At 68.7% G+C, this 56,709-nt stretch carries 50 protein-coding genes, 1 tRNA gene and 5 pseudogenes (1 of these 56 only partly in view); 32 read left to right on the top strand and 24 right to left on the bottom strand.

The genetic code is table 11. The features are described 5' to 3' along the window. Positions 1-1,675, top strand: partial view of a sensor histidine kinase gene (locus OO71_RS04945; RefSeq protein ID WP_033288441.1) — the 3' portion only. Its footprint begins 101 nt before the window's first position; the window shows 1,675 of its 1,776 coding nt (coding positions 102-1,776); its start codon lies off the left edge, out of view; the stop codon is at positions 1,673-1,675. Between the two features lie 49 nt (positions 1,676-1,724). On the opposite strand, the gene bcp is transcribed toward OO71_RS04945, so the two are convergent. The 5 genes from bcp to OO71_RS04920 all read right to left on the bottom strand — a co-directional run bounded on the left by bcp (position 1,725) and on the right by OO71_RS04920 (position 4,666). Beyond that, positions 1,725-2,201 carry a thioredoxin-dependent thiol peroxidase gene (gene bcp, locus OO71_RS04940; RefSeq protein WP_033288440.1) on the bottom strand — a complete coding sequence of 159 codons (477 nt, stop codon included), beginning with the start codon at positions 2,199-2,201 and terminating at the stop codon, positions 1,725-1,727. A 15-nt stretch (positions 2,202-2,216) separates the two neighbouring features. Continuing rightward, positions 2,217-2,753, bottom strand: coding sequence for a DUF4352 domain-containing protein (locus OO71_RS04935; RefSeq protein WP_033288439.1), 537 nt, complete (start codon positions 2,751-2,753; stop codon positions 2,217-2,219). 184 nt (positions 2,754-2,937) lie between these two features. Further along, on the bottom strand, positions 2,938-3,120 hold the full coding sequence (locus OO71_RS04930; RefSeq protein ID WP_033288438.1) for a hypothetical protein: 183 nt from the start codon (positions 3,118-3,120) through the stop codon (positions 2,938-2,940). Between the two features lie 31 nt (positions 3,121-3,151). Continuing rightward, positions 3,152-4,039, bottom strand: coding sequence for a LysR family transcriptional regulator (locus OO71_RS04925; RefSeq protein ID WP_033288437.1), 888 nt, complete (start codon positions 4,037-4,039; stop codon positions 3,152-3,154). Between the two features lie 24 nt (positions 4,040-4,063). Then, positions 4,064-4,666 carry a TetR/AcrR family transcriptional regulator gene (locus OO71_RS04920; RefSeq protein WP_245633567.1) on the bottom strand — a complete coding sequence of 201 codons (603 nt, stop codon included), beginning with the start codon at positions 4,664-4,666 and terminating at the stop codon, positions 4,064-4,066. A 58-nt stretch (positions 4,667-4,724) separates the two neighbouring features. On the opposite strand from OO71_RS04920, the gene OO71_RS04915 reads away from it, so the two are divergent. The 5 genes and pseudogenes from OO71_RS04915 (at position 4,725) to OO71_RS04895 (ending at position 8,248) form a co-directional block, all read left to right on the top strand. Next, a complete protein-coding gene (locus OO71_RS04915; RefSeq protein ID WP_033288690.1) occupies positions 4,725-5,774 on the top strand; it encodes an FAD-dependent oxidoreductase in 1,050 nt (349 codons plus the stop codon). 46 nt (positions 5,775-5,820) lie between these two features. Beyond that, positions 5,821-6,585, top strand: a pseudogene (locus OO71_RS46155) (SRPBCC domain-containing protein); the annotation flags it as partial. After that, positions 6,575-6,906, top strand: a pseudogene (locus OO71_RS48490) (dihydrofolate reductase family protein); the annotation flags it as partial. The pseudogenes OO71_RS46155 and OO71_RS48490, both read left to right, overlap by 11 nt. 76 nt (positions 6,907-6,982) lie before the next feature. Further along, positions 6,983-7,369, top strand: a complete 387-nt coding sequence (locus OO71_RS51515; protein WP_033288435.1) for a hypothetical protein — start codon at positions 6,983-6,985, stop codon at positions 7,367-7,369. Positions 7,370-7,390: 21 nt separating this feature from the next. After that, on the top strand, positions 7,391-8,248 hold the full coding sequence (locus OO71_RS04895) for a helix-turn-helix domain-containing protein (RefSeq protein ID WP_051791022.1): 858 nt from the start codon (positions 7,391-7,393) through the stop codon (positions 8,246-8,248). A 303-nt stretch (positions 8,249-8,551) separates the two neighbouring features. On the opposite strand, the gene OO71_RS04890 is transcribed toward OO71_RS04895, so the two are convergent. Then, complete coding sequence (locus tag OO71_RS04890) at positions 8,552-9,454, bottom strand: LysR family transcriptional regulator (RefSeq protein WP_033288434.1); 903 nt, start codon at positions 9,452-9,454, stop codon at positions 8,552-8,554. 127 nt (positions 9,455-9,581) lie between these two features. On the opposite strand from OO71_RS04890, the gene OO71_RS04885 reads away from it, so the two are divergent. From OO71_RS04885 to OO71_RS53245, 6 genes and pseudogenes are all read left to right on the top strand, one after another. Beyond that, on the top strand, positions 9,582-10,667 hold the full coding sequence (locus OO71_RS04885; RefSeq protein ID WP_033288688.1) for an FAD-dependent oxidoreductase: 1,086 nt from the start codon (positions 9,582-9,584) through the stop codon (positions 10,665-10,667). Continuing rightward, positions 10,664-12,364: a CocE/NonD family hydrolase gene (locus tag OO71_RS04880; RefSeq protein WP_033288433.1), complete on the top strand. Its 1,701-nt coding sequence runs from the start codon at positions 10,664-10,666 to the stop codon at positions 12,362-12,364. Before OO71_RS04885 ends, OO71_RS04880 begins: the two co-directional genes overlap by 4 nt. A 2-nt stretch (positions 12,365-12,366) precedes the next feature. Then, positions 12,367-12,819 (top strand): nuclear transport factor 2 family protein, encoded by a 453-nt coding sequence (locus tag OO71_RS04875; RefSeq protein ID WP_033288432.1) that lies wholly within the window; start codon positions 12,367-12,369, stop codon positions 12,817-12,819. Between the two features lies 1 nt (position 12,820). Beyond that, complete coding sequence (locus OO71_RS04870) at positions 12,821-13,129, top strand: NIPSNAP family protein (RefSeq protein WP_033288431.1); 309 nt, start codon at positions 12,821-12,823, stop codon at positions 13,127-13,129. 263 nt (positions 13,130-13,392) lie between these two features. Then, a pseudogene (locus OO71_RS53250) lies at positions 13,393-13,536 on the top strand (restriction endonuclease); the annotation flags it as partial. Between the two features lie 8 nt (positions 13,537-13,544). Next, positions 13,545-13,685 (top strand): annotated as a pseudogene (locus tag OO71_RS53245) (hypothetical protein); the annotation flags it as partial. Positions 13,686-13,802: 117 nt separating this feature from the next. On the opposite strand, the gene OO71_RS04855 reads toward OO71_RS53245, so the two are convergent. Then, positions 13,803-13,876 (bottom strand) — tRNA-Leu (locus tag OO71_RS04855). A 123-nt stretch (positions 13,877-13,999) separates the two neighbouring features. On the opposite strand from OO71_RS04855, the gene OO71_RS04850 reads away from it, so the two are divergent. Then, entirely contained in the window at positions 14,000-14,221 is a 222-nt protein-coding gene (locus OO71_RS04850; RefSeq protein ID WP_033288429.1) for a DUF3618 domain-containing protein, read from the top strand. A gap of 1,112 nt (positions 14,222-15,333) precedes the next feature. On the opposite strand, the gene OO71_RS53240 is transcribed toward OO71_RS04850, so the two are convergent. Together OO71_RS53240 and OO71_RS04840 are read right to left on the bottom strand one after the other, a co-directional pair. Beyond that, positions 15,334-15,942: a hypothetical protein gene (locus tag OO71_RS53240; RefSeq protein WP_033288428.1), complete on the bottom strand. Its 609-nt coding sequence runs from the start codon at positions 15,940-15,942 to the stop codon at positions 15,334-15,336. Between the two features lie 220 nt (positions 15,943-16,162). Continuing rightward, positions 16,163-16,762 carry a TetR/AcrR family transcriptional regulator gene (locus OO71_RS04840; protein ID WP_033288427.1) on the bottom strand — a complete coding sequence of 200 codons (600 nt, stop codon included), beginning with the start codon at positions 16,760-16,762 and terminating at the stop codon, positions 16,163-16,165. Between the two features lie 71 nt (positions 16,763-16,833). Between OO71_RS04840 and OO71_RS04835 the strand changes: the two genes are divergently transcribed. After that, on the top strand, positions 16,834-18,294 hold the full coding sequence (locus tag OO71_RS04835; protein WP_033288426.1) for a flavin-containing monooxygenase: 1,461 nt from the start codon (positions 16,834-16,836) through the stop codon (positions 18,292-18,294). Between the two features lie 892 nt (positions 18,295-19,186). On the opposite strand, the pseudogene OO71_RS48485 reads toward OO71_RS04835, so the two are convergent. The 5 genes and pseudogenes from OO71_RS48485 to OO71_RS04815 all read right to left on the bottom strand — a co-directional run. Beyond that, positions 19,187-19,537: pseudogene (locus tag OO71_RS48485) on the bottom strand (helix-turn-helix domain-containing protein); the annotation flags it as partial. Between the two features lie 124 nt (positions 19,538-19,661). Then, on the bottom strand, positions 19,662-21,323 hold the full coding sequence (locus OO71_RS04830) for an LCP family protein (protein ID WP_033288425.1): 1,662 nt from the start codon (positions 21,321-21,323) through the stop codon (positions 19,662-19,664). 163 nt (positions 21,324-21,486) lie between these two features. Continuing rightward, entirely contained in the window at positions 21,487-23,655 is a 2,169-nt protein-coding gene (locus tag OO71_RS04825) for a phospholipase A2 (RefSeq protein WP_033288424.1), read from the bottom strand. 212 nt (positions 23,656-23,867) lie between these two features. Beyond that, positions 23,868-25,232, bottom strand: coding sequence for a GGDEF domain-containing protein (locus tag OO71_RS04820; protein WP_245633566.1), 1,365 nt, complete (start codon positions 25,230-25,232; stop codon positions 23,868-23,870). A gap of 466 nt (positions 25,233-25,698) precedes the next feature. Beyond that, entirely contained in the window at positions 25,699-26,913 is a 1,215-nt protein-coding gene (locus tag OO71_RS04815) for an MFS transporter (protein WP_033288423.1), read from the bottom strand. A 316-nt stretch (positions 26,914-27,229) separates the two neighbouring features. On the opposite strand from OO71_RS04815, the gene OO71_RS04810 reads away from it, so the two are divergent. Continuing rightward, positions 27,230-28,123, top strand: coding sequence for an SDR family NAD(P)-dependent oxidoreductase (locus OO71_RS04810; protein WP_033288422.1), 894 nt, complete (start codon positions 27,230-27,232; stop codon positions 28,121-28,123). A 333-nt stretch (positions 28,124-28,456) separates the two neighbouring features. Here the strand turns inward: OO71_RS04810 and OO71_RS04805 are convergent, their stop codons facing one another. Beyond that, positions 28,457-30,283: an AMP-dependent synthetase/ligase gene (locus OO71_RS04805; RefSeq protein ID WP_033288421.1), complete on the bottom strand. Its 1,827-nt coding sequence runs from the start codon at positions 30,281-30,283 to the stop codon at positions 28,457-28,459. A gap of 136 nt (positions 30,284-30,419) precedes the next feature. Here OO71_RS04805 and kynU point away from each other — a divergent pair, with 136 nt between their 5' ends. The 6 genes from kynU to OO71_RS04775 all read left to right on the top strand — a co-directional run bounded on the left by kynU (position 30,420) and on the right by OO71_RS04775 (position 36,439). Then, a complete protein-coding gene (gene kynU, locus OO71_RS04800; RefSeq protein ID WP_033288420.1) occupies positions 30,420-31,610 on the top strand; it encodes a kynureninase in 1,191 nt (396 codons plus the stop codon). A 190-nt stretch (positions 31,611-31,800) separates the two neighbouring features. Further along, positions 31,801-32,100: a hypothetical protein gene (locus OO71_RS04795; RefSeq protein ID WP_033288419.1), complete on the top strand. Its 300-nt coding sequence runs from the start codon at positions 31,801-31,803 to the stop codon at positions 32,098-32,100. A 386-nt stretch (positions 32,101-32,486) separates the two neighbouring features. Next, positions 32,487-35,081: a sensor histidine kinase gene (locus tag OO71_RS04790; protein WP_156096178.1), complete on the top strand. Its 2,595-nt coding sequence runs from the start codon at positions 32,487-32,489 to the stop codon at positions 35,079-35,081. Then, entirely contained in the window at positions 35,081-35,497 is a 417-nt protein-coding gene (locus OO71_RS04785) for a roadblock/LC7 domain-containing protein (RefSeq protein ID WP_033288418.1), read from the top strand. The genes OO71_RS04790 and OO71_RS04785 overlap by 1 nt, the downstream gene beginning before the upstream one ends. Beyond that, the gene (locus OO71_RS04780; RefSeq protein WP_033288417.1) at positions 35,497-35,868 is read left to right on the top strand and encodes a DUF742 domain-containing protein; all 372 of its coding nucleotides are present in this window, start codon (positions 35,497-35,499) and stop codon (positions 35,866-35,868) included. The genes OO71_RS04785 and OO71_RS04780 overlap by 1 nt, the downstream gene beginning before the upstream one ends. Next, positions 35,849-36,439 (top strand): GTP-binding protein, encoded by a 591-nt coding sequence (locus tag OO71_RS04775; RefSeq protein ID WP_051791020.1) that lies wholly within the window; start codon positions 35,849-35,851, stop codon positions 36,437-36,439. Before OO71_RS04780 ends, OO71_RS04775 begins: the two co-directional genes overlap by 20 nt. On the opposite strand, the gene OO71_RS04770 is transcribed toward OO71_RS04775, so the two are convergent. Next, complete coding sequence (locus OO71_RS04770; protein ID WP_033288416.1) at positions 36,436-36,873, bottom strand: DoxX family protein; 438 nt, start codon at positions 36,871-36,873, stop codon at positions 36,436-36,438. The two genes, OO71_RS04775 and OO71_RS04770, sit on opposite strands and share 4 nt — an antisense overlap. A gap of 129 nt (positions 36,874-37,002) precedes the next feature. Here OO71_RS04770 and OO71_RS04765 point away from each other — a divergent pair, with 129 nt between their 5' ends. After that, positions 37,003-37,455 (top strand): NUDIX hydrolase, encoded by a 453-nt coding sequence (locus OO71_RS04765; RefSeq protein WP_033288684.1) that lies wholly within the window; start codon positions 37,003-37,005, stop codon positions 37,453-37,455. A gap of 68 nt (positions 37,456-37,523) precedes the next feature. Here the strand turns inward: OO71_RS04765 and OO71_RS04760 are convergent, their stop codons facing one another. The 4 genes from OO71_RS04760 to OO71_RS04745 all read right to left on the bottom strand — a co-directional run bounded on the left by OO71_RS04760 (position 37,524) and on the right by OO71_RS04745 (position 40,947). After that, positions 37,524-38,204 (bottom strand): HAD family hydrolase, encoded by a 681-nt coding sequence (locus OO71_RS04760; protein ID WP_156096177.1) that lies wholly within the window; start codon positions 38,202-38,204, stop codon positions 37,524-37,526. 32 nt (positions 38,205-38,236) lie between these two features. Further along, positions 38,237-39,037, bottom strand: coding sequence for an alpha/beta fold hydrolase (locus OO71_RS04755; RefSeq protein WP_033288414.1), 801 nt, complete (start codon positions 39,035-39,037; stop codon positions 38,237-38,239). 295 nt (positions 39,038-39,332) lie between these two features. Next, entirely contained in the window at positions 39,333-40,463 is a 1,131-nt protein-coding gene (locus OO71_RS04750) for a metallophosphoesterase (protein WP_084144713.1), read from the bottom strand. A 70-nt stretch (positions 40,464-40,533) separates the two neighbouring features. Beyond that, the gene (locus OO71_RS04745; protein ID WP_033288683.1) at positions 40,534-40,947 is read right to left on the bottom strand and encodes a DnaJ family domain-containing protein; all 414 of its coding nucleotides are present in this window, start codon (positions 40,945-40,947) and stop codon (positions 40,534-40,536) included. A 120-nt stretch (positions 40,948-41,067) separates the two neighbouring features. On the opposite strand from OO71_RS04745, the gene OO71_RS04740 reads away from it, so the two are divergent. Continuing rightward, positions 41,068-41,871, top strand: a complete 804-nt coding sequence (locus tag OO71_RS04740; protein ID WP_033288412.1) for a TetR/AcrR family transcriptional regulator — start codon at positions 41,068-41,070, stop codon at positions 41,869-41,871. Here OO71_RS04740 and OO71_RS04735 read toward each other — a convergent pair. Continuing rightward, positions 41,837-42,994, bottom strand: coding sequence for an acyl-CoA dehydrogenase family protein (locus OO71_RS04735; RefSeq protein WP_033288411.1), 1,158 nt, complete (start codon positions 42,992-42,994; stop codon positions 41,837-41,839). The two genes, OO71_RS04740 and OO71_RS04735, sit on opposite strands and share 35 nt — an antisense overlap. Next, positions 42,994-44,052: an alcohol dehydrogenase catalytic domain-containing protein gene (locus tag OO71_RS04730; protein ID WP_211260439.1), complete on the bottom strand. Its 1,059-nt coding sequence runs from the start codon at positions 44,050-44,052 to the stop codon at positions 42,994-42,996. The genes OO71_RS04735 and OO71_RS04730 overlap by 1 nt, the downstream gene beginning before the upstream one ends. Before the next feature lie 117 nt (positions 44,053-44,169). Between OO71_RS04730 and OO71_RS04725 the strand changes: the two genes are divergently transcribed. Continuing rightward, positions 44,170-46,131 (top strand): alpha-ketoacid dehydrogenase subunit alpha/beta, encoded by a 1,962-nt coding sequence (locus tag OO71_RS04725; RefSeq protein WP_033288409.1) that lies wholly within the window; start codon positions 44,170-44,172, stop codon positions 46,129-46,131. A 13-nt stretch (positions 46,132-46,144) separates the two neighbouring features. Here the strand turns inward: OO71_RS04725 and OO71_RS04720 are convergent, their stop codons facing one another. Both OO71_RS04720 and OO71_RS04715 read right to left on the bottom strand, forming a co-directional pair. Further along, a complete protein-coding gene (locus OO71_RS04720; RefSeq protein WP_033288408.1) occupies positions 46,145-46,804 on the bottom strand; it encodes a TetR/AcrR family transcriptional regulator in 660 nt (219 codons plus the stop codon). Positions 46,805-46,831: 27 nt separating this feature from the next. Beyond that, positions 46,832-47,608 carry an enoyl-CoA hydratase/isomerase family protein gene (locus OO71_RS04715; protein ID WP_033288407.1) on the bottom strand — a complete coding sequence of 259 codons (777 nt, stop codon included), beginning with the start codon at positions 47,606-47,608 and terminating at the stop codon, positions 46,832-46,834. A gap of 136 nt (positions 47,609-47,744) precedes the next feature. Here OO71_RS04715 and OO71_RS04710 point away from each other — a divergent pair, with 136 nt between their 5' ends. Genes OO71_RS04710 through OO71_RS04675 form a run of 8 tightly spaced genes read left to right on the top strand, consistent with a single transcriptional unit; the run spans position 47,745 to position 56,181 of the window. Next, positions 47,745-48,011 carry a hypothetical protein gene (locus OO71_RS04710; protein WP_051791019.1) on the top strand — a complete coding sequence of 89 codons (267 nt, stop codon included), beginning with the start codon at positions 47,745-47,747 and terminating at the stop codon, positions 48,009-48,011. Between the two features lie 24 nt (positions 48,012-48,035). Continuing rightward, complete coding sequence (locus OO71_RS04705) at positions 48,036-50,075, top strand: hydantoinase/oxoprolinase family protein (RefSeq protein ID WP_033288406.1); 2,040 nt, start codon at positions 48,036-48,038, stop codon at positions 50,073-50,075. Further along, complete coding sequence (locus tag OO71_RS04700) at positions 50,072-52,000, top strand: hydantoinase B/oxoprolinase family protein (protein ID WP_033288405.1); 1,929 nt, start codon at positions 50,072-50,074, stop codon at positions 51,998-52,000. Before OO71_RS04705 ends, OO71_RS04700 begins: the two co-directional genes overlap by 4 nt. Positions 52,001-52,011: 11 nt before the next feature. Next, entirely contained in the window at positions 52,012-52,407 is a 396-nt protein-coding gene (locus tag OO71_RS04695) for a carboxymuconolactone decarboxylase family protein (RefSeq protein ID WP_051791018.1), read from the top strand. Beyond that, positions 52,404-53,153: an SDR family NAD(P)-dependent oxidoreductase gene (locus tag OO71_RS04690; RefSeq protein ID WP_033288404.1), complete on the top strand. Its 750-nt coding sequence runs from the start codon at positions 52,404-52,406 to the stop codon at positions 53,151-53,153. Before OO71_RS04695 ends, OO71_RS04690 begins: the two co-directional genes overlap by 4 nt. A gap of 23 nt (positions 53,154-53,176) precedes the next feature. After that, positions 53,177-53,959: an SDR family NAD(P)-dependent oxidoreductase gene (locus OO71_RS04685; protein WP_033288403.1), complete on the top strand. Its 783-nt coding sequence runs from the start codon at positions 53,177-53,179 to the stop codon at positions 53,957-53,959. Then, positions 53,960-55,465, top strand: coding sequence for an acyl-CoA synthetase (locus tag OO71_RS04680; RefSeq protein WP_033288402.1), 1,506 nt, complete (start codon positions 53,960-53,962; stop codon positions 55,463-55,465). Further along, positions 55,462-56,181: an SDR family NAD(P)-dependent oxidoreductase gene (locus tag OO71_RS04675; RefSeq protein ID WP_033288401.1), complete on the top strand. Its 720-nt coding sequence runs from the start codon at positions 55,462-55,464 to the stop codon at positions 56,179-56,181. The genes OO71_RS04680 and OO71_RS04675 overlap by 4 nt, the downstream gene beginning before the upstream one ends. Positions 56,182-56,709: the final 528 nt, after the last annotated feature.

The following is a 56,709-nucleotide window of genomic DNA, read 5'->3' as shown; positions in this document are numbered from 1 at the left end:
CGCCATCGAACGCGAACAGGGTCAGGTCTTCGCCGACGACGGCACCATCTACCAGAGCCTTCTCGCTTACGCCGCAACACATCCGAACTGGAACGACGTCGCACCGGTTGTCCGGGAATACGCCGAAAAGACCGGCCGCCGCGTCGTCCTCACCACGCCACAGGGCACGCCGATCGCGGCGTCCGAAGCGAGCCCGAACCCGTTGCCGCACCAGCCGTCCGTGGTGATCGACCCGCTGTCGGTCGACGCGCGGCTCGGCGTGAAGTCCACTCCCGACCGCATCGACCCGGATGCCGTCGGCCCGTACGCGCTGTCGAAGGAAGAACGGGATGACCTCAGGGCGGTCGCCGAGCGCGTGCTCGCCTGCACCCAGCGCCGGAGCGGTCTCGGCCGCATCGAGGTGTCCCCGGGCGGCCACCCGCGAGTCGTAGTGCCGTTCGGGGACCTCGGCTGCGGCGCCGTCATGCTCGAAAAGCCGACTGAAACCGAGGAGGACGCGCTCGCCAAGCTGAGCGAGCTCATCGACGCCTGCCTCGGCCGCAACAACCGCACCATCCCGATTGCGAAACTGGCGTTGTCCTGGACGTTCGACGGGCCGGTCGTGCAGTCGGCCGACCAGACCGTCACCAGCTGCGTCACGTCGGCGCGCCGCGAGCAGCTGACGCCGTACGTGGCTCCCGCGGCTTGGCTCTACATCACCGAAAAGGGCAGCGACCAGCCGCCGACCGGGTTCACGCTGTCGTCGGAGAACCAGGTGCGGCTCATTGCGGTGGCCGGGGGAATCCTGCTGCTGACGGTGGTCGTGATGGGGCTGGCGTCGATCCGGCTGATCCGCCCGCTGCGTGCGTTGACGGGGGCGGCGCAGCGGATGGAAGCGGGTGAGACGGGGGCGCGCGTGCGCGTGAAGGGGAAGGACGAGATCGCGCGGCTGGCGCGGGCGTTCAACGACATGGCGCGGGCGCGGGAGGAGCTGGAGGAAGCGCGGAAGGCGATGGTCGGGGATGTGGCGCATGAGCTGCGTACGCCGCTGGCCACGATTCGCGGCTGGCTGGAGGCGGCACAGGACGGCGTGAGCAGGCTGGATGACGAGCTGGTTGCGTCGCTGCTGGAGGAGGCGGTGCATTTGCAGCACATCGTCGACGATCTGCAGGATCTTGCGCTCGCCGACGTGGGGGCGTTGCGCGTGCATTTGGAGCCGGTCGACGCCAATGCGCTGCTGGGGCAGCTCGGGGCCGCTTTCGCCGCGCGGGCGGAGGGGGCTGGAGTGCGGTTGGACGTGCGTTTTCTGGAGGATCCGGCTGTTACGGCGGATCCGGTGCGGCTTCGGCAGGCGTTGGACAATTTGGTGTCCAATGCGATTCGGCATACGCCGGTTGGCGGGGCGGTGACCGTGAGTGGGCGCCGGGTCGGTGGGGATGTGGTGTTCGAGGTGGCGGATACCGGGGTGGGAATTGCGGCGGAGGATTTGCCGTATGTGTTCGATCGTTTTTGGCGGGCGGATGCGGCGCGCAGCCGGGCTTCCGGGGGGAGTGGGCTGGGGTTGGCGATCGTCCGGAATCTCGCCGAGGCGCATGGGGGTGGGGTCGGTGTCCGCAGTGTGCTTGGGGAAGGATCTACGTTCACGTTGAGGTTTCCGGCTTCGCAAGTCCGTGAAGGGAACCATGAGGGAATCTGATTCCGTGAAGGTTCCCTTCACGGACTTGGTGCGGGGGTGGAGGTGGAGGTCAGGTGGCGAGGTCTAGGTCGCGGACTAGTTTTGCCACGTGGCCGGTGGCGCGGACGTTGTAGAGGGCCTTGGCGATTTTGCCGTCTTGGTCGACAACGAAAGTCGAGCGGATTACGCCTTGGTAGGTGCGGCCGTAGTTCTTCTTTTCGCCGAATGCGGACCATTCGGTGAGGGCTTTTTTGTCCGGGTCGGACAGTAGCGGGAAGGTGAGTTGTTCGGCTTCGGCGAATTTGGCCAGTTTTTCCGGCTTGTCCGGGGAGATGCCCAGTACCTGGTAGCCCGCATTGTTGAATTCGGCCAGGTTGTCCCGGAAGTCGCACGCTTGCTTCGTGCAGCCGGGGGTGCCTGCGGCCGGGTAGAAGTACACCACCACGGTCTTGCCGCGGAAGTCGCTGAGCGAGACGTTCTTGCCGGTCGAGTCGGGCAGGGTGAAGTCGGGTGCGTCGTCGCCGGGGGACAGTCGCTGGTCGGTCATGGCACCGAGCGTAATTCAGGCCGTTCCGTAGTAGGTGGCGACGGCGGGTTCACCCGCGCTCGGGCGCACCTGCAGGGCCAGCCGGGTGCTGTCGGCGGGTACCGCGAACGCCAGCGTGAGCTGCGTCGACCGGCCTGGCTGGAGGTCCTTGCCCGCGTCGGTGATTCCGCCGAGACCCTGCGTTGCATCGACGACCTGCTTCGCCTGCTGCCCGGACACCGTCGCGGTGACCGACAGCCCGGACAGGCGGTACGGGTCGGTGCCGTTGTTCGTGACCTCGATGTAGAACGCCGCCGCGCGCGTGCTGCGGGGGTACGCCGCCGCGCTGGGCTGGAAGGACTGTGGTGCCGATACCGATACCGTGATCCCGCTGGAGAACCGGTGGTTGGCGCCGAACTGCAGGTCACCCGATGCTTGTGCGGCCGCGGGTTTGGCTGCCGCGTTGGCGGCGCCCAGCGCTGCCGAGCCTTCCCGGCCGTCGACGCCGCAGGCTGCCACCGTGATCAACAAGCAGGCGGACAGCAGCAGCTTCGGGGTGCGCGGGGGCGCCATCGCGGTTACTCCAGTCGGGGTGGGGCGGCAGGCCGTTCGGCGTAGCTGCCGGACGGACCCGCTCCACTCTGTCTGCCCCGGCGCCCGCGTGGCCGGGAAGACGCGGACCTGGTGTACAGCCGTGGCCGATCCGTGATCGAAAGGGCACTCCGGGTGACAGTCGTCACCCCAGTGTCAGACGGGGTCAGACGGCGAAGGCGAAAAGCAGGAGGAAAACCGCGACCCCGGCGCCCCACGCGACCATGAGCCAGCCGAAGTCGCGCACCGGGTCCACCGCGCGGCTTTCCTCGCCGGGGATGTACACGCCGCGGTCCTCGAACCAATCGGCCCACTTGCGCAGGATCCGCAGCGGATTTCGTGCCGGCACGGCGCACCTCCCCGATTCTTCCGTGGTCAGCCTACGGGTTCGCGGCCGCGGTCCCGTGGTCGAGCCCGGTCCGCGCGACGTGCAGCGCGAGCCCGACGAACGACCGGACGAGCGGCGGCGTCGAATCCTCCCGCCAGGCGACCACGAGCCGGCTCGGCGGGTAGTCCGCCAGCGGGACCGCGGTGACGCCCTGCGGCAGGTCGTGCACCAGCGGCGCCAGCCCCACGGTTCCGTTCCACAGCACGGCCTGCAGGCATTCGTGCACGGTACGGACGACCGGGCCGCCGCGGAACTCGCCGCCGCCGGTCCAGAAGTCCTGCCACACCGGGTCGGTGCCGTCGGGGAACCGGAACCACGAGCGGCCGGCCAGATCCGCCCGGTGCACCTGGTCGCGGCCGGCGAGGGGATCGTCGGAACGCAGGACGACCCCGATCGGGTCCGAGCGCAGCACGTGCGTGCCGATTCCGGTGTCGTCGAAGGGAATCCGGGTGAGCGCGACGTCGGCGAGGCCCGAGCGCAGGCCAGTGGTCGGGTCGGTGAGGTCGGCCTCGCGGACCCGGATCCGCACGCCGGGATGCCGCTTGCGGAACTCCCCGGCGAGCAGGACGCTGGCCTGCTCCGCGCTGTCGGCGAGGGTGCCGACGGTGAGCGTGCCCGCGCCGGCTGCTGCGGCGACCCGGGCGCGAGCCTGGTCGGCACCCGCGAGCAGCACGCGGGCCTCGTCATAGAGCGCGGTTCCCGCGGCGGTGAGCGTGACCCCGGACGGCGAGCGCTCCAGCAACGTCGTGCCGAGGTCGGTCTCGAGCTGCTTGATCGCCCGGCTCAGCGGCGGCTGGGTCATGTGCAGGCGCGCCGCGGCCCGGCCGAAGTGCCGTTCCTCGGCGACAGCCACGAAGTACCGCAGCGAGCGCAAATCCACAACCGGTCACGATACCCGCGATGGTCAGCCGCGCTGAGCCAGCCAAGGGGCCAGCGCGACCTCGACCGCCTCCCGGGACGCGGCTTGCCGGGCGGCCGGGGTCAGCTCGCCGGTCCGTTCGAGCACGGCTTGCACGGCGCCGCTGACCGCACCGACGAACGCACCGGTCAGCGCACGGGCGCCGACGTCGTCGAGCTGGTCCGGGAACGCCTCGGCGAGGTGCGCGGCGATCCGGCGTTCGGTGTCGAGCTGGATCTGCAGCGCGCGGCCCCTCACCGCGGGCACGGTCTGGATCAGCCGGAGCCGCAGCGTGGTCAGGCGGCTCACGGTTTCGCCGCTGACGTCGCCCGCATGCGCGAGAGCCTGCAGCAGGATGTCGATCGGCCGGTCGCCGGGTTTGCGGTTGGCGAGGGCCTCGACGGTCGCTTCCACCCGGCCGTCGGCGTCGGGGAACAGCAGTTCGTCCTTGCTGGCGAAGTAGCCGAAGAACGTCCGGGTCGCGATTTCGGCGGCCGCGGCGATGTCGGCGACGGTCGTCTCGTCGTAGCCGTTGCGCTCGAAGAGGTCCGTCGCGGCGTCGATCAAGGCCTGCCGGGTGCGGGCGCGCTTGCGATCACGGAGAGACACCCGGCGATTGTACGACATCCAGTGCAAATTTGCATCGAGTGCAGATATAGTGGACGGCATGACTCGCGACGTGCTCGTATGCGGTGCCGGGATTGCCGGGTCGACCTTGGCGTTCTGGCTGGCGCGCAACGGTTTCCGGGTGACGGTGGTCGAGCGGGCGCCGGGTGGGCGAAGCAGCGGGAACCCGGTCGACGTCCGAGGCCGCGCGATGGAGGTCGCCGAGGCGATGGGGGTCGTACCGCGGTTGCGCGAGGTCGCGACCCATGCCCGGCGGTTGCGGTTGCTGGCTGCGGACGGGCGTGAGATCACCACGGTCCGGACGCCGGTGGGCAAGGAGATCGAGGTCCCACGGGCCGATCTCGCGACTGTGCTGTACGAAGCGGCTCGCGACGACGCCGAGTTCCGGTTCGACGACACCATCACCGCGTTGCAGCAGGACGCGGGCGGCGTCGACGTCACCTTCGATCGCGCTGCCCCGCGTCGCTTCGACCTGGTGGTGGGCGCGGACGGCGTGCACTCGGTGGTGCGGCGGCTGGTGTTCGGCGGCGATTTCGCCAGGTACGCCGGGTTGTACGTTGCGACCGTGGCCTTCGGCGAGTCGTCCGAGTACCCGCACGACGTGGTCATGCTGAACACGCCGGGCCGTCTCGTGGCGATCCATCCCGGCCGCGGGAATTCGGGCGTCGCGTTCATCTTCCGCGCGCCGGAAGGCGGGCGGGGCAAGGAAATCGTGTCCGCCGCGTACCGAGATCTCGGCTGGCGGGTGCCTGAACTGCTGGCCCGTTTCGAGGCGGCCGACGACGTGTTTTTCGACGAGGTGAGTGTGGTCGACCCGCCGTCGTGGTCCCGTGGCCGGGTTGCCCTGGTCGGCGATGCGGCGTCGTGCGTGTCCCTTCTCGGCGACGGTTCGAGCCTCGCCATCGCGGGTGCGCACACGCTTGCGACCTCGCTCGTCGAAAGCAACGCCTTCGCGCGCTACGAAGCGATCCATCGAGCGCGGGTGACCCCGAAGCGACGCGGTGTCCGGGCGGCTGCGGCGGCGCTGGTCCCGAAAACCTCGGCCGGGCTGGCAGTCCGCAACCTGGCCGCTCGGCTGCTTCCCGGGTAAAAGAATTCCTTGACATGAATATTCTCTATAGTGAATGCTATGCCGCATGGACGGGATCGCCTCAGCACTCGCAGACACCGCGCGATGGCAGCTGGTCGAGCTGCTCGCCGAGCGGCCCCGGTCGGTGGGCGAGCTGGCCGAGCTGACCGGGGCACGGCAACCGCAGACCACGAAGCACCTGCAGACCCTGGCTCGCGCGGGCGCCGTCTCCGTGGCTCCGCTCGGGCAGCGTCGGGTGTACGCGGCCGAAGCGGCGCCATTGCGGGAGTTTGCGGACCGGTTGCTGGAGCTCGCCCGCACGATCGAGGCGCACGCCGGGGAGCGGGACGTGCTCGCGCGCTACCGTGCCGCGATCGAGGCCGACACTGCGGTCGCGGACCGGGAGCGGTGAGCCGATGGGCGCGCGTTCGCGTTCGAGCGCGTGCTGCCGGTGCCGCCGGAAACCGTGTGGCGGTATTGGGCTGACGCCGAGCTGGCGTCGTGGTGGGTGCCGCCGTCGCTCACGGTCACCGAATGCGTTCTCGAACCGGTGACCGGCGGACGGGTCGTGCTTGCGTACCGCGACGCCGAAGGCACCTACCGCTCGGAAGGGCGGGTGCGGACCGCGGAGGAACCCGAGCGGCTCGCCTTCGACCTTGCGGTGCTGGATGCGGCGGGTGCCGTCGCCTTCAGCGGCCATTACGACCTCGTCCTCGCTGCCGCTTCTGGTGGCACCCGGCTGCAGCTGGGTCTGGAGATCACCGAGACGACCGTCGAGGCCGTGCCCGCGATCGCCGGAATCGAAACCGGCTGGGGGCAGGTCCTCGACCACGGCGCTCCTCGGCCGCAATGCCGAAGGCTTCCTCGGCTTCTGGCCGACGGTCGCTGGCGACGAGAATGCCGACCCGCGCGACCGTGGGTACGCGAGGCGGTTGGTGGACAGGGAGCGGGCGACATCCTGGTGAACAGCAGTGTGAGTGTGATCAAGGCGCTGCTCGCGGAAGACCTCATCGACCGGCTGTACCTGATCATCTGCCCGGAGATCGCGGGCGGCGGTCCGCGGTTGTTCGACGACGGTCTGCCGGGTACGAAGTGGACGGTCGCGCATCAGGAAATCGGCGAGATGGCGCTGGGGTACGACCGAGTGCGCTGAGGGGGACAGCCCGGCCCTGGATACGTGCGCCTGCCGCCGGGATCGTGGTGGTATCCGATCTTGGAAAGGGTGCTTGATGAACCACGGATTCGACCTTCCCGGCGTGCTGCGCGAACTGCTGTACGGCACCGGCCCGGTGGAGGAAACGCTGGACCGGGTGCTCACCCCGGCGTTCGTCCAGCGGATCAACGGCGAGGTGTTCCACCGGGACGAGTTCGCCCCGCACGTCGAGGAAATGCGGCAGCTGGTCACCGGTGGCGGGGAGATGCAGGTACTGCAGCAGGTCGTCACGGAGACCGCGATCGCAGGCCGCTACCTGTTCCGGATGGTGCCCGCCGACGGGCCGGAGCTGGTGTTCGAATCGCACCTGTTCGCCGGGATCGAGGACGGCAAGGTCGCGAGCCTGGTGGAAGTGGCCCGCCAGGTCGCCGACGCCGACGGAGATCTGCTGGCCGCGGTGTGAGCGCGCCCTAGACTGCGTCCCGTGCAGGATCTTCGCCGGTTCGGTGCGCTGCTGCGCGAATGGCGGGGCCGGGTCCCGCCGCCGCGTCCGGACCGGCGCCGCACGCCCGGCCTGCGGCGCGAGGAGCTGGCCGCGCTGAGCGGGGTGTCCACGGACTACGTCAGACGGCTCGAGCAGGGCCGCGCGCGACCGTCCCGGCAGGTGCTGAAGGCGGTCGCCGCGGCTCTCGCCGTGTCGCCGGCCGAGTACGCGCACCTGTGCATCCTCACCGGGTACGCACTGGCCCGGCCGGGCGAGGTCAACCGCCACCTCGGCCCGGCGACGCGGCAGCTGCTCGACCGTCTCGACTCGGTCCCGGTCGCGGTCTTCGACGCGGGCTGGACGCTGATCACGTACAACGAGCTGGCCATGGCACTGTGCGGTAACCCGTTCCCGTGCCCGCGGCGGGAGCTGAACATGGTGTGGCGGCATTTCACGAACACGACCAACTGCACGGCCCCGCCACCCGGTCCGCAGTACGAGGCCGCTCTGGTAGCCGACCTGCGGGAAGCCGCCACCCGCTACCCGGCCGATCGTGAGCTCGCCGACCTGGTCACCGCGCTGCACGAGGCGAGCCCGCGGTTCAGCGAACTGTGGCACAGCGGGGCGACCGGCAAGTTCGAATCCCGCAGCGGGGTACTGAACCACCCGACGGCCGGTCCGATCCGGACGGACGGCACGGTGCTGACCGCCCCGGAGGGAGACCTGCGGCTGCTGGTGTTCACGGTCGCGCCGGGATCCGAGGATGCGGAGAAGCTCGCCGCCCTTCGTACCGACTCACCTAGAGTGGAGGCTCGCCAACCCACGAGCACCTTGCGGTGGAACACATCGTCGGGCTAGCGCGCATGCGGACGGCTTTTCTGGAGCGGATCGGCTGGAGTCCTGGGTGATCCCGCCGGTGTATGCCGCGGTATTCGGATCGGCGGCACGCGGGGGACATGACGGTCGGCAGCGATGTGGACCTTCTGCTGGTCTGTCCGGCCGATGCCGACGACGCGTGTGTCCACTCGGGAATCGACGCCGCAGATGTCATCTGCTGCAGCAAACAGGGCGAGCACGCGCAGGACGAGTTCAAGCGGGCAGGTCGCACCTCGCCGAACCGGCTCGCCGCGCGGCTGCCAACCTGCCGACCGGCCGGAAACCTCACGACAACCCCGCCATCACCGTCCGTACCCGGTCTCGCAGCCATTGGTGCGTGCGGTCGTTTTCGTTGCGCGGATGCCATGCCATCCCGAGTGGTACCGGCGGCAGGTCGAACGGGATCGGGAACGTGCGGAGGCCGAACTCCTCCTCCAGGTGCCTGCTCAGCCCGGACGGGACCACGCACACCGCCGGGGTCTTGCGGGCCAGCAGGAGGCTCATGGCGAACGTCGGGACCACCGCGAGCACCCGGCGGTTGAGCCCGAGCGCCGCGAGCCGGTCGTCGATCGGGCCGTGGGCGCGGCCGCGGCGGGACACCACCAGGTGGTCGGCCGCGGCGAAGCGGGCCGGGGTGACCTTGCGGGCCTTCGCCAGCGGGTGATCCGCCCTTGCCGCGCCGACGAGCATTTCCGTCGACAGTGTTTCGGCGCGGATTTCCGGGTCCTGGTTCTCGATCACACCCACCTCGAGGTCGATCACGCCCTCGCGCAGGGCAGGCAGGTCCTCGATCGTCTCCGGCCGCAGCCGCATCGAGATGCCCGGCGCGACGGCGCGGATGTCGTCGATGAGCGCGGGGGTGAAGGTCGTCGACAGCACGTCGGTGATCTGCAGGTCGAACGTCCGGACCGCGACCCGCGGGTCGGCGCTGCGGGACGGTTCGAAGAGCGCCCTGGCCCGCTGTGAGATCGCGTGCACCTCGGCGCGCAGTTCCAGCGCACGCGGCGTGGGTACCAGGTTGCGCCCGGCCCGGACCAGCAGCGGGTCGTCGAACGCCCGCCGCAGCCTGCCGAGTACCCGGCTCATCGCCGGTGCTGACGTGTGCAGCCGGGCCGCGGCCGCGGTGACGCTGTTCTCGGTGAGCAGGGCGTCCAGTGCGATGACGAGGTTCAGATCGACGTTGTCCACGCGCCGATTATCACAGATGCAAGGACTGTGTATCAAACATTCAATGGTAGAAATCCGGAAGCGCTCCTAGCCTCGGAAGCGAGGCCGGAAACCCATTCCGGCCACCACATTCGAGGGGGTGAGCGAGATGCGGGCAGTCATTGCCGGGGCCGGCATCGTCGGGCTGACCACGGGGCTGGCGCTGCGCCGGGCCGGGTTGGAGGTCGTGATCTGCGAGCGGGCGCCGGAGATCCGGGCGGCGGGAAGTTCGCTCGGGCTGTGGCGCAACGCGCTGGCCGTGTTCGACGCGCTCGGCGCCGGGGTCCGGGACATCGGCAAGCCGGGGGAGATGTACTTCCACGATCCGGCGGGCAAGCTGATCGACCCGCCGGGCTTCGGCCCGGAAGACCACCACTACCTGCTGGTCCACCGGGCGAAGCTGAACGACCTGCTGGCCGATGCGGTCGGCGCGGGCAGCATCCGGCTCGGCGCCGCGGTGGTCCGGTACGACGAGTCGGAAACCGGGGTGACCGCGCATCTTTCCGACGGGTCCACAGTGGACGGCGACTTGCTGATCGGGGCGGACGGCGCCTACTCGGCCGTCCGCGCGCAGCTCGTCCCGGGCAGCGAAGCGCTGGAGCACGAGGGACACCACGCCTGGCGGGCGGTCACGCCTGCGACGGGGGTGGCGGTCGACCGCGACCTGATGGCGCTGGGTACCCATGGCGCGCGCGGTGGGTATGCCCGCACTCGCGACGGCGGCGCGTACTGGCTGTTGTCGCAGTTCAAGTCGCCGGAGCTGACCGGCACGGTGAAGCAGCAGGCGCTCGAACGCGCCGAGCACCTCAACGAAGGCGGCTGGAACCCGGTACTCGCCGAACTGATCGCCGCCACGCCGGAAGAAGCGATTCTGCACAACCAGATCATGTACGTGCCGCGGCTCGACCGTTGGGTGTCGTCGCGAGTCGCGCTGGCGGGCGACGCCGCCCATGCGATGTCGCCGCACATCACCGCGGGTGCGTCGCTGGGTATCGAGGACGCTGCCCTGCTCGGCGAGCTGCTTGGGTCCACTGTGGACATCCCGGCCGCGCTCATTTCCTATCAAGCGGAACGGATTCCGCGGTACGCCCGGGTCGCCGAGCTGGCCGACGCGGTCGAATTCGCTGCCACACCTGAGGAATTCGCTGCGCACTACGCGGCATTCAGCCACTGGATGATCGAGGGGAAGCAATGAAGTTCAGCGTCGACACGGAGTTCCGGGTCCCGATGCGGGACGGGGTCGAGCTCGCTACCAGCGTCTGGCGGCCGGACGGCCCGGGCCCGTTCCCGGCGCTGCTGGTTCGCACGCCGTACGGCAAGGACGGCGCCGACCTCTACGGAAACCAGAAACTGCCGGACGTTTTCGCGCTCGTCGAAGCGGGTTACGCGGTGGTGGCGCAGGATGTCCGTGGTACCGGCCAGTCGCCCGAGCTGCTCGAACCGCACCGGCACGACGGCGAAGACGGCGTCGACACCCTGGGCTGGCTGGCCGCACAACCTTGGTGCGACGGCAATATCGGCACCTGGGGCGGGTCGTACATGGGGTTCGTCCAGTGGCAGGCCGCGGCTCTCGGCGCGCCGGCGTTGCGGGCGATGTCGACGGCCATGACGTCCGCGGATCTCTACCGTGCGCCGTGGTACTCGCCCGGTGGTGCGCTGTCGCTCGGCGGGTTCTACACCTGGGCGTCGCTGGCCGCTCTGGGCAACGTCCGCCGCGGGGCCGCCCCGGGACGCGCCGGGGAGTTGATGGCGGGTCTCGCGGACAGCGAGAAGCTGTTCGACCCGCTGCCGGTCGCCGACCGTTCGGCGTTGATCGAGGCCCTGCCGTGGGTCCGTGAGGTGCTCGACCATCCGGAGCGCGACGCGTACTGGGAAAACCTGGCCGCGATCGACCGTGCCGCCTCGATCACCGTCCCGGCGTTCCACCTCGGCGGCTGGTACGACCTCTTCCTCGGCGAGACCGTGCGCGCGTACACGCTGATGCGCCAGCACGGTGGCAGCGAGGCGGCGCGTGAGGGGCAGCGGCTGGTCATCGGGCCGTGGGGACACCCCGACGGCGCCGACGCCGGGCTCTTCCCCGACCGTTCGTTCGGCATGGCGGGCAGCATCAAGGCCGCCGCGGTCACCGACTCCCAGCTGCAGTTCTTCGACCACTGGATCCGCGGCCGCGCCGACGATGGCCCGCGGGTGCGGATTTTCGTCATGGGCATCGACACCTGGCGCGACGAAACGGATTGGCCGCTGCCGGACACCCGGTACACCGACTACCACCTGACCGGCGACGGCCGCGCGAACACCGCCAGGGGCGATGGCCGGCTGACCGCGGCCGGGCCGGACCAGGACGCGTCCGACGTGTTCCGCTACGACCCGCTCGACCCGGTGCCGACCCTCGGCGGCAACATCCTGCCGCTCGGCGGGTTCGCCGGTCCCGCGGACCAGTCGGAGATCGAGAACCGGTCCGACGTGCTGTGCTACACCACGCCGGAACTCGACCGGCCGCTCGAGGTGACCGGCCCGGTCGAGCTGGTGCTGCACGTTTCGTCGTCCGCGCCGGACACGGATTTCACGGGCAAGCTCGTCGACGTCCACCCCGACGGCCGCGCGCTCATCCTGTGCGAGGGCATGTGCCGTACGCGATACCAGGCCGACCGGATGGTGCCCGGCGACGTGTACGAGCTTCGCCTCGACCTGAATGTGACGTCGAACGTTTTCCTGCCCGGCCACCGGCTGCGGCTCGAAGTGTCGAGCAGCAATTTCCCCCGTTACGACCGGAATACCAACACGGGCGGCGTGATTGCGGAGGAGGCGAGAACGGTCGTCGCGATCAACCAGGTCCACCACGGCCCGGCACACCCGAGCCGGCTGGTACTGCCGATCATCGAACGGAGCTGACCATGAACGACTGGCAAGCCATTGCGGACGTCGTCGCGAAACTCGCGTACACCCAGGATTCCCGCGATTGGGACGGTCTGCGTGCGCAGTTCGCCGAGCGCGTCCTGCTGGACCTCTCCACGCATTTCGGCGACGACCCGGTGGAATTCACGCCCGCGGAATTGGCGGACAAAGCCCGCACGGTGCTGCAGGGCTTCGATTGCACCCACCATTCACCGGCCGGTTTGCTGACCGAGGTGACCGGCGATACCGCGACCTGCCGCGCATATGTCACGGCATACCACCACGTTCCGGCCCCTCCCGGGGTCGTGGACTACTGCATCATGCGCGGTTTCTGGTCCGTGCGCTTGGTACGAACGGATGAGGGCTGGCGAGTCCGCGAATGGGCCGTCGAGCGAACAGCACCATGGGAAGGGTCGGAAGATGTCTACCGGCTCGCCGCGGAAAGGAGCTAGGATGTTCTATGAAATCCGCCGGGAAAACGGGTTTCCCGGAAAAGGTGACGATCTCGCCCGGTCGATGGCCGACCAGGTGATCCCCGTACACGAGGCAAACGGCATGACGGTGCTCGGTTCGTTCCGGATTCCGGACGAGGATGCCGTGGTGTGGATCCGCCGGTTCACGAGTGTGGCGGAGAAAGTGGAGATTCTGGAGGCAGTGCACGAGAGCGCCGAGTGGCAGGGAATCGAAGAAGCGGTGGCAGGTGTGGTGAAGAATTCGGAGACCACTCGGTTGGAGGCATTACCGGGTTCTGCGTTGCAGTAATTCGGGTTCAGTTCGACCGATCGTGACCGTGGCTCGACGGGCTGCATTGCTTTCTTGTTCGCAGTGGGTTTGACCGCGGTCGTCCTGGGCTTCGTGGTCACCGCCGCGACCGAGTACCCGGTGGTCTCCGGGGTCGTCGCGGCGGTGATCATCGGGTGCGGGTTCCGTTGCTGGTGCGGCGGAGCCGTGCTCCTGCGGTCGCCCGCGAGCAGCCATCCCAGCTTCCGGCAGCCAGGTTGCCGGAGATCGCTCGCTACGACCTGATGGGCGCGCCGGAGTTCGAGGAAGCTCTCGCGTACCTGTGCGTCCGTGACGGCTGCCTGTCCTCACAGCGCGTCGGTGGTGCCGGCGACCTCGGCGCGGACGTGATCGCCACCGCCCCGGACGGCCGCAAGATCGTCCTGCAGGCGAAGCGATACGTGCCCACCCACAAGGTCACCAGCCCGGATCTGCAGCGTTTCGGCGGCCCCTGTTTCACCGTGCACGGAGCTTCACCGTCCACGGAGCGCAAGTCGCGGCGGTCGTCACCACCTCGTTCTTCACCCGGCCGGCACAGCAGCACGCCGCGCACCACGGGATCCGGCTGTTCGACGCGGATGCGCTCGCTGCATGGGCGAGTCTCACCGGCCCGGCCCCGTGGCACCGCGTGCTGCCGGAGGCCGGAGAACTGAAGTGGCGCCGGAGAGACTCGAACTCTCACTGGCACGGACCTAAACCGTGTGCCTCTGCCAATTGGGCTACGGCGCCGGGAAACCCGGTTGCGATCGTAGCGTGTGCCACGTTCGGGGTGCCTCGGCGTGGCCAGTGGCCGCTGAAGGGGTGCCGTCCTCTACGGTGGGCGCCTACAGTCCGACGCGGCGAGGAGGGCACGTGGCTCGCGACCCCGAGACCATCGAGCGTGAGATCGAGCAGGCGAGGACCGCTTTGGCGGCAACTCTCGACCAGCTCGGCACCAAGGCCAGCCCGCAGAAACTCGCCACCGCGGCGAAGGACGGCGTCCGCGCCAAGCTGGACGACCCCAAGATCAAGTACCCGCTCATCGGGGCCGGGGTGCTGGTTGCGGTGCTGTTGATCCGGAAGCTCTTCCGCTGACCCCCGGCTTTCCTTGAGACCGGCCCTGCTGCGGCGGTGCGTGGCTCGCAGCCGCGGTGAGGGTGGGTTGTTCACCCGTGGCGGCTGTCTGGCCGGGCGACATGGACCCGGCTGGGTGCGGTGGACGTCCGGCTCTGGGGCGAGAAAGGTTGTTTGCCCCGTGGCTGCGAGTGTCCGGCTGGGGGCGGTAATGGACCCGGATGGGTCGGACGTCCGGCTGAGGGCCGGTAATGGACCGGCCGAGCGCGGTGGACGTCCCTGGCTGGGCTCGGTCCTCGTCGTTCGCCTGCGGGGACTGCGCAGACCTGGCGGCTCGGCTGGCCGTGGATCGGTTCGCTACCCGGCTCGGGCTGCGTCTTCGAAGCTCCGGCGCGAGTAATCGGCCGGGTACTGGCCGTGTGTAGCCCGAATGACCGGAAGACGGCCACAATCATTACGGTGGGTGAACTTCGTGAGAATTGCCACCCCGTTGGTGGTCACTCGTTTGGAGGTCACTCGGATGGGTCGGAAGAATGGCGCGGGCACGCCAATGTGGGCTAACCCGCCTGGGTGACCTACCTGTTGGCGCGGCCGGACGGTTGCTGAGCCTGGTCTCCGCAGTGGAGAAAGTCCGGGGCGCTGAATCGGGTGCGCAGAGGTCCAGATAGGTCGCTGCGAACGTGAGCGGTCGCCGAAGCTCGGCCTGGCATTTCATGCGCATGGGCCGGAGACGACTCCGGGACGACGGCCCGATGCTGGAGACGCCAAAGCCTCGGTGTGCAGGTCAGGTGGCTCCCCGCCCCGTGCGACGGCCCGGTGTTGGAGACGCCAAAGCGCAAATGTGCAGGTCGGGCGGCCCCGCGCTCGTGCGTGGGCTTGAGTGACGACCTGGTGCTGGAGGCGCCAGGGCCTGAATGTGCAGGTCAGGCGGCACCGTGTGTGGGCCTGAGTGACGGCCCGGTGTCGGAGACACCAAAGCCCGTATGTGCAGCCGCACACGTGTGTGGGCCCGAGCGACGGCCCGGTGCTGGAGGCATCAAAACCTGAATGTGCAGGTCAGGGCGGCTCCCCGCGCCCATGCAGGTCGATCCAGCCCCGGAGAAGCCCAAGGCAGGGCGCCGAAAAACCTCAGGTCAGGCGCGTGCGGCAGGCGGCGTCGCCGACGCGCCCGCTGTCACACCCGGGCGGTTCGCCTCCCCGGGCTTGCGGTCTTCCACTGCCTTCGGCAGTTGCTTGCTCGGGGGCAGCGCCGGTTTCGTGGCATCTGCCTTGTCCGAAGCGGCCGATGCGGCACCCGAAGCGGAACCGGCCGTAGCGATACCCGAAGCGGAACCGGCTGCAGCGGTACCCGGACCGGGACCGGTCGCACTCGAACCGGCCGCGGCGTCCTTGGCCTCCGCCTTGGGTTCCGGCTCTGTCTTGGCGTCCTTGTCCGTCTTCGAAGCCGTGCCGGAAGCTGAGCCGGACCCCGACCTCGACGGCGGGATTTCCAGCGGCTCGATCTCCGGCAGGGTCAGGCGAGCGGCCATGTACGTGCTGGTGAACTCCAGCGCGTTGCCGTTCAGCAGGTGCACGACCGTGGGACGCTCGTTCGGGGCGATCTTCTCCACGAGCTGGTCCGCCCGGTCGCGCGCAGCAATGATGCCCGGCGCCTTCCCGGTCAGCTCCTTGCCACGGCCGCTGACGGTGATCGTCCAGTCGTCGTTCTCGTGCTTGTATGTCGCCGTGATCGTTTCCACCACTGCCTCACCCCTCTCGTCATCAGCATGCGTCACACACCGGGACCCGGCCACCGCACACTCATGACGCGATTCCTGCTCCCCCGCCGCTGGCGCGACACTCAGTCAGTCTTTCTACAGTGTCATCGATACCGTAAGAAAACTCTGTGTCACAAGTAACGGGACGGGGTTCGCGCTGAGTGACGACCGAATGGCCTAATGCACGGTCATCTTCACGTGCACGTCAGATCGCTCGGTGTGACAATCCCGCCCAGAGGAGTTCCATCGCGTACCCGGTGGCCTTCTCCGGGGTCACCTCCGGGAACCGCTCGCACCAGATGGCGAGCCGTTCGCAGCCGCCGACCACGAACTCGGCCGACGCTTCGGTGCGCAGCGGGTCGTCGCCGTCGAGGTAGCCGCTCATCAGCGAGATGATCAGGTCGGTCTGCTGGCGGCGGGTTTCCTCGATCTCCTCCGCCGCGGGCGTGCCGATCAACGCCATCTCGTGCCGCAGCAGTGACCAGGCGGGCCGCCGCTCGCGGATGAACACGAAAAACGCCAGCAGGCCACGTCGCAGCGCCTCTTCCGCGCTGGGTGCACCGGCCACCGACTGCTTCGTGACCTCCCGCAATGCCGCCCGTGACTTCCGGATGCATGCCAGCAGCAAGCCCTCTTTCGAGTGGAAGTACTCGTACAGCATCGGCTTGGACACGCCCACGAGCTCGGCGATCTCGTCCATCGACGCCGCCGCGTAGCCGCGCTCGCCGAAGACCTGCTCGGCGACCTCGATCATCTGCCGCTCACGTTCGGCCCGGGGCATGCGCTTGCGCTTGGCGGTGGTCACGGCGCACACTCTACCGGTAGTAACCTACTCTGAGTAAGATGGACTCCGGGTAACAGTAAATGGGAGGACGCATGGGCAACCGCACGGAGACGGGCGTGATCGTGGTCGGGACCGGGTTCTCCGGGCTCGGCATGGCCGTCCGGCTGCGCAAGGACGGGCGCGACGACTTCGTGGTCCTCGAGAAGGCAGCCGACGTCGGCGGCACCTGGCGGGACAACAGTTACCCCGGTTGCGCGTGCGACATCCCGTCGCACATGTACTCGTTCTCCTTCGAGCAGAATCCCGGCTGGTCTCGTACGCACTCGCCGCAGCCGGAGATCTTCCGCTACCTGCGCGAGGTTGCCGGCAAATATGACGTGCGCCGCTTCATCCGCTTCGGCCAGGAAATGACCGGCGCGCGCTGGGATGAGGAGGAAAACCGTTGGCATGTAAGCACTCGTGGTGGTGACGAGTTCGTCGCGCCGGTGCTCGTCTCGGCACTCGGTGCGTTGCACCGGCCGATGATCCCCGAGCTGCCGGGAATAGAGCACTTTGCCGGGAGCGTATTCCATTCTGCCGAATGGAACCACGATTTCGATTTCACCGGAAAACGCGTCGCCGTGGTCGGAACGGGGGCGAGTGCGATCCAGTTCGTGCCGAAGATCGCTTCACAGGTGGCGGAATTGACGTTGTTCCAGCGTACGCCGCCGTGGGTGATGCCGAAGGCTGACCGTGAAATGCCCGGCTGGCTGCATCGATTGTTCCGCGTGGTGCCGCCGGTGCAGCGGTTGTATCGAAATTTCCTTTACTGGACACTGGAAGCGCGCGCTTTCGGCTTCAACGGCAAGCCGTGGATCATGAAGATCGGCCAGCGGATTGCGAAGCGCAATATCGACCGTGCGGTACCGGATCCGCAGCTGCGCGCCAAGCTGACGCCGGATTACACCATGGGCTGCAAGCGAGTCCTCATTTCGAACGATTACTATCCGGCGCTGGCGCGCGAAAATGCCGAGGTGGTCACCGACGGCGTAGCCGAGGTCCGCGAGCACAGCGTCGTCGACGCGGCGGGCGTGGAACACGAGGTCGACGCGATCATTTACGGCACCGGTTTCCACGTCACGGACGCGTTCGACGAACTGGAAATCGTCGGCCGCGACGGCCGCAATCTCGCGAAAGAATGGGCGAGCGAGGGTATGCGGACGCATCTCGGTATCACGGTGAACGGCTTCCCGAACCTGTTCCTCCTGCTCGGCCCGAACACCGGGCTCGCGCACAATTCGGTGGTGTTCATGATCGAGGCGCAGATTTCGTACGTCGCACAGGCATTGCGCCTGGCCGGTGCCCGCGCACTGGAACCGCGGGAAGATGTGCAGGAACGCTTCAACGCGGACGTGCAACGCAAACTGGCCAACGGAATCTGGACCCAGGGCGGATGCAAGAGCTGGTACCTCGACGCGAAGGGCGTGAACCGGACGATCTGGCCGGGGTTCACGTGGCGGTACTGGCTGGACACCCGCACGGTGCAGCGCGAGGACTTCGAACTGCTCGGGTGATGCCGGGGTGAGCTTGGGAGCGAGGGGGACTTTCGCGGCAGGGGAGGAGTCGCGAAGGTCCCCCTCGCGGTTCGTGGGGTGCACGGTCCGCGGCGGGTCCGAAGTGGACGGTGCGGCAGGTTACAGGGTGCAAAAGTCGCGTGTGGACGGTGCAGGGTTGCGTGAGTGGTGCAGGGACTGGCCGAATGGGCCGGGACTGGGCAAGTGGGGCCGGGACTGGGTGAGTGCGCTGTGGACAGTGCGGGGGCGGACTTCGGTTGGGGTCCCGTGTGGACGGTGAGTGTCGGCCGAGGTGGCGGTGATGCGCTCAACGTGGCAAAACATCAAGCGGTAAGCATCATGCACCAAGTGGCTAGCAGTAAAACATCAAGCGTGAAGCGGAAGTGCGCGTAGTACGAGAGGGACTTTCGCGGCAGGGGAGGAGTCGCGAAAGTCCCCCTCGTGGTCTTGGAAGCGGCGGGAGGAAAGCGCCGCGGGTGGGTCAGGCTGGGGCGAGTTTTCGGAGGTATGACACCAGTTCCGCGGTCGGGAGGCCGCACAGTTCGGCCATCCGTTCCAGTGCGGCCAGGTCGAAGGACACCTCGCCCGAGGCTGGGCTGCCGGAGGAAGAGGGCTGACTGCCAGGGGATTCCGGGCGGGCGGTGCCGGAGCCCGGACCAGTTCCGGCACCCGGAACTGGCCCACCGGAGCCGGAAAACCCACTGCCGGAACGGGAAACCCCAGCACCAGAACCGGAAGTACCAGAACCGGAAACCCCAGCACCAGAAGCACCGGACCGAGAAGAACCACCAGCACCACCAGAACCGGAAGCACCAGAACCCGAAGCACTGGACCGTGAAGAACCACCAGAACCCCCACCAGCACCCGAAACCCGGGAAGCCGGTACCGAAGCTCCGATCTGCCGTAACCGTCCCTCTGCCCAGCGGCGTAACGGGGTCAGCTCCGGTCCCGCCTCCGCGACCACCCGGCGCAGGTCCACCCTTACCCGGCCCGGTTCCTCGGTGAAGACCCGGCTGTGCACTTTCGCCAGCAGGTCCTGGGGTAGCTCGTCCATTGCCACGCACAGCTCGACCAGGCGGACCACGGAGCATTGCCGCGTGCCCAGTTCGTAGGTCGCCAGTGTCTGCAGTGAGATCTCGCTCTGCAGATGCGCGTTCAGCTCCTTGCGCGTCCACCCTCGGCCACGCCGGAGCTTGCGCAGCTCGTCTCCGAGTACCCGCTGGTAGTGCTCAGCGTCGATCACGGCCCCTGCCCCTCACCAACCTCGCGGACGCGGGCTTGCGTCCCGATGGTGAAAGCATCGGGGAGCCGTTTCATTACGCGGTTTTCGCGAAGAAATCTCGACTTACCCCGAATGGAGCAATGCGTCAGTTGACGCAGGGCACACCCTCGGCGGTGATCGGCTGCTGGTCGTCGCCTGCCGACGGCGGTGGGGTGGCGGCCTCTTGCCGCGGGGCCGGTGCCGAGCCGGTGCCGCTCGACGCGCCGTCCGACGGCTGGTAATCCGAGCCCAGGTACACCTTCACGTGTCCGGCCGGAACGCTCTTGTCCTCCTGCACGGTCGCCTTGGTACCCAGCGCGTCGGCCACTGCCTGCCCCGCGGCCTGTCCGCCGTTCGGGACCCAGATCACCGTCGTCTTCCGGGATGACGCGTTGTCCGTCTCGCCCGCCTTGAAGCCCTTCGACGTCAGCTGCTTCGACACGCTCGCAGCCAGCCCGTTGCGGCCCGTCGCGTTGCGGACGTCGACCGTGATGTCCTTGTGCGCGTCGTTCGCTTGCTGCGGCGGCGGTGCGGGCTGCTGATCGGCCTGCGGGCCCGCGAGCCCTTGCACGAACGCCTTCACCTTGGCCGGGTCGACCTTGATCGCGACGCCGTCGTTCGGCGTGCGATACTCGACGTTGTCGACCGGGATCGTGCGGAACTCCAGCTGCCCGCCGGTCAGCCCCTTCATCTGCTGGGCGAAGCTGAAGATGTCCCAGTTCTGGTTCAGCACCACGGACTTCTTGATCGCGTCGATCAGCGCGTTGAGCTTGCCGGGGTCGGTGAGCGTGCCCGCGGACAGGATCTTGCGCGCCATTCCGGCCATGAACACCTGCTGGCGCACCACCCGGTCGAGGTCCCCGCGCGGGAGGCCGTGCCGCTGCCGGACGAACTCCAGCGCTTCCACCCCGGCGATCGTGTGCTGGCCCTTGGTGAAGTTCGCGCCGGAGTACTCGTCGTCGACATTGTTGTTGAGGCACACGTCCACGCCGCCGACGGCCTGCGTGATCTCGCTGAAGCCGAGCAGGTTGATCGCCGCGTAGTTGTCGATCGTGGACCCGGTGAGCGCCTCGACCGTGCCGATCAGCTGCTTCGCCCCGGCCTGGTTGGCCTTGACGTCGAGCTCCTTCGGATCCGTGACACCTTGGGCCTGCAGATCCTTGCGCGCCTGCAGCATCGCCCTGGCATACGCGGAGTTGATCTTGTGCTTGCCGTAGCCGGGGATGTCGACGTACGAGTCACGCGGCAGCGAGATCGCGACGGCCTTGCTGCCGTCGTTCGGGATGTGCACGAAAATCAGGGTGTCGGTGTTCAGCTCGCCGTCCGACTCGCCCGCGCGCAGCTGGTCGAGCAGTTGCTGGGAGAGCGGGTTGCCCTGCGCGTCGGTGCGGCTGTCGAGGCCGACCAGGAGGATGTCGCGGGCACCGTCGGCGGGCTTCTCGCCGCCCCCGCCCGCGCCGATCACGTCGGCGTAGTTCAGCCCGTTGACCAGCCCCTGCAGCGACGCCCACGCGTACCCGGTGAGCCCCATGACCAGCAGCGACACCACGGCGACGGCGATTTTCGCGCCGCGCATCGGGTTGCGGCGGGGACGGCGGGCCGGTGGCCGGCGCGGTGGTGGGGCCGGACGGCGGGCCGGGCCGGATCCGGGGGCCTCGCGGCGGGCTCGGGGCGGTGGTGGCGGTGGACGGCGCGCACGGCCGGGCTGGTCCTGCCGCGAGCGGGCGGGGCGGCGATCGCCTTGCCCGTGTCGAGGCGGGTAGTCCACGCGGTCGGCTCCTTCTCGTTGTTCTCGTCCGGTCCTGGAGACGCATGGTGCCGGGACGGGGTTGCCGCAGGTTTGCACCTCCCCCGGCCGGTGTGGCGTGCGCCACCCCATGTTCCGGCATCAGGACCCGTTTCGCCCGGTTGCCTTGATGCGTGTCGCGAGGTCAGGGTGTGGCGTTCGCCGCCCGTCTGTCCGGCAGCAGGCAGGAACCCGCAGCGACCAGCGCGAGCGCGGCAGTGCCGGTGTGCAGCACCACGGTCGCCGCGCCGTGCGTTTCCCCTCCGGCCGCGGCGACGAGGGACGGGACGCAGGTCAGCGCGCACAACAGCCAGGTGCCGGCCGACGCCGCCGCGCCGGTCCGGACGGTGTGCAGCAGCAGAACGCCGAGCAGCAGGTGGACGAGGCTTTGCACCGGGTCGAGGCGCAGGCCGAGCACGTCGGCGTCCGCGGCGACGGCGCCGAACCGGGCGAGCGCGAGACCGAACACGCCGAGCGTCGCGTAGCCGATGCCCAGCGCGGCGGCCGCACGGGTGAGCAGCACCGGCACCCGGCCGGTCGGAATGCGTGGCCGCGGCGGCGCCGGGACGTCCGGCCGGCCCGGATGCCGTTCGAACCACCAGAAGACCAGACCCGCGGGCACGAGCAGCAGCGCGACCGCCACCAGCGTGCGTGGCCGCACCAGCCAGTCCAGGCCGTCGGCGATCGGGCCGGGCAGGTACACGACGGCGACCAGCAGCAGCATCGCCGCCAGGAACGCCAGGTACAGGCTCATCGGGGCACGCAGGACGAGCGCGGTCGCCCGCGTGACCCGGCTCCCCGCGGCCCAGCGGCGCAACGGGCTCGCCAGCAGCCCGACCAGACCCAGCTGTGACACCCCCAGCAGCAGGACTTCCCACGGCGGCGCGGACAACGCCGCCGGGGCGCCCGGACTGCCGAGCAGCACCGGCGAAGCGCCGAAGCCGACGACGCCCACCACAAGCGCCGCTATCCCGGCTACGGCGGCGACAGCGAGCAGCCGGCGTGGCAGGCGGACGCCGTCGGCGTACGCGAACGCTGTCTGCTGGGCGAGGAGCGCCAACGCGAGCGTCGCGGCGTAACGCGGCCAGGCCGAGTCTGACCAGACCGCAGCGAGCTCCCCAGCCGCCACTGCGGCGGCCAGTCCCGCGACCGTCCACAGCCGCGCTCGGCGGTACAGCGTCAGCAGGAGCGGTGCGCCGACGACCGTCAGCAGGTACACGCCCAGCAGCCACAGCGGGTGCAGCGCAATCCGCATGACCGTCGCGTTGGTACCTGCCGGGATCCCGAGGAGTTCCAGCGCCAGCGGCACGACCAGGGCGACGACGGCGAAGATCAGCGCGGGCCGGAGCAGGGGGCTGGCGCGTTCGGCGAGGTAGTGCCGGTAGCCGCGGTCGCGTTCGGCCTGCCAGCCGGCCGCGTTCGCGAATCCGCCCGCGAAGAAGAGCAGCGGGGTGAGCTGGGCGAGCCAGGTGAGCGGTGACCAGGCGGTTTCCGGTACGCCGCCCCAGTCGGCGAGCGCGGTGACGGCCTCGCCGGCCACCAGCACCGCGGCGCTGCCCACGCCGAGCACTGTCCACGGCCGCGGCACGCCGGGCCAGGCTCGCGGGGTGCGGCGGGCGCTGCGCCAGCCCCGCAGCCGGACGGCCAGCAGACACCCGATCACCAGGACCCCGGCGACCATCGGGCCGACCGGGTCGCCGACCGGCGGTCCCCAGCGCTGGTGCCACGAGTTCACGACGAGACCGGCCGTGTACAGGGACGCGACCACCTGGCAGGTCCGCGCCGAGTCCATCGGGTTGATCACGCAGGCGTGGTGCATGTCCTGCGACAGCCGGTCGTCGAGCGACGCGCGGGCCGTCTGGTCGAGCGGGTGGCCCTTCTTGTCGGCGTAGCGGAGGAGGTCGTAGCCGAGGTCGTGGGCCTTGCAGGGGGCGGCGTAGTCCCACTTGGTGTTGTCGTCGCCCCAGGGAGTGGAGCAGCCGCCGTCGACGTGGACCGCGCGCACGGTGCCGTCGCGGGCGGGCAAGGCACCAGGCGTGATGCCCGTGACGGCGGTGAAGTCCTTGGGCAGCAAGGCGAGTGCGGTTGGCTGCGGGCCGGGGTGGGTGAGGGCGTCGATGGCCTGCTGCGCGGCGAGGACGTCACCGGTGGGTGGCCCCTGGTCGGGCGGGTCGGCCGGCCGCGACGCGATCAGGCCGAAGCCGAACACGACGAGCAGGACCAGCAGCAGCCAGCCGGACGTCGACCAGGGGCGGCGGCGGACCCGGCGCGCGGCCGGAGCCGGGGCGGGGTCGCGGTCGTCGATGGCTGGCATGCGCACCAGGGTGCCAGTCCCGCGCGCCCGGCGGCAGGCGGCTGTCCCCCGGGCGGGTACGGGGGACAACCCGAGGGGGCCGGTTTTCGGCAATGAGCACTCGTTCCGGAAACGCGCCATCCCCGCCGAGGGCGGTATTCCGGGGCTTGTGGAGCGCTACTTCTGAATCGTTTCGCGATTAATCGGAAAAGGTGCCGGTGATCGGAATTCGATCACTCCGGCGGCGGAACTTCCTCGGCGAAGCGGACCTGGTTCCGGCCGCCTTCCTTCGCGGTGTAGACGGCCGCGTCGGCGGCATGCAGCAACTGTTCCAGACTCGTTCCGTTGACCCCGAGCAATGCGACGCCGATGGAAGTGGTGCGGCCGCTGATCAAAGCGGAACCACCGCGTTTGTCGGTGGTCACGATCCGCTGTTCGGCGATTGCGGTGCGGATTCGTTCGGCGGTCACCTTGGCCGCGGTGGTGTCCACTTCGGGAAGCAGGATCAGGAATTCCTCGCCGCCGAAGCGGCCGATGATGTCCTTGGGCCGGGTGATTTCGTCAAGGGTTTGCGCGACCGTGCGCAGGACGTCGTCGCCTGCCGGATGGCCGTACGTGTCGTTGATCCACTTGAAGTGATCGAGGTCGATCATCAGCAGTGCCAGCATTTCCCCGCCGCGCACGGTGCGGGTCAGCGCGCGTTCCGCGGCCTCGGACCAGCCGCGGACGTTGAAGATCCCGGTCTTCGGATCGGTGCGTGCTTCGGACTGCAGTTGGTTGATTTCCGCCAGCCGGTTTCCGAGGACCGTGATGAGCACGAGGATCACGATCGCCGGTGGGATGTTCACCAGCAGGATCGTCGCGATCGTGCCGAGTCCGATGGTGGAAAGTTCAAGCAGGTTGTCGTCTTTGGTGCCGAGGACGTTGCTGAGGGTGGGCGACGAAGTTCCGCCCAGTGCGAGCAGGCCGCCGATGACGACGGCCTGCAGCGCGGCGTAACAAAAGCCGACGAGCATCAGGATGCCGAAGACCTGCAACGAGTTCTCCGGCGTCAGCCGGGCGAGCTCGGCCGAGGCGAAGGTCTGGTACAGCTGGTGTGCCAGCAACGCCGAAACGGCGTGCGTGAACGAGGTGAACAGGAACTTGTGCGGTGGCCGCCGGGAGTTGAACCAGCGCTGGCCGCGCACGATCACGATCAGCAGCAGGGTCAGGTGGATCGGCAGCAGGAGTGCGCCGGGGAAAACCCAGATGCCGGACAGGTCGATGTGCACGGCGGTGATCCGGTTGCGCCGCCGTTCCTCCTGCCGCCGGGTGAGCTGGATGTGCACCGTCGCGCACACCGCGAGAATCCCGAACCGGCCCCAGTCCACGAGGGTCGGCCCCGGCGACGTGATCACCCCGAACGTCAGCAGGCCGGCCGCAATCGCGTCCCACGCCAGCAGAAACGCCACCATCCGGCGTGGTTTGGTCCAGAGATCCCACGACGGCACGGGGTTCCCGGCGATCAGCGCGCGCACTTTCCGGGTACGGCCCGAGGCGGTGGGTGATTCCTCCCCGGGACCGCGGGCGTCACCGTGCGCCGGTTCGGTTCCGGCCATCGGGCCCCGCCTCCTCGGGTATCTCGGGCGGTTCGCACTCGGTTGCCGCTTCTGCATGCTTATCAGTTACCGGTATCATCCCACTTACCGACTTCCCGGCGCCGCGCAGCGACGCGAGAGCAGTATTCGGTGGTTGTCCCCGAACCCCGGAGACGCCTTCCGTGCGACCTGGTGTATCCATGAAGAGAAATTGCGGAGGAGTCTCCCCGCCGTCCCCCGAGATGAGGTGTTTTCCGATGCGCGACCGCGAAGCGTGAATCGAAGCGATGTCCTTTTTCCGGAAATTGTCACTGAGTGGAGGTGGCGAACAGTGCGTGACCGCGAGGCGTGAGTTCCGTGACGAGCCGAGAGCAGATTCGTGACAATGCGAGCGGAGGTGTGTTCCGTGCGTGACCGCGAGGCGTGAAAAGACTTCCGGCCCGGGAGGTCCGGACCGATGCGGCCGGTGCGCAGTACCGGCCACGGCTCAGAGCCCGGTCCCGGCCGCGACCGTGTGCCGCACCCGGGTCCACGAGAAGGCAGTGGGGATCGCCAGTGCGACGCCGGCCAGCCCGGCGAGTGCGATGGCGGTGATGGCGGACCCGGTCGTCTGTGCGACCACCCCGCCGAGTGCGACCCCGACCCCCTGGGCGACCCGGAGGCCCGTGCGGTACAGCCCGCCGGCGCCCCCGCGCAGTTCGTTCGGCACCCAGGTGGAGAACGTCGCGGTCACCGTGATGATGTACGAGCCCATCGCCCCGGCGAGGGCCAGCAGGATCAGCGCGAGCACGAGGTTCGGCTGTACCAGGAACAGTGCCAAGAGGCCAAGCGACATCGTCGCGAGCACGCCGAGCAGGCGCTGGCGCACCGGGGCGGACGCGAACTTCGACAGCAGGTAGGCCCCGGCGACGAAGCCGAGCGGGTCGGCGGCGAGCAGCCAGCCGACGGCCGCGGGCGGCGCGTTCAGCTGCTGGGCCAGCGGTGCGGCCAGTCCTTCGGGGACCACCGCGAGCCCGACGAGCCACGACAACGCGATCAGCACCCGCAGCTTCCGCTGCCCGAAAACCCAGCGGGTGGCCGAGAACCAGGTGGTGCGCTCGCTCCCGGCGGCAGGCCGGTTCTTCACCCACACCCGCACGATCACCGCGGCCACCGCGAAGCTCACCGCGTCCACGGCCAGCGCCCACGACGTGCCGACCGCGCTCACCAGCAGCCCGCCACCGGCGAGGCCGAGCAGCTGCACCGTGTTGGTGGTGATCCCGCGCAGGTCCTGGCTGCGCAGGTACAGCTCGTCGTCGGTGAACACCTCGCGCGTGATCGCGTTCTGCGCCGCGTTCGCCGGTGACGCCGCGAGCTGGACGGCCACCAGCAGCAGGCACAGCACGGCCAGCGGCATTCCCGGCAAGCTCATCAGCCCCACCAGCACCGCTTGGACGGCGGCGCTGGCGCTCAGCACGGTGCGCCTGCGGTAGCGGTCGGCGAGGAAGGACAGCCCGAGCCCGCCCGCGAGCGCAGGCAGGAAGGTGAGTGCGTACACGACAGCAGCCCACAGCGCGGAGCCGGTCCGGTTGTACACGAGGATGGCGAGTGCCACCTTCGCCAGCTGGTCGCCCGCGCTGGAGACGGCCTCCGCCGCCCACAGAACGCGGTACTCGACGTTCCGCAGCGGCGCCGTAAGCCGTGATGTCGCGTCGGTCGTCACGGGGTGACCACTGCCCCCTCCCCGATCGAGTGAATACTGTGCTGTCCGCATTGTGCCTTTGCCGGTGACGCTCCGGGCCGGGACGTCACAAATCCCGCCGAGGGTCGACCCTCAGTATGCCGCCGATCACACCCGGGTGAACAGCGGGGACGTGCCTCTTCCCGGACCGCCGGGCCGATCCGGACTGACCTGCCGGGGGGTACCGCGGGACTGATCGGCCGTCCCTCGTTCGGCGCAGCGCGGCCACCGTTCGTCGCCGTCGCGCGGCCTGCTGGGCCGAATGGGCCAACACTGGAAGAGACAGTGGGGAGTGGGTATGGACAGTCTCTTGCAGGACAAGGCCGTCGTCGTGACCGGCGCCGGCCGTGGGCTCGGGGAGGCGTTCGCCGTGCACATCGCGCGGGCCGGCGGAGCGGTGGTGGTCAACGACGTGGACGCGGAACTGGCCGAGCGCACCGCCGCGACGATCCGCGACCACGGCGGCCGCGCGGTCGCGAGCGGGCACAGCGTGGCCGACCCCGCGCAGGCGCAGGCGATCGTGGACCGGTGCGTGGCCGAGTTCGGCCGGATCGACGGGCTGGTCAGCAACGCGGGGCTGAACTACGAGGCGCTGCCCTGGGAGGACGACGTCGAGCAGGTCCGGCAGCTGGTCGAGGTGAACGTGCTCGGCGTGATGTACACCGGGCTGGCGGCGATCCGGGCCATGGTGGGCGCGGGTACCGGCGGGTCGATCGTCAATATTTCCTCGGGCGCGTCGCTCGGGCAGCGGAAGCTGGGCGTGTACTCGGCGAGCAAGGGCGCGGTCGCGTCGCTGACGTATTCCTGGGCGCTCGACCTCGAGGAGTCCGGGATCCGGGTGAACGCGGTGTGCCCGGTGGCGCACACGCGGATGGTGTGGAAGTCGGAGCGGGCGCTGCGGGCGTGCCCGCCGGACCGGACCCCGGCGCGGATCGCGCCGGTGGTGCTGTTCCTGCTCGGGGCCGGGTCGGACGGGATCACCGGGCAGATGATCCGGTGCAACGGGCCGCAGCTGCATGTGATGGGACAGCCGTATCTGAAGCAGCCGATCCTGGAGCGGCGGGCGTGGGATACGGAGACGGTGCAGGAGGCTTTTGACGAGGTGTTCTCGGCGCATCTGGAGAATTACGGGCTGGAGAAGAGGGTGCCGCCTCGGTTGCGCAAGTGGACGGACTCCAGCCGGATCGCTTGAGCGGGGCCGTGGCGTGGGGGGCGTCGCTGGTGGGCACCCCGAAGCCGGGATTGTGACTACGGTCTGGGGGTGCTTGTCAAGGCGGGAAAGATGCCTTGACAAGCACCCCCAGACCGTGTTTTTGGCTTCGTATCGGGGTGCAGGGCCGGGTCTGGGCTGCCGGGTTTCGTGGGGTGCGCGGGCTGCGGTGAGTGGGTGGCGGGTCGGGGGGAAGTCCGTGAAGGGAACCTTCACGGAATCTGGGTCCGTGAAGGGAACCTTCACGGAATGGTGGTCCGTGAAGGGAACCATGAGGGAATCTGAGTCCGTGAAGGTTCCCTTCACGGAAGTGGGTCAGGGGTTGTAGAGGGTGGCGATGGTGGATTCGTAGCGGGCGTTGATGATGCGGCGCTTGAGTTTCAGGGTGGGGGTCAGTTCGCCGGTTTCCGGGGTCCAGGTGCGGGCGATCAGGTGGTAGCGCTTGATCTGCTCGATTCGGGCCAGGCGGTTGTTGGCGGATTCGATGGCCCGGTCGATCTCGGCGCGGATTGCCTCGTGGGCGGCCAGCGCTTCGATGTCGGTGGCTTCGATGCCGTTTGCGGCGGCCCAGCCGGGGGCGATTTCGTCGTCTAGGACGATCAGGGCCGTTACGTAGGGGCGGGCGTCGCCGATTGCTACCGCTTGGCCGATCAGCGGGTGTTCTTTCAGGAAGCCCTCGATGCGGGTCGGGGCGATGTTCTTGCCGCTTGAGGTGATGATCAGTTCTTTCTTGCGGTCGGTGATCGTGACGAAGCCGTCGGCGTCGATGGTGCCGATGTCGCCGGTGGCGAACCAACCCTCGGCGTCGGTGGCTTGCTCGATGGTGCCGTCGGCTTGCAGGTAGCCGAGGAACACGATCGGGCCGCGGACGAAGAGTTCGCCGTCCTCGCCGGTTTTTACCTCCACCCCGTCCAGCGGGCGGCCGACGGTGCCTGCGCGGAATGCGTCGGCGGTGTTGGCGGTTGCGGCGCCGGTGGTTTCCGACAGGCCCCACACTTCCTGGATTTCCACGCCCAGCCCGGCCAGGAAGTACAGCACCTCCACCGGCAGTGCGGCCGCGCCGCTGGACGCGACGTGCAGCCGGTCCAGGCCGAGCAGCGCGCGCACCGGGGCGAGCGCTGCTTCGTCGGTCTTGGCGATCCGCTCGGCGAGCTCGGCCGGGACCTCCTTGCCGGCGCTGCGCAGTTTGTAGCCTTCCTGCAGCAGTTCGTTGGCGGCGATGAGCGCTGTCCGCCGGTCTTCCGGGACACCGGCAAGCATGTTCTTCAAGCCTGCCACCATTTTTTCCCACACCCGCGGTACGCCGAAGAAGCTCTGCGGGTGTACCCGGCCGAGCGCGGCAACCACGCCGGTCGGATCGCCGACCGTGTGCACGTGCCCGGCGAGCACGGTCGGCAGATAAATCGACAGCTCGCGTTCGGCGATGTGGGCGAGTGGCAGGTACGCGACGTTCGTGACGCCCCACGGCGCGTCGTGCGCGGCGGTGACGGCGAGCCCTTCGTGGACTGCGTTGCGGTGGGAAAGGACGACGCCCTTCGGGTCGCCGGTGGTGCCGGACGTGTAGATCATCGCGAGCGGGTCGTCCGGCCGGATTGCTTGCCACGCTTGGTCGAACGCGTCCGGGTCGGCGGCCAGCGCGGCGCGACCGGCCTCGCGCACCGCGGAGTACGCGACGAACCGGTCGTCGCCCTCGGGGATTGCCGCCGCGTCGAACAGCACCACGTGACGCAGCGCGGGCAGGTCGTCGAGCACCGGCTGCCAGCGGGACAGCTCGGCCTCGCCGGCCAGTACCACGACGGGGGCGGCGCTGTGCCGGGCGACGTAGCGGATCTGGTCCGGGCTCAGCGTCGAGTACGCGGTGCACGGGATGGCGGCCAGGTGCACTGCGGCGAGGTCGGCGACGAGGTGGTCCGGGCTGCTCGGCGCCATGATCAGCATCCGGTCACCCGCGGCGAGACCCAGCCCGGCGAGGCCGCGGGACAGTTCGGCGATCGCGGTGCGGAACTCGGCCCAGGTGAGCGTGGGGTGGCCGTCAAGATCGAGCGACGTGACGGCGGGCTGGTCGCCGTGCTCGGTGGCGTTGCGGTGCAGCAGGCGCGGGATCGTGAGGCCCTCGGCCTGCTCGGCGATCGACTGAGTCAATACTGCCTCCTCCTGTGGTGACGGTCACTGTAGGACGTCCTCGCCGGTGCCGATAGAGATCGCGGCCGACCGGGTAGCTCCGCTGCGCGAAGGCACCCTGATTGAATGGGGGGACCGAACTGTTTGAGGAGCGCCGATGACCGAATCCGTTGCGCGGAGCCGGAGCCTCGCCGACGAGGCGGCCGCGCTGGACGCCGCCGACCCGCTTGCCGGCAAGCGCGCGGAGTTCGACCTCGACGACGCCGTCGCCTATTTCGACGGCAATTCCCTTGGGGCGCCGCCGAAACACGTCGCGCAGCGGCTCACCGAGGTGGTCCGCGAGCAGTGGGGCGGGCGGCTGATCCGCTCGTGGAACGACGGCTGGTGGGACGCTCCGCAGCGGATCGGTGACCGGATCGCGCCGCTCGTCGGCGCCGCGGCCGGGCAGGTCGTGGTGGCGGATTCGACGACGGTCGACCTGTTCAAGACGCTCGTCGCGGCGGTGCGGGCGAATCCCGGGCGCGACGAGATCCTGGTCGACGCCGGAACTTTCCCGACCGACGGGTACGTGGCCGACCAGGTCGCCCGGCTCACCGGGCACGCGCTGCGCCGGGTACCGGTGGCCGAGCTGGCGGACGCGGTGTCCGAGCGGACGGCGGCGGTGCTGGTGAACCACGTCGATTACGTGAGCGGCCGGTTGCACGACATGCCGTCGGTCACCGACGCGGTGCAGGCCGCCGGCGCATTCGCGGTGTGGGACCTCTGCCACAGCGTCGGCGCAATTCCGGTACGGCTCGACGAGTGCGCGGTCGATTTCGCGGTGGGCTGCACGTACAAGTTCCTCAACGGCGGGCCGGGTTCGCCCGCATTCGTCTATGTGGCGCAGCGGCATCAGGCGGAATTCGACCAGCCGCTCGCCGGATGGGCCGGGCATGCGGATCCGTTCGCGATGGAGGACGGCTACCGCGGCAGCGCCGGAATCGCCCGCGCCCGCGCCGGTACGCCGGACATGCTGTCGATGCTGGCTCTCGACGCCGCCCTGGACGTGTGGGACGGTGTCGACCTCGCCGTCTTGCGCGCAAAAGGCTTGGCGCTTGGCGATTTCTTCTTTCAGTGCCTCGACGAGCTCCTCCCTGGTGCCGAAGTGCCGACGCCGCGCGACCACGCCCGTGGACACCAGATTTCGGTGTGCGATCCCGGTGGCCAGCAGACGATGGACGCCCTGCACCGCCAAGGCGTGCTCGGCGATTTCCGTCCGCCGGATGTGCTGCGCTTCGGGCTGGCGCCGCTGTACACGACGTATGGCGAGGTGCTGCGCGCGGTGACGACGCTGCACGGGCTGCGCTGAGCGTTACCGAACTCCCCGAAATTTCCGTGGCGAGGGTGAACAATCGGTGTCCGGCTCGCCCCTTCGGGTGACCGAAGGGCGCTTTCCGGGCTGTCCGGCAGGTATGATCGATACCTGCTTTTCGCAGGTCGGAGCCGGTCGAAGGGGAACAGCGGCGCCGCCGGGCGAAGTATGGGTGGAAGGGGCCGGGATGATCGAGACCCGCGGTCGCGAGGTGCCGCTGTCGTACGTCGTCACTCTGTTCGTCGGGATTGCGCTCGGCTTCGTGCTTTCGCGCTTCGGCGCTTTCCTGACGCGCTACCCGGTCGAGTCGGCGCTGGTCGCGGTGCTGGTGGCGGCGGTGCTCGTGCTGGCGTGGGCGTGCCGCGAGATGCTGCACGACCTGATCCGCCGCCGCCCCGCCGCGGCGGCACCGGAACCACAGCCGGAACCCGGTCCGCGACTTTCGCCACATCGGCCGCCGAAAGTGTCCGGCACTGAATTCCGGTAATCAATCTCCACTCGCCGGGTGATTCCGCGTGAATGCGGGAATGCGCATGCGATTTCTGGAACCCGAATCGGTTCCGGTCTCCGTCGCGGCCCGGACGCGGTCGGTGACGGGTCCTCACCGAATGCGGTGCCACCGGGTACGCACCGTGGCCTGCGACCAACGTCACGTGCAGGCGTCACTGATTTTCGAGGCGCTGCAGTGGGTTACCAGCAGGTAACCAGAACGTGATCGTTGCTCATGTCCGGACTTGACTCACCCGTCCGGGTTGCTTACCGTCGTGCGGGGCAACGCAGACCACGGTGAGTTTCGATCCGGCTGGTCGTCCCGGTGGAAAACACCGCGGACCCGAAATAACCCGGTACTGCCGGAAAGGTAAATGGACCACGGTGAAGCAGAATTCCGTGCGACGCAGCCGCGGCTCGTCGATTCGCTCTCGCGTGCTCGCGATCGCGTTGATTCCGAGTGTGGCATTGCTCCTCGTCGGCGTCGCGCTGGCCGGGTACCTCGTCGTCGACGCGCTGAAAGCACGCAGCTACGCGCAGAAGATCCGCGGTTCGGAAGGGCCGGGTATCCCGTTCATCCTCGCCGCCGAGCAGGAACGCCAGCTGTCGATGAGCCTGCTGGCCGGGCAGGACGCCGCGCGCGCCGCGTTGCAGGCCAGCCGCCCGAAGACGGACGCCGCCGCCGCGCAGATCAGCGCGGTGCTGCAGGGCAATTTCGCCGGTGACTCGACGGTGCCCGCGAGCGTGAAGCAGAACATCGCCACGTTCGCCGGTCTGCAGTCGAAGCTGCCCCAGTTGCGCCAGCAGGTGGACGCCGGACAGGTCCCGTTGCTGGAGGCGTTTTCCTTCTACAACCGAATCATCGACCAATTCACCCAGGGCGTCGCGGGGCTCGCGCAGGCCGCGCGCGGGGCGGGTAACGCGTACGCCCGGCTGTCCGCGATCCCCATTTTCAATGCTGCCGAGGAAATGCAGCGGAGTGACGCATTGGCGGCGGCCGGGCTCGCCGCGGGCGGATTGTCCGGCGACGAGCAGCGCGCGTATCTCGGCCAGATCGGGGCGTACCACGCGCAGCTGGAGCAGTCGGTCGCGCAGATGGTGCCCGAGGTACGGGCGAATTACGACAAGCTGATCGCGAGCCCGGCGTGGGCGACCGTGACACAGGTCGAAAATGCGTTGCTGTCCGGGGCGAAACAGCTGCCGGTGCCGATGGAGCAGTGGCGGCCGGCGGCGCAGCAGGTCGCGAAATCGTTGATGACGTTGTTCGCGGCGCAGAGCGCGAATGCGACCAACGCAGCCATCGCCGACGCCGACACCACGCTGCGCAACTCGATCATTGCGGGTGCCGCGGCGGTGCTCTTCGCCCTGATCGTGGTGCTGATCGCCCTGCGGCTGTCGAACCGCTTCATCGCGCGCCTTGCCCGGTTGCGCGAGGACACGCTCGACGCGGCCGAGGTCCGGCTGCCGGAGATCGTCGACCGCGTGCGGGCGGGCGAACCGGTGGACCTCGAAGCGGGCGGCCACCTGCTCGACCACGGCAACGACGAGATCGGCGAGGTTGCCGAGGCGTTCAACCTGGCGCAGCAGTCCGCGATCGCGGCGGCGGTCGAGGAGGCCAAGACGCGGCAGGGTACGAAGGCGGTGTTCATGAACATCGCGCACCGCAGCCAGGTCATCGTGCACCGGCAGCTGAAGGTGCTCGACGCGGCCGAGCGCAAGCAGGAGGACCCGGACCAGCTCGACACCCTCTTCCGCCTCGACCACCTCTCCACCCGCGCCCGGCGCAACGCGGAAAACCTGATCATCCTCGGCGGCGGGCAGCCCGGACGGCAGTGGCGCAATCCGGTGTCGCTGGTGGAGCTCGTGCGTGGCGCCGCGGCCGAGACCGAGGATTTCGCGCGGGTGAAGACGGCGAAGCTGCCGTCGGCCGCAGTGCGCGGACCGGTGGTCGGCGACCTCGTGCACCTGCTCGCGGAGCTGATCGACAACGCGACGTCGTTCTCGCCGCCGGAATCACGCGTCGAGCTGCGCGGGAACGTGGTGGGCAAGGGCGTGGTGATCGAGGTCGAGGACCAGGGTCTCGGCATCGAGCCGGACCAGGCCGACGAGTTCAACGCCATGCTCGCCGACCCGCCGGACTTCGGGATCATGGCGCTGTCGGAGGAACCGCGGCTGGGCCTGTTCGTGGTCGCACGGCTGGCATCGCGGCACGGGATTTCGGTACACCTGAGGGACTCGGCGTACGGCGGCACGCGGGCAATCGTGTTGATCCGCAAGGATTTGCTCGCCCCGATCAGTGAGACGGACCCCGAGGACGGCGGGGTGGCGGAATCCGGGTCGGTGGCCGGTGAGTTGAGTCCGGCAACGGAATCCGTGCGGATTGCGGGGGAATCGGAGCGATTCACGGCTGAGCGGCCGCGTCCGGTGCCGGATTCGCCGCGAGTGGGGGCGGATTCGCCGCGTAACGGGGTGGAAGCCGGGCGTCCGGTCGCGGAATCCGCCCGGCCTGTGCCGGAGTCTTTCCGGCCTGCGGGGGAGTATCACTCCCCGGCACCGGAATCCGCCCGGCCTGCAGTGGAGCCGCAACGTCTGGAACCGCAACATCCCGAACCGCAACGGCCCGTGCTTCCCGCACGCCGGGCAGTCCGGCCCCCCGCTGCCGATGCACCGCCGGTTCGTCCGCCGAGGCTGCCGCAAGGGCGTCCGCAGCACGAACAGCGGGCCGCCGAGAACGGGCGGGGGGCGGTGGAGAACGGACGGCCACCGGGGCGTCCGGCGTTGCCGCAGCGGCGGCGGCAGCAGAACCTCGTGCCGCAGTTGCGCAGTGGTCGCCCGATCGCCGACCCGGCGGAGGCCGACGAGGTCCGCGAGGATTCGCCGGAGCAGGCTCGCTCGCGGCTGACCGCGTTCCAGCAGGGCACCCGGCGCGGCCGCGAGGCCGATCCGGGCCACGACACCAGGTACGGAGAGCACGACTGATGGCGAACAACGGAGTCAACGAGCTCGACTGGCTGCTCGACGACCTCGTACAGCGGGTCGCCGGTGCGGACCGCGCGGTGGTGCTGTCCGCGGACGGGTTGCTGATCGGCCGGTCCGGCAACCTGTCGGAGGCGGATGCGGAGCACCTGTCGGCGGTCGCGTCGGCGTTCCAGAGCCTCGCCCGCGGCACCGGGCGGCATTTCGGCGGCGGCAACGTGCGCCAGACGATGGTGGAGATGGACCACGCGTTCCTGTTCGTCACGGCGGCCGGGCGCGGGGCGTGTCTCGCGCTGCTCGCCGGGGTCGACGCGGACATGGGGCTCGTGGCGTACGAGATGAACCTGATGGTCAAGCGGGTCGGTGCGGTGCTCACCGCGGCGCCGCGGGCCGGAGTGGTCCAGCGGACGTCGCCGTGATGACCGCGCGCCGCGAGCAATGGTACGAGGACGAGGCCGGGCCGCTGGTCCGGTCGTATGCGGTGACCGGTGGCCGCACGCGGTCGGACACGCTCGGGCTCGACCTGATCACGCTCGTCGTGGCGATGCGGACCGCGCGTGAGGTCGCCGGGCTGGAACCGGAGTACGCGCGCATTCTTTCGCTGTGCCAGCGCCCGGTTTCGGTGGCCGAGGTGGCCGCGCGGGTCGATCTGCCGCTGCCGGTGGTGAAGGTGCTGCTGAGCGACCTGATCGAACGCAACCTCGTGCTGTTCCGCACCGCGACCCCCATGACCGACAAGCCCGGCAAACACGTACTCCAGGCGGTTCTCGATGGCATCCGGAAACTCTGAGCCCCGCCGGGCACTGAACGCGCAAGCGGTCAAGGTGCTCGTGGCCGGCGGCTTCGGGGTCGGCAAGACGACCATGGTGGGCTCGGTGAGCGAGGTGCCGCCGTTGCGCACCGAAGAGGTGATCACGACCGCGTCCGAGGGCGTGGACGACCTCTCCGGCGTCGAGGGCAAGACCACCACGACGGTCGCCCTCGACTTCGGCCGCATCACGATCAACCCCGAGCTGATCCTGTACCTCTTCGGCACCCCAGGGCAGGACCGGTTCTGGTTCATGTGGGACGAACTGGCCGACGGCGCACTCGGCGCGGTCGTGCTCGCGGACACTCGCCGTCTCGAATCCTGCTTCCCCGCGGTCGATTTCTTCGAACGCCGGGGGCTGCCGTTCATGGTGGGGGTGAACTGCTTCGACGGCGCTTACCGGTACGGCACCGAGGAGGTCCGCGCGGCACTGGACCTCGACCCGGAGGTCCCGCTCCTGCTGTGCGACGCGCGGGAGCGGGACTCCACCAAACAGGTACTCACGATTCTGATGGAACACGTACTCGCCCATTCCGACACGCTGGTCGGCTAGCGGCGGCGGAGCTGGTCAAGGGCGAACGCACCCGGCCCGACGACGGCGATGGTGAGGAAGACCCAGGAGTACAGCGCCGCCGGCTCGCCCATGTTCTGCAGCGGCAGCAGCCCTTCCGGGGCGTGCACAGTGAAGTAGGCGTACGCCATCACGCCGGACAACGCGATCGCCGCGACCCGGGTGTACAGGCCGGACAGCACGAGAACCGCGCCGACGACCTCGATCACGCAGGCGAACCAGCCAGGCCATTCGCCGAACGCGACTCCGGCGCCCGCGCCGTCGATGCCACCGAAGGCACCAAAGCCCTGCAGGCCGTGACACAGGAACAGGAACGAGGCGACAACCCGGAACAGCCCGAGCACCACCGGACGGGCCCGGTCGGCAAGCGGACGGGAATCGGTGGTGGCTTCGCGGGTGGCGGTCGTGATGCTCATGGGTCTTTCCTTCCGTTGCGCTGGCTTGTACCCATGCGTCGAACCGCGCCCGCGTCGATCGACACGGTCCCGGAAGTTTTTTTCGCGCCCGCGTTCACCCTGGTCAGACGCACCCGGCAAACTGGAGCCATGGTTGTCAGGCACAGCGCAGGCTTGCTGCTCTACCGCCGGTCCGGAGACCGGGTCGAGGTGCTGCTGGCCCACATGGGCGGCCCCTTCTGGGCGAAGAAGGACGAAGCCGCCTGGTCCCTGCCGAAGGGCGAGCTGGAAGACGGCGAGGACCCGGAGACAGCAGCCCGCCGCGAGTTCACCGAGGAACTGGGCCTCCCCGCACCGGAGGGCCCGCTTCACCCGCTGGGTGACGTCCGCCAGTCCGGCAAGGTGGTCACCGCCTGGGCAGTGGAGGCGGACCTGGACCCGGCAACAGTCGTACCCGGCACCTTCGACCTGGAATGGCCCCCACGCTCAGGCCGGATGCAGCAGTTCCCGGAAGTGGACCGGGTGGAGTGGTTCGACGTGGAGACGGCCCGCGCGAAGCTGGTAAAAGGTCAACGCGCCTTCCTGGACCGGTTCATTCCGTGAAGGGAACCATCACGGAATCTGATTCCCTCATGGTTCCCTTCACGGACTTGCCTGGCGCCAAGCCGTGGTCACAATTCCTGCTTTGGGGCGCCCGCCAACCCGATCCGCCCCAATAGTGCCGCCAGTGAAATCGCACCGAATGAAGGCAACACGCAGTCGGCCTTCCCGAAATCCAACCCCACCGTAATCGGATTGGGCACCGCCACCGTCACAATCCCGGCCGCCTTGGCGGCACTCACCCCATGCGGAGAATCCTCGAACGCAATAGCCTCTCCGGCCCCCACTCTAAGCCTCCCCAATGCCGCCAAATACGTATCCGGCCGAGGCTTGGCGGCATGCCGATCCCCCGTCTCCACCGCCGAAAACCGCCCCCCGATCCCCAGCCGTTCGAGTTGCCCGAGCACCCACTCGCCAGACGAACTGGACGCGACCCCCAACGCCAGCCCCAGCTCGTCAGCCTCGTCGAGATACCCGAGCACCCCCGCCCGAGGCCCCTCCGCGGCAAGCAGCTCGTGCACCCGGGCCCGCATCACCGGCCGGACCACCTCCGGGTCCAGATCACCGACGTGCTCGGCAAGCAAGGCCAGCATCGTCGCCCCGGTATTCGAGGTGCCGATCACCGTGTGCCAGACGTCCAGCGGCAACTCCACCCCATACCCCGCGAACGTTTCCTGCCACGACCGCAGCACCGCGGCCTCGGTATCGGCAAGGGTGCCGTCGAAGTCGAAGATCAGCGCTCGCACAACCACCCCCGCAGCCTGCCTCATCGGCAGCAGACCGGTCAGCTCGCCCCGAAGAACTCCGCCAGCACCGGCGCGAGCGCGGCAGTCTTCACGAGATGCGTCTGACCGGCCAGCGTGCGGTACTCGGCCCCCGGCAGTTGACCGGCCGCCGCCGCAACGCCGTTCCGCATCCACTCCGGGCTCTTGCCGCCGTCGATGATCAACGTCGGCGCGCTGATCCCGGACCACCGATTGTCCGGCAGCGACTGGCCAGCCTGGTTGCCATCCATCACACGGGCGTCGTACGCGAGGGTATGCGCGACACGTTTCATCCGCGGCCACGCAGGCATCAGCCGCATCATCGCAACCATCAGCCCCGGCAGACCGACCCCCTCGGTCATGAACAGCTTGATCGCATCCCCGCGTTTCCCGCCAGCGACCGCAGCCTCAAGCCGAGTTTCGTAATCAGCAGGCACCCGCTTGCGCGTGCTGTCGACAACGAACGGCGGCTCGTACACCGCAACCCGCTTGGCCGGCACCCCGCGGTGCACGGCTTCGAGCACCAACGCGGCCCCGGACGAAATCCCGTAGAGCCCGACCTCGCCACCGGCTTCCTTCACCAGCGCGGCAATGTCCTCGACCTCCCGCTCCACGTCGTACGGCCCAGTGTCCCCACTCTCGCCCCGCCCGCGGCGGTCGAAGGTGTAGACGGTGAAGCGCTCGGAGAGTGCCTTGGCGAGATCGTCGTTGGGAGTCGAACCGCGGTAACAGAGGGCGCCGTCCACGAGGACCAGCGCCGGACCGGCCCCGACGCGCGAGTACGCGATGGAAGTGCCGTCGGCGGACGTGATGGTGGCCATGAGATGCCTCCTTCTCGGTGATGGTGAGAAGACTGTGGCATCCGATGGTTTGAGTTGTCAAGACAAAAAAATTTTTCGGTGTGCGCCTCGCCGGGCCGATCGATGTGGCTGGGCCGGGGGCCCGGGTGGCACACGCTGGCAGGACGGGTACGCGGTCGTTGCGAGGAGGACGAGGCAGGTCTCGCCGAGCGACGGGCTCGGCTGACCTCAACCGCATGGTGCAGGCGGTCGGGCAGCGCCGCCGGGACGACTGACCGGACCCCGCGAGGCTCGGTACCCCGGCCAACGCCCCAGGTCAGGAACTCCGGAGGGTCAGCAACCCGATCTCATTCGGCGCGAACACCCGGAACGGCGGCCCCCAGAAACCGGCGCCCCGGCTGTTGTACAGCTGGGTTTCGCCGTGCCGGGTGAGGCCGGACAGGGTGGGCTGGTCGAGGCGCACCAGCAGGTGGAACGGCCAGATCTGCCCGCCGTGCGTATGCCCCGAAATCTGCAGCGCGACCCCCGCCGCGCGGGCTTCGGTGACCTGTTTCGGTTGGTGGGCAAGGAGGACGACCGGTACCTCGGGGTCGGCGCCGTTCAGGGCGGCGGGCAGGTCGGGGCCGTGGCCGGGGAGGCCGGACGCGGCGCCGGTCGGGTCGTCGATGCCCGCGAAGAGGAGGCGGGCGCCGTCGCGTTCGAGGAGGGCCGAGCGGTTGTGCAGGGGGTCCCAGCCGAGGCCGGCCATGTGGTCGAGCCACGCCTGCGCCTCGCCGAAGTACTCGTGGTTGCCGGTGATGTAGAACCGGCCGAGCGGCGCCTCGACACTGCCCAGCGGGTCGACCTGCTTGCGCCGCTTGGCCACCGGCCCGTCGGCGAGGTCACCGGCGTGGCACACCACGTCCGGCTGCAGCCGGTTCAGCTCGGCGACCAGGCGTTCGGACCAGCGGGTGCGGTCGAGCGGGCCGTAGTGCGTGTCGGTGACCACCGCGACCCGCAGCCCGTCCAGCCCGGCACCCAGCCGCGGGATGACCACGTCGACGGCCTTCACCGGCGGGACCCGCATCGCGATCCGGTTCCCGCTGACCAGCAGCACTGCCGCCACGCCCACGGTGGCCGCGGCGACGATCCGCGGCCGGGCGGGATCGTCCACTCCGGACACCAGCAGGATCACCCGCAGCAGGTGCGTCAGCACGCTCCAGGAGAACAGCACCCAGACGGCACCCAGCGTGACGTCCCCGATCCGCGCGGCGGCGTCACTCTGCCGCGGCCCGTGCCCGAGGACCATCAGCACCGGGAATCCGAGCGCGGCCACCGCGAAGACCACCGTGCCCGCGACCGTGACACCGGTCGGCCACTCGGGCAGCAGCACCAGCACCGACCACGGTTCCCCGAACAACAGCAGCAACGCGGCGACCAGAAAGGCAGCCCGGCGAACTCCACGCATCACGGTTGCCTTCCCTTCGACCAGGTACTACCCAGAGTAGCCGGTTTCCGGGCGGAGGATCGCCGGTGCTTCAGGAAGCGCCGCGTCCCGCGTGCCAGCTCGTCACCGTTTCCTCCACGTCCAAAGTCCGCGCCCGCAACGGCGGTCCCTCCTGGGGAAGCGCGTGCGCACGAGTGATGCGCGCGTTCAGGTCTTCGACGATCTCCCGTACCCGCTGTTCCGAGTGCACCTTCGCCAGTTTCGCAGGCAGGTCCTGGATTTCCCGCGGCAAGGCGAGCGACGGCGGAAGGAACGCGGAGGTGTCCAGGTCGCCCTCACGGGCTCGGCGGAGTGCCCAGTCGGTGGCGGCGTCGCGGCCCGACGACGGTGGCAGGGGCTTTCCCGCGCCCGGCAGGTCTTCGAACTCGCCGCGTGCTTCGGCGGCGGCGACCTGCTGATCGACCCACGAGCCGAACGACACGCCGGGTGGTTTGCGGTGCGTCACTGCGGCCACCTCCCTCCCTGCCCAGCGTAACCGGCATTGCCCGCGCGCGGAGGGGCCGAAGGTCCCGAACCGGCAGGTACGATCCGTCGAGACGGAAACGGCCGGAGGAACGGGGACGCGATGACCGTCGAGCGCGAAGACGACGGTCGCGAGCCGGACGTCGCCCGCACGCTCGCGTTGCTGTGGCGCGAGCGCAGCGCCCCGACGCCGGCGCGCGGCAGGCGGCCCACGCTCACCGTCGAGCGGATCGTCGCCGCGGCCATCGCGGTCGCCGACGCCGACGGGCTCGCCGCCGCGTCCATGCACCGCGTCGCCAAGGAACTCGGCGCGGGCACGATGACGCTGTACACCTACGTGCCTGGCAAGACCGAGCTGCTCGACCTCATGGTCGACGACGTCCTGCGCGAACGGCAGCTGCCCGGCCCCCACGACGCGCGCCCGGGTGATTGGCGTGCGCAGGTCAAGGTGTACGCCGATCGCACCCGTGACATCTACCGCCGTCATCCGTGGCTGCGCGAGACGTCGCGGGCCCGGCCCGCGCTCGGGCCCGGTCAGCTCGCCGGGCAGGAGTATCTGCTGTCCATTATGGACAGTCTCGGCCTACCCGCCCGCGAGGTCGCCGCCGCGGCCAACTGCGTTGCCGGATATGTGGCCGCGAATGCCGCGGTCGAGGCGGAAAGCGTTTACCTCGAACGCACTACCGGACAGTCCAACGACAGTTGGTGGGGTCAGCGGTCGTCGTTCTGGGACACGTATTTCGACGTCGAATCCCATCCCGCGATGAACCGGACCTGGCTGGACGGCGGTTTCGACCGGCCTACCGCGGAACAGGCGTCGGACGCGTCGGAATTCGGCCTCGACCGTCTTCTCGACGGCATTGCCGACCGCGTCAGCCGGCTCCGCGGGAAAGCGCCCGGGCAATGACATTGCGTTGCACCTCGCTGGTTCCTTCGCCGATTTCGAGGATCTTGGCGTCGGCGTAGAACCGCGAGATCGTCGATTCGCGCACGAATCCGTACCCGCCGTGGATCTGCAAGCTTTCGCTCGCCGCCCGATTGGCCACCTCCGACGCATACAGTTTCGCCATCGCTGCCGCCGTACTGAACGGCCGCCCTTGATCGCCCAGCCAGGCCGCGTGATACACGAGCCAGCGCGCGGCCGCGATTTCGGTCGCCATGTCCGCCAGTTTGTGTCCCACCGCTTGAAAACGATGCAGCGGACGGCCGAATTGCTCACGTTCCCCGGAGTGCTGCACCGCGAGGTCCAATGCCTTCTGGGCCAGCGACAACGACAATGCGGCAACGCTGATCCGCCCGCCGTCCAGCACTTCCAGGAATTGCCGCAGCCCGTTTCCTTCCTCGCCGATGAGATGGTCGTCGGACAGCCAGCAGCCGGTGAAGACCAATTCGCGCGTGTCCAATGAGTGCCAGCCGAGTTTCCGCAGTGGCTGGCCTTTGGCGTAACCGGGAGTGCCTTCCGGGACGAAGAACGTACCGAATCGTTTGCTGCCGCCGGAATTCTCGCCGGTCACCGCGAGTACGGTGACGCCGAGGCTCATTTCGGTACCTGCATTGCTGATGAACATCTTGGTACCGTCGAGCAGCCAGCCGCCGTCCGCGCGCCGGGCTCGCGTGCGGATTCCGGCAGCGTCCGAGCCCGCTGTCGGTTCCGTGAGGCCGAACGCGCCGATGGCTTCGCCGGTCGCAAGTGGACGGAGCCAGCGGTCTTTTTGTTCATGGGTACCGAAAGTGGCCAGCGGTAGCGTGGCAATGGTCGAGTGCGCATTCCACGCCGACGCCACGGACTGGTCCGCTGCCCCCAATTCCTCCATTGCGGCCACATAGGACACGAACCCGGCGTCGGCGCCACCGTAATCCTCCGGGACCAGCATGCCCATCAACCCGAGCTTGCCGAGATGGCGGAATACGTCGGCGGGGAAATGACAGCGTTCGGACCATTCGGCCGCGTACGGCGCAATCTCCTTCGCCGCGAAATCCCGGCAGAGCTGTTTCAGCGCAAGGGTTTCCTCGGGCAGGTCGAAATCCATCAGCGCTCCTTCGGGGTCAGGAGGATCTTGAGGTGCCGGCCGCGGTCGGCGGCCAGTTCGGCGAAGGCGTCGGGTCCGGCCGACAGTGGACGGATGCCGGTCAGCAGCGGCGACGGGTCGAGCCGTGCGGTGGCGATGAGGTCGAGCACCCGCGGGATGTCGAAGTTGTAGCCGAGCGAACCGGCCACCGTCCGCTCGAACGGGACGATCTGCGTGATCGGCAGGCTCGCGCTCGCGCCGCTGATCCCGCACAGCACTACCCGGCCGCCGCGCCGCACCGTGCGGACCGCCAGTTCCACCAGCTCAGGGCGCCCGGTCGCCTCCACCACCACGTCCGGTCCGACGCGCCCGGTGCGCAGGAAAACCTCGCGCCGCACGTCGGTGACCGCCGGGTCGTACACCTCGGTCGCGCCGATTTCCGCGGCCGTCCGCGCGCGGCCGGGTACCGGCTCGCTCACGTAGATCCCGGCCGCACCGGCGAGTTTCGCCGACAGCAACGCGGCCACGCCGATCGGACCGGCACCCAGCAGCAGGACGTGGTCACCCGGATGGACGTCGGCGCGGCGGATCGCGTGCAGGCCCACCGCGAGCGGCTCGGCGAGCGCGGCCATCTCGTCGGACACGCCGTCCGGGATCGGCACCAGACCCTCGGCCGGCACCGTGACGTGCGAGGCGAACGCGCCGTCCGCGGCCAGGCCGAGCGAACCGCCCTTCGCGCAGATGTGGTACTCGCCGCGGGTGCACCAGCGGCACTCGCCGCAGCGCAGGCACGGGTCCACCGCGACCCGGGTACCCACGGCGACGCCCGGCACCGGCGACCCGAGCGCGGTGACCGTGCCGCTGAACTCATGGCCGAGCGTGACGGGTGGGGTCACGCCGGTCAACGGATGGGGCGCGGTGCGGATGAGGTTCGGGCCGTGCGTGTACTCGTGCAGGTCGGTGCCGCAGATCCCGCAGCAGGACACCGCAACCACCGCCTGACCTGGTCCCGGGGCGGCCGGCTCCGGGATCTCGTCGAGGCTCAGCTGCCCTTGCGCGTGCCAGCGGAGCGCGTGCACGCCGACCACCTCCGAACGGGAGTTGTTTTTTCGAACAGTCGGTACAAGAATCGTGGTTCCCGGCGCGATGTCAAGGGGCCGGGCGGAAAACCCGTGAACGGCAACGGCAGGAGCGTGATGACTTCCACCCGGGTGAGCGACATGGCGGCGCTCGCGGCGATGTACCGGCGGATGCGGCTGATCCGGCAGTTCGAGGACCGCGCGGCGCGGCTGTACCGCAACAACGAGATCCCCGGCTTCCTTCATCTTTCGATCGGGCAGGAGGCCACGGCGGTGGGTGCGTGCCACCCGCTCGGTGACCACGACGTGGTCACGTCCACCCATCGCGGGCACGGGCATTGCATTGCCAAAGGCCTCGACGTCACCGGGATGTTCGCCGAGCTGATGGGCCGCGAGACGGGTACCTGCCGTGGTCGCGGCGGGTCCATGCACATCGCCGACCCGCGGCGCGGCGTGTTCGGAGCGAACGGGATCGTGGCGGCCGGGCTGCCGATTGCGGTGGGCGCGGGTACGGCGGCGCAGCTGCGCGGCGACGGCGGCGTGGTGCTCGCGTTCTTCGGCGACGGCGCGGTGGCCCAGGGCATGTTCCACGAGGCGGCGAACCTCGCGTCAGTGTGGCGGCTGCCGGTGATCTTCTTCTGTGAGAACAACAAATACGCCGAGTTCTCGCCGATCGCCACCCAGACGCGCGCGTCGCTGGCCGACCGCGCGCCGGGTTACGCGATGGACTACCACAAGGTCGACGGCAACGACGTCGAAGCGGTCGCGGGTGTGGTCGGCGACCTCGTGCGGGATCTGCGCGCGGGCGGCGGCCCGGTGCTGGTGGAGGCGGAAACCTACCGCTGGCACGGGCATTACGAGGGCGACCCGGAGCGGTACCGCGATCCGGCGGAGCTCGCCGAGTGGAAAGCGCGCGACCCGCTGGTCGCCACGGCGCAACGGCTGCGTGACCAGGGCATCGACGTCGAGGAGATCGACGCTTCGGTGGCCGCCGAGATCGCCGAGGCGGTCGACCAGGCGCGGGCAGCGCCGGAACCGTCGCCGGACACGCTGCACCATTTCGTGGGCGTCCCGCGCGAGCCGGCGCCGGAACCACCGGAAGCGACCGGCGAGGTGTTCCGGACCATGGACGCCGTCCGCAATGCCCTGGACCACGAGCTGACCAGCGACGATGCGGTGTTCCTGGCGGGTATCGACGTCGGCGAGGGCGGCAACGTCTTCGGCCTCACGCGCGGGCTCGCCGCGAAGTTCCCCGGCCGCGTACGCGACACGCCGATCTCGGAGAGCGCGATCATGGGCGCCGGGGTGGGCGCGGCGATGGCCGGGATGCGGCCGGTCGTGGAGCTGATGTACTTCGATTTCGTGGGTGTCTGCCTTGATCAGCTCATGAATCAGGCGGCGAAGCTGCGGTTCATGACGGGTGGCGGGGTGAGCCTGCCGCTGGTGGTACGCACGCAGTTCGGCGCGGGGAAGTCGTCGGGCAGCCAGCATTCGCAGAGCCTGGAGGCGCTGCTGGCGCACATCCCGGGCCTCACGGTGGTGATGCCGTCGACGCCCGCGGACACCTACGGCCTGCTGCGCGCCGCCATCCGCGACCCGAATCCGGTGGTGTTCATCGAAAATCGGTTGCTGTACGGGCGGAAGGGCCCGCAACCGCCACCGGAACACCTGGTACCGCTGGGAAAGGCAGCGATCCGCCGCGCCGGGACGGACGTCACGCTGGTGTCGTACTCGAAGCTGGTACACGACTGCGCCGACGTCGCTGAGCAGCTGGCGGCGGAGGGGATCAGCGTGGAGGTGATCGACCTGCGCACGATCGCCCCGCTGGACACCGAGACGGTGCTGCGCTCACTGGCGAAAACGGGCCGTCTGGTGGTGGCCCACCAGGCAGTCGGCGCATTCGGCGTGGGCGCGGAACTGGCAGCGGTGGCGGCGCGGGAGGGTTTCTGGACCCTGGATGCGCCGGTGCTGCGCGTGGGTGCGGAAAGTACTCCGGCACCGTATGCGCCGTCGCTGGAACGGGTGTGGTTGCCGTCTCAGGAGCGCATTGCGGCGGCGGTCCGGGAGGCGATGGGCTGAATAGACCGCCTGGTCACGCCGGAGTAGCTGCCCGGAATTTCGCCACCCGTTCCTCCAGATCCGCCACGTCGTACCCCGGGCTGCAGAAGCCCGAGATCAGCGTCGCGCAGTACTCGCGGGACAGGAACGCCGCGTCCCACGGGCCGTCTGCGCGCGCCCACTGGTACGTGTGGTTGTGCAGGTTCAGGAACTGCAGCATCGCCAGCCGCGGGTCCAGCGTGCGGAACGCGCCCGACTCCATCGCCGCCACCAGCAGGTCCAGCACGATCCGCTCGAACTCCCGCCGCTGGCGCAGCAGCCGGGCCCGGTTGGCGCCGCGCAGGTGGCGGTAGTCGTGCTCGTACACCCAGATGTGGTCGAGCCGTTCGAGGATGTTGTCGAGCAGGGTTTCCGACAGCAGCCGCAGCCGCAGTACCGGTTCCTCGTCCAGCGCGGCGATCCGGCGGGCGGACTGCAGGAGCGGCCGCAACACCCGGTCCTGGATCTCGACCAGCAGGTTTTCCTTCGACCCGATGTAGTAGTACAGCGCACCCTTCGCGAGCCCCGCGACCTGGCCGATCTCGGCGATCCCGGTGGCGGCGTAGCCCTGTTTGGCGAACAAAGCCGCGGCCTGGTCGATGATCTCCTGGCGTTTGACCTCGTAGCCGGGTCCGTGTCCCGGTGGTCTCGGCATTCTTCCCCTCCCGGCAGTCGCCTCACTCTAAGCCGGACGTCCGAAGCGCGCCCTGCCCGGTCCGTCACGCAGGAACGACGCCATCCCCTCGGCGCGGTCGGCGGTGGCGAACAGCCCGGCGATCAGCGACCGTTCCAGCGCCAGCCCGGCTGCGATCGGGGCGTCGATCCCGTGGTCGACGGCCTCTTTCACGGCCTGGAGCGCGAACCGCGGCCCAGCCGCCAGGTCGCGCGCGTACTCCAGCGCGGCGGCGTACGGGTCGTCGGCGAGCCGGTCGACGAGACCGAGCGTAAGCGCCTCGTCGGCAGGTACCCGGCGGCCGGTCATCAGCAGCTCCTTGGTGCGGGACGGCCCGATCAGCCGCGCCATCCGCTGGGTACCACCCGAACCGGGGATGATGCCGAGCAGCACCTCGGGCTGGCCGAGCACCGCGTCCGGCGCCGCGATCCGATGGTCGGCGGTGAGCGCCAGCTCCATCCCGCCGCCCAGCGCGTACCCGGTGATCGCGGCGACCACCGGCATCGGCAATTCGGCGAACCGGGTGAATGTCTGCTGCAGTGCGCGGTTCCAGTTCGCGACCTCCTCGAAGCCGAAACCGGCCAGCTGCTTGATGTCCGCACCGGCGGCGAAACAGCGGGGTCCGCCGTACAGCACCACCGCGTGCACGTCGGCGGAATCCGCCAGCCGGGCGGCGGTTTCGGCCAGCGCACGGCGCATTTCCGTGTCGAAGGCATTCAGCGGGGGATGGGTCAGCGTCACCGTGGCGACGTGGCCGGAGGTCTCGACGTGGACTCGTTCTGTCATCGCGGTGGCTCCCTCACCTCACCCGGTCCGGGCTTGTCAGGCCGCTGCCGGAGTCCTACAGTGCTTCCCATCACGGTTTCTTAGACCGATTGGTACACGAAACTCGGCCTCGGCACAACACACCGGAGTGATGGCCATGGATGCAGTCGGATCACCTGTCCCGCAAGGGCTTTCGGTCGATCGGGACGAGGTCACCGCGGACGAGCTGGCCGCCCTCGGCGTCGATCTCGCGCGGGACTTCCCCGGTTCCACCGCGGCGGACTTCCGCCGCTACCCGGTGCTTTCCGAAGGTGGCTGGTACACCGTCGTGAAGCACCTCGGCACGCTGAAATCGGTCCACCGCGAGCCGGGGCCGTTGCTCGGCCCGATCGTGCTCACCTCCGACGGCCTCGACGTCGGCTGACTCTCGAAGAAAGGCGGTAGTCCCATGATCGGAGTGGACGTCGGCGGCACGTTCACGGACGTCGTGGCGATCGAAGACGGGCAGATCAAAACCGTCAAGGTCGCCACGGACGTGCGCACCACCGAACGCGCGGTGCTGCGCGGCGCCGAGGAGGTCGGCGTGGCCGGCTCCGCGGTGTTCAACCACGCCAGCACGCACGGGCTCAACGCCATCATCACCCGGCGGCTGCCCAAGATCGCGTTCCTCACCACGCTCGGGCACCGCGACATCCTCGACGTCGGACGCACCTGGCGGCCGGTCGAGGGCCTCACGAACCCGGCGTGGCGGCGCTCGTACGGCGACGCCAACCGGCCACTCGTCCCGCGGTACCTGCGGCGCGGCATCCGCGAACGGCTCACCGCCGACGGCGGCGTGCTGATCCAGCTCGACGAGGACCACGCGCGCGAGGAGCTGCGGATCCTGCGCGGCTGCGGGGTCGAGGGCGTGGCGATCTGCCTGCTCAACGCGTATGTCAACGACCATCACGAGGAGCGGCTGCGGCAGCTCGCGCACGAGGAGCTCGGCGACGTGCCGGTGTCGATCTCGAGCGAGGTTTCGCCGCTGGCCAAGGAATTCGCCCGCGCGTCCACCACGGTCATCGACGTGTTCATGCGGCTCACCTACGACGCGTACACCCGCCGTCTCGACGACGGCCTGCGCGAGCTGGGCTTCGCGGGTGACCTGAATTTCGCCGACTGCGCGGCCCAGCTGGTGCGTTCGGACGTCGCGATGGAACACCCGTTCCGCATCGTGTTCGCCGGTCCGGCGGCCGGAACCGTGTCCAGCGCGCATTTCGGGGGCCTGATCGGTGCCGGGAACCTGCTGTGCGCGGACGTCGGCGGCACGTCGTGCGACATCAGCATGGTCACCGACGGCAAGCCGTTCGTGAACACCACGTTCGAGCTGGAGCACGACCTCATCGTGAACGCACTGTCCAATGAGGTCTCCAGCATCGGCGCGGGCGGCGGCAGCCTCATCACGATCAGCCCGGCGGGCGAGCTGAAGGTGGGTCCGGGCAGCGCGGGCGCCGACCCCGGCCCGGCCTGCTACGGCCTCGGCGGCACCCAGCCGACCACCACCGACACGTGCCTGCTGATGGGCGTCATCGACCCGGACGGGTTCGCCGGCGGCCGGATGAAGCTCGACCCGGACCTGTCGCGGCAGGCGTTCGACGCGCTCGATTCCAAGCTGTCGTTCGACCAGCGGGTGAGCTACGCGTTCAACATCGGCATCAACAACATTGCCGAAGGCGTGGTCAACATCGCCATCCAGCACGGCGTCGACCCGCGGGACTACAGCCTGGTCGCATACGGTGCAGCCGGGCCGATGCTGCTGCCTGCGGTGCTGGACCTGGTGCACGCGGCCGAGGTGATCGTGCCGCCGCATCCGGGCCTGTTCTCCGCGCTCGGCCTGGTCAGCTCGGATCTGGTGTATGCCGACAGCCGCAGTGCGTACACGCTGCTCACCGCCGAGGCGGCCGAGCAGATCGACAAGGTGTATCACTCGATGGAGGAACGGCTGCGCGAAAGGCTGCAGGAGAAGGACCGCGACAACGTCACGTTCGTCCGCAGCTTCGACGGGCGGCTTGCCGGGCAGACCTGGGAAACGCCGTTCATCGGGGTGCCCGACGGCGAGATCGACGCGGACGCGGTGGCGCAGATGGTCGCCAACTTCCATGAGGCGTACGCGGAACGGTCCGGGAACAAGTTCGAAGCGTTGCCGGTGCAGGGGGTCACGTATCGCGTGCAGGCGGTGGCTCAGGCGGACAAGGTCGAATATCCGCAATTGCCTGCGCGGACCGCGGGCTCGTCGCTCGAACCGACGCGCACGCTGCAGATCCGGTACCTCACCGATGACGTGCTCGAGGCCGGGGAGTACCAGCGTGCCGACCTGCGCGCGGGTGACCAGGTTCCGGGTCCGGCGGTGATCCGGGAACCGCTGTCCACCACGTTCCTTGTCCCGGGTCAGGTGGCGACCGTCGGGACCTATGGCGAGCTGCGGATCCGGAAGGCGGGAAACCGATGACTTCACTGAAGGACCTCGACGACGCCCAGTTCGAGGAACGGTACGGCGCGGACCGGTTCACCGCGTCGGTGCTGTCGAGCCGGATGCGGTACATCGTGCAGCACATGTGTACCGGGCTGCTGAACAATGCGTTTTCGCTGATCCTGCGGGACTGGTACGACTTCGCCGCGACGATTTCCGGTCCGCCGGAACAGAATTACCCGATGTCGTCGGTGAGCAACAGTCTCGCAATGTTCCTCGGGACCATGTCCGAGGCGGTGCGCAATACCGTCGAGGAATACGGCCCGGAGAATCTGCGGCCCGGTGATGTGGTGATCTGCAATGACCCGTACCGCGCGGGAAACCACGTCAACGACATCTGCTTCATCCGGCCGGTTTTCCACGACGGCAAGCTGATCTCGTTCGTCACGTTGCGCGCACACCAGCTCGACATGGGTGGGGTGGTGCCCGCCGGATTCAGCGGTACCAAGCGGAATGTGTACGAAAACGGCTTGGTGATTGCGCCGATGCTGCTGTACCGGGACAACAAGCCGGTGCGGTCGGCGTTCAATCTGATCTTCGACAACGCGCGGTTCTGTGCCCTGCTGCTGCCGGACATCAAGACGATCTACCAGAACCTGCTGCTGGGTGAGCAGTTGATCATGGAAAGCGTGCAGCGGTACGGCGTGGACGCGTATCTGGGCGCGATCCGGTATTCCACGGACGTGTCGGCGGAATCGATGCGCAGCGCGCTCGCCGAGCTGCCGGACGGCGTTTATGAGGCAGCGGAAGGCATTGACTGCGACGGGGTCGACGATTCGGTCGAGTATCGGATCCGGTTGAAGATCACGAAGGCCGAAGACCGGATGGAGCTCGACTTCAGTGGTACTTCACCGCAGGCTCGGACCAGTATCAATGCGGGGATTCTCGATACCAAGACCGCGGTCGGGGTGGCGTTGAAGTTCCTGATCGACCCGGCGACGCCGTTCACGTCGGGGGCGTATCGGCCGATCGATATCGTCCTTCCGGCGGGTACCTTCATCAGCGCGACTCCACCGGATGGCGCGGTGTTCCTGTATTGGGAAAGTACCGGTCCGGTGTTGCTGGCGGTATTCCGGGCACTGGAGAAAGCGTTGGGACGCAAGGCTGTCGGCGGGGATTACGGGTCGCTGAACATCCACAATGCCAACGGAGTATTGGCCGACGGGACCCCATGGGTCACCACTGCGCAATGCGGCGGTGAGCACGGTCCTTGGGGTGCCACGGAAGCCGGTGACGCAGATAGCTATTCCGTGGTGTATCAGGCGAACAACCTGGACCCGGCGACGGAGGCGATCGAATCCGAGCTACCGGCTGTGGTATTGCGCAAGGAATATGCGCCGGACAGCGCGGGTGCGGGTACGAACCGCGGTGGTGCCGCAGTCCTGAAGGACACGCTGTATCTCACTGAAGCGGAGCATTGGTCGAGCCCGTTGCACACCAAAACCGCCAGTGGGGTCGGCGTGTACGGCGGACATTCCGGCGCGCTCGGCGCAACGTGGGTGTTCCATTCCGACTACAAGAATGTGCCGCGCGACAAGGATCTCATCAGCACTGACGCGAGTGTGTACGCCGGAGCGACGCCGGTGGCCGGAATGCTCGACCCGGCGGCGAAAACCGTCGACCCGGATGGCGAGTATTTCTACTTCGCCAGCACGCCGGTGTGGCACACCAAGCCGAATGCGGTCTTCCGTTACCTCACGAATGGTGGCGGTGGCTGGGGTTCGCCGCTGGAGCGTTCGCCGGAACGGGTGTGCCGGGATGTGCGGGATGAATACGTGACGATCGACGGTGCGTACCGCGATTACGGTGTGGTGATCACCGGGGATCCGCACGGCGATCCGGAAAACCTGGTGATCGACTACGAAGCCACCACGAAGCGCCGAGCCGAGCTGGCCGCGCAGTAGGGAGGAAAACTGTGTCGCAGAACGGGTCCGATGCCGAGCAGCTGAATACGCTGCGGGAACGGTTCATCGCCGAACGCGGGTACTGGAACACGTTTTGGGAAGGGCTGCTGAGCCTCGACCCGGAGTTCTTCGACGCGTACCTGAACTTCTCCGCGGTACCGTGGCGCAACGGCGTGCTGGAACCGAAGGTGAAGGAATTGATCTACACCGCGATCGACGCGTCCACCACGCATTTGTACGAACCCGGGCTGCGTCAGCACATTCGCAATGCGCTCGGGTACGGCGCCACGAAGGAGGAGATCATGGAGGTGCTGGAGCTCACGAGCGTGCTCGGGATCCACACCTGCACCCTCGGCGTCCCCGTACTGATGGAGGAACTGGCCGCGCACGAGCAGAAGACGGCGTGACGGCCGGGGTCCTCGACCCGCGCGGTCCGGCGTCGCTTCGGGGAGCCCGGGCGGTGGTGACCGGCGCCGCGCGGGGGATCGGCGCCCGGATCGCGGTGGAGTTGGCCCTGTCCGGCGCGCACGTCACGGCGCTGGACGCACGGGACCCGGCGGAGACGGTCGCGGAGATCACGGAGGCCGGTGGTACTGCCGCCGGCCTCTGGGTCGACGTCACCGATCGTGCCGCGGTTGCGGCTGCGATGGCGACGGCGGGTCCTCGGCTGGATGCTTTGGTTACGTGTGCGGCGATTTACGGTTCGACGGCTTCGCTGGCCTCGTTGCCGGAGTCCGAAGTGGACGATGTGCTGGGCGTGAACGTCAAGGGCACGTTGTGGTGTATCGACGGCGCGCTGCCGTTCCTGCGTGGGCACGATTCGCGCGTGGTGTGTATCGGGTCGGTGGCGGGCAAGGTCGGTGGGGTGCTGGCCGGGCCGCATTATGTGGCCAGCAAAGGTGCGGTGCACGCGATCGTGAAATGGCTGGCGAAAACCGAGGCAGCCAATGGCGTGCTGGCGAATGCGGTCGCGCCCGGTGTGGTGGATACGGAAATGGTGCGTGGCAAAGGGTATTCCGCCGACTACAATCCGCTCGGACGGCTGGCGCGGCCGGAGGAGATCGCGCGGGTGGCCGCGTTTCTGGCCTCGCCCGCGGCGAGTTACGTGACGGGTGCGGTGGTGGACGTCAACGGGGGCTACGCAATGGGCTGAGGCCCGGCGGAAGGAGTTCCACAGTGGACAATTCAGGATGTGCGGTGGTGACCGGCGCCGGGTCCGGCATCGGCCGGGCGTGCGCGCTGCGGCTCGCCGAGACCGGCCTGTCGATCGCTGCGCTCGACGCTGACGCTGCGGCGGCCGAGCGTACCGCGAAGGAGGTCGGCGGAGCTGCGTTCGCGGTGGATGTCACGGATGAGAACGCGGTCGCCTCGGCAGTTGCCGTTGCGGACAGTCTTTTCGGGTCACCTAAGGTACTTGTGAACGCGGCCGGAATCATCATCCGCAAGAAGCTGCTGGACTCCACTGTGGACGAATGGCGGCGGGTGGTGGACGTGAATCTCACGGGTTATTTCGTTTTGCTGAAGCAGGTGATCCCGCGGATGGCGGCGGGCGGCGGCGGGTCGATCGTGCAGATCGCGTCGATTGCCGGGCACACCGGGTACGGATTCTCTTCCTACACTGCGGCAAAAGGCGGAGTATTGGCGTTGACCCGGCAGCTGGCCGCGGAACTGGCCGTGGACGGGATCCGGATCAACTCGGTGAGCCCCGGAGTGGTCCACAGTGGATTGAACAGGGATACGCTGTCTCATGAGAACATCCGTTCGGCCACGGTGGCCAACACGCCGCTCGGCCGGATCGGCGAACCGGACGACATCGCCCGCGTCGTCGCATTCCTCGCCGGACCGGGGGCGGATTACGTGACCGGCACCGACCTGGTGGCCGACGGAGGAATGATCAGCACCATCCATTGGGGTGCAGCCGGGGGCGAGCTGCACAGTTTTCACGCGCAGGAGCGGTGAATGTCGAATTTCGCCACCATTCTCGACCACCACGCGGGCCGGGATCCCGATCGGGTCGTGCTCCGGCAAGGCTCTCTGACCAGGACCAATCGCTCGTTGCTCACCCGGGTCGACGCGCTCGCCGCGGGGCTGGAGTCACTCGGGGTCGGCCGCGGGGACGTGGTCGCGCTGCTGCTGTACAACCACCTCGAATTCCTCGAAGCGGTATTCGCGATCAACCGCGTGGGAGCGGCCTTCCTGCCGCTGAACTACCGGCTTTCACCCGAGGAATGGCGGTACATTCTCGATCATTCCGGTGCCGTCGGGCTGCTGACCGAAGCGGAGTTCCGCCCGGAAACCGACGGAATCGCTTTGCCTGCATTGAAACACCGGCTGCTGCTCGGTGGCACTGCTCCTGGCTGGACGGAATATGCCGACCTGCTCACCGCGCACCACGGTAGCTCGGTGGTCCCCACGGAAATGGCGCCGGACGATCTGCAACGGCTCATGTACACCTCCGGCACCACTTCGCGGCCGAAAGGCGTGCGGATCACTCACGGCAATGTGGCTTGGAAAAACCTGGGCCACATCGTCGAATTCGGGCTCACTGCCGCGGATACGACGTTGATCTGCGGCCCGCTGTACCACGTCGGCGGATTCGACCTGCCAGGCATCGGGACCCTGCATGCGGGCGGGGCGCTGACGATACTGCGAAAATTCGACGCGGCCCAGGTCGTCGACGTGATCGAACGCGAACGGCCGACGAATGTGTGGCTGGCGCCGTCGATGATGAATGCGGTGCTGCAACTGCCGGACATCGCAGACCGGGACACGTCGTCGATCCGGTTCATCATCGGTGGTGGTGAGAAAATGCCGGTACCGTTGGTGGAGAAGATCCGCCGGGCGTTTCCGAATGCGTGGTTCTCCGATGCTTATGGCTTGACGGAAACCGTTTCCGGAGACACGTTCAACGATGCCGGGCACATGCTGTCGAAGATCGGCTCGGTCGGGCGGCCGGTGGTGCATCTGGACGTCCGGATCGTCGACGAGTCGGGTGCGCCGGTACCCGCCGGTGCCTTGGGGGAAATCGCTTTGCGCGGGCCGAAAGTGAGTGCCGGGTATTGGCGTGACGAGGAAGCGACGGCTCGGGCCTTTCGGGATGGATGGTTCCACACCGGTGACGTCGGACGGCTTGACGAGGACGGCTATCTGTACGTCGAGGACCGTAAGAAGGACATGATTGTGTCCGGCGGGGAAAACATTGCGACGCCCGAGGTGGAGCGGGTGTTGTACGAGCATCCGGACGTCGTGGAAGCGGCGGTGGTGGGAATGGGACATCCGCGATGGGGTGAAGTCCCGCAAGCGTTTGTGGTTTTGCGCCCAGGGTGCTCTGCTGATCGGGATGCGCTGCTTGCGTTTTGCCGGGAACGATTGGCAAAGTTCAAAGTCCCCGCTGATTTGGTGTTCCTCCCCGAATTGCCGCGGACGCCGTCCGGAAAGGTACTGAAGCGGAGCCTGCGCGGATGAGTTTCGACCTGACCGGCCGGGTCGCGTGGGTCACCGGCGCAAGCAAAGGCCTAGGCCGCGCGATCGCAGTTGCGTTGGCGGACGCGGGCGCCACCGTCGCCGTGACGTCACGAACGCAAGCGGATTTGCATGGCGACATGGTCCTCCCCGGCTCAGTGGCCGACCCGGCGTTCGCCGACTCGGCAGTCGCACAGATCGTCGCGAAGTACGGACGTCTCGACGTCACCGTGACCGCAGCCGGCATCAGCCCGACATTCCACCGCACCGAACACGCCGACGACGCCACCTGGACACAAGTATTGGCCGTCAACCTTTCCGGTACCTACTACTGCGCCCGCGCCGCCGGACGGCAAATGCTGAAGCAGGGCAACGGTTCCATCATCACAGTTTCGTCCGTGCACGCGCGCTCGGGTTTCGACCGGATCGCCGCTTACGCCGCGAGCAAGGGCGGAGTGGAGGCGCTGAGCCGGGTATTGGCGGTGGAATGGGCCGACCGCGGGGTGCGGGTCAATGTGCTTGCGCCGGGCTACTTTCACACTGAACTTTCCGAAGGTTTGGTGCAGAGCAAGTGGTCTGAGCGAATCGTCGCGCGAATCCCCCAGCGCCGAGTGGCAACGCCGCCGGAATTGGGCGGTGCCGCGGTGTATCTGGCCTCGGACGCATCGGCTTACACGACGGGAAGCACTCTCACTGTTGACGGCGGGTGGACGGCTTAGAGTCCAGCTGTGCTGGGCTGTGCGAGCGATTGCGCGGCGATGATCTCGGCGGCGCACCGGGTGACCTGCTATCGCCGCCGCATTTCTCCGTCGCCGGGCCTGCTTCTATGCGTTACCTGAGCTCGCTACGTGCGCCCTGCTCTGCCGTGCCGTGTCCTGCCTTGCGCTGCCGTGCCGTGTCCTGCCGCGCCGCGCCGCGCCGTGCCCTGCCCTGCGCTGCCGCGCTTGTGCCCGGCCGTGCCCTGCCGTGCACGGCCCTGCCCTGCGCGGCTCACCGAACCCCAGTAGCTGGGCGGATTTGGCCGATGTAACGCCCCGCCTTCTGCGATGGGGAGCCGGATTCCTAGGCGATATCGCACTTTCGGCTCCGTACGGTGAGCTCGTGTTCTCGGGTGAGTGATCGAGGTAGACCGGTTCAGGTGATGCGACGTCGAACACGCGTTCGATACCTTGGTGGTGTGTCCCCGTCAACGACTCTCCCGGCCTGGCAGCTGTCCGACCGCGAGCTCACCGAACAAGTCCTGTCCA

The sequence above is a fragment of the Amycolatopsis jejuensis genome, assembly GCF_000717335.1.
Taxonomy (GTDB): Bacteria; Actinomycetota; Actinomycetes; order Mycobacteriales; family Pseudonocardiaceae; genus Amycolatopsis; species Amycolatopsis jejuensis.
Note: the sequence above shows the minus strand (reverse complement) of the source record. Positions and strands in the feature narration are given on the sequence as shown.

What these genes read in the sequence shown, in the direction of transcription:
- bcp (WP_033288440.1), bottom strand. Translation starts at nt 2,201, where the DNA reads ATGACCGACCAGCGACTGTCCCCCGGCGACGACGCACCCGACTTCACC.
- OO71_RS04935 (WP_033288439.1), bottom strand. Translation starts at nt 2,753, where the DNA reads ATGGCGCCCCCGCGCACCCCGAAGCTGCTGCTGTCCGCCTGCTTGTTG.
- OO71_RS04915 (WP_033288690.1), top strand. Translation starts at nt 4,725, where the DNA reads ATGACTCGCGACGTGCTCGTATGCGGTGCCGGGATTGCCGGGTCGACC.
- OO71_RS51515 (WP_033288435.1), top strand. Translation starts at nt 6,983, where the DNA reads ATGAACCACGGATTCGACCTTCCCGGCGTGCTGCGCGAACTGCTGTAC.
- OO71_RS04885 (WP_033288688.1), top strand. Translation starts at nt 9,582, where the DNA reads ATGCGGGCAGTCATTGCCGGGGCCGGCATCGTCGGGCTGACCACGGGG.
- OO71_RS04880 (WP_033288433.1), top strand. Translation starts at nt 10,664, where the DNA reads ATGAAGTTCAGCGTCGACACGGAGTTCCGGGTCCCGATGCGGGACGGG.
- OO71_RS04875 (WP_033288432.1), top strand. Translation starts at nt 12,367, where the DNA reads ATGAACGACTGGCAAGCCATTGCGGACGTCGTCGCGAAACTCGCGTAC.
- OO71_RS04870 (WP_033288431.1), top strand. Translation starts at nt 12,821, where the DNA reads ATGTTCTATGAAATCCGCCGGGAAAACGGGTTTCCCGGAAAAGGTGAC.
- OO71_RS04835 (WP_033288426.1), top strand. Translation starts at nt 16,834, where the DNA reads ATGGGCAACCGCACGGAGACGGGCGTGATCGTGGTCGGGACCGGGTTC.
- OO71_RS04825 (WP_033288424.1), bottom strand. Translation starts at nt 23,655, where the DNA reads ATGCCAGCCATCGACGACCGCGACCCCGCCCCGGCTCCGGCCGCGCGC.
- OO71_RS04820 (WP_245633566.1), bottom strand. Translation starts at nt 25,232, where the DNA reads ATGGCCGGAACCGAACCGGCGCACGGTGACGCCCGCGGTCCCGGGGAG.
- OO71_RS04810 (WP_033288422.1), top strand. Translation starts at nt 27,230, where the DNA reads ATGGACAGTCTCTTGCAGGACAAGGCCGTCGTCGTGACCGGCGCCGGC.
- kynU (WP_033288420.1), top strand. Translation starts at nt 30,420, where the DNA reads ATGACCGAATCCGTTGCGCGGAGCCGGAGCCTCGCCGACGAGGCGGCC.
- OO71_RS04795 (WP_033288419.1), top strand. Translation starts at nt 31,801, where the DNA reads ATGATCGAGACCCGCGGTCGCGAGGTGCCGCTGTCGTACGTCGTCACT.
- OO71_RS04785 (WP_033288418.1), top strand. Translation starts at nt 35,081, where the DNA reads ATGGCGAACAACGGAGTCAACGAGCTCGACTGGCTGCTCGACGACCTC.
- OO71_RS04780 (WP_033288417.1), top strand. Translation starts at nt 35,497, where the DNA reads ATGACCGCGCGCCGCGAGCAATGGTACGAGGACGAGGCCGGGCCGCTG.
- OO71_RS04775 (WP_051791020.1), top strand. Translation starts at nt 35,849, where the DNA reads ATGGCATCCGGAAACTCTGAGCCCCGCCGGGCACTGAACGCGCAAGCG.
- OO71_RS04770 (WP_033288416.1), bottom strand. Translation starts at nt 36,873, where the DNA reads ATGAGCATCACGACCGCCACCCGCGAAGCCACCACCGATTCCCGTCCG.
- OO71_RS04765 (WP_033288684.1), top strand. Translation starts at nt 37,003, where the DNA reads ATGGTTGTCAGGCACAGCGCAGGCTTGCTGCTCTACCGCCGGTCCGGA.
- OO71_RS04755 (WP_033288414.1), bottom strand. Translation starts at nt 39,037, where the DNA reads ATGGCCACCATCACGTCCGCCGACGGCACTTCCATCGCGTACTCGCGC.
- OO71_RS04750 (WP_084144713.1), bottom strand. Translation starts at nt 40,463, where the DNA reads ATGCGTGGAGTTCGCCGGGCTGCCTTTCTGGTCGCCGCGTTGCTGCTG.
- OO71_RS04740 (WP_033288412.1), top strand. Translation starts at nt 41,068, where the DNA reads ATGACCGTCGAGCGCGAAGACGACGGTCGCGAGCCGGACGTCGCCCGC.
- OO71_RS04735 (WP_033288411.1), bottom strand. Translation starts at nt 42,994, where the DNA reads ATGGATTTCGACCTGCCCGAGGAAACCCTTGCGCTGAAACAGCTCTGC.
- OO71_RS04725 (WP_033288409.1), top strand. Translation starts at nt 44,170, where the DNA reads ATGACTTCCACCCGGGTGAGCGACATGGCGGCGCTCGCGGCGATGTAC.
- OO71_RS04720 (WP_033288408.1), bottom strand. Translation starts at nt 46,804, where the DNA reads ATGCCGAGACCACCGGGACACGGACCCGGCTACGAGGTCAAACGCCAG.
- OO71_RS04715 (WP_033288407.1), bottom strand. Translation starts at nt 47,608, where the DNA reads ATGACAGAACGAGTCCACGTCGAGACCTCCGGCCACGTCGCCACGGTG.
- OO71_RS04710 (WP_051791019.1), top strand. Translation starts at nt 47,745, where the DNA reads ATGGATGCAGTCGGATCACCTGTCCCGCAAGGGCTTTCGGTCGATCGG.
- OO71_RS04705 (WP_033288406.1), top strand. Translation starts at nt 48,036, where the DNA reads ATGATCGGAGTGGACGTCGGCGGCACGTTCACGGACGTCGTGGCGATC.
- OO71_RS04700 (WP_033288405.1), top strand. Translation starts at nt 50,072, where the DNA reads ATGACTTCACTGAAGGACCTCGACGACGCCCAGTTCGAGGAACGGTAC.
- OO71_RS04680 (WP_033288402.1), top strand. Translation starts at nt 53,960, where the DNA reads ATGTCGAATTTCGCCACCATTCTCGACCACCACGCGGGCCGGGATCCC.
- OO71_RS04675 (WP_033288401.1), top strand. Translation starts at nt 55,462, where the DNA reads ATGAGTTTCGACCTGACCGGCCGGGTCGCGTGGGTCACCGGCGCAAGC.